49 protein-coding genes and 1 riboswitch (1 of these 50 running past the window's edge) are annotated in these 57,671 nt (G+C 59.3%); of the genes, 21 read left to right on the top strand and 28 right to left on the bottom strand.

From position 1 onward, the window contains the following. Positions 1–1,696: the 5' portion of an immunoglobulin-like domain-containing protein gene (locus LRL22_RS18730; RefSeq protein ID WP_270906092.1), read on the bottom strand. Its footprint begins 488 nt before the window's first position; only the first 1,696 of its 2,184 coding nucleotides appear in the window; its start codon is at positions 1,694–1,696; the stop codon falls past the left edge of the window. 50 nt (positions 1,697–1,746) lie between these two features. Then, positions 1,747–1,832, bottom strand: a riboswitch (cyclic di-GMP riboswitch). Positions 1,833–2,269: 437 nt separating this feature from the next. Here LRL22_RS18730 and prlC point away from each other — a divergent pair. Continuing rightward, complete coding sequence (gene prlC / locus LRL22_RS18725; RefSeq protein WP_270906091.1) at positions 2,270–4,312, top strand: oligopeptidase A; 2,043 nt, start codon at positions 2,270–2,272, stop codon at positions 4,310–4,312. Between the two features lie 207 nt (positions 4,313–4,519). Further along, positions 4,520–7,066, top strand: coding sequence for a putative bifunctional diguanylate cyclase/phosphodiesterase (locus LRL22_RS18720; RefSeq protein ID WP_270906090.1), 2,547 nt, complete (start codon positions 4,520–4,522; stop codon positions 7,064–7,066). A 6-nt stretch (positions 7,067–7,072) separates the two neighbouring features. Here the strand turns inward: LRL22_RS18720 and LRL22_RS18715 are convergent, their stop codons facing one another. Then, positions 7,073–7,813 (bottom strand): substrate-binding periplasmic protein, encoded by a 741-nt coding sequence (locus tag LRL22_RS18715; RefSeq protein WP_270906089.1) that lies wholly within the window; start codon positions 7,811–7,813, stop codon positions 7,073–7,075. A 76-nt stretch (positions 7,814–7,889) separates the two neighbouring features. On the opposite strand from LRL22_RS18715, the gene LRL22_RS18710 reads away from it, so the two are divergent. Further along, positions 7,890–8,639: a class I SAM-dependent methyltransferase gene (locus tag LRL22_RS18710; protein WP_270906088.1), complete on the top strand. Its 750-nt coding sequence runs from the start codon at positions 7,890–7,892 to the stop codon at positions 8,637–8,639. A gap of 71 nt (positions 8,640–8,710) precedes the next feature. Here LRL22_RS18710 and LRL22_RS18705 read toward each other — a convergent pair whose 3' ends face one another. The 3 genes from LRL22_RS18705 to rhlB are packed head-to-tail and all read right to left on the bottom strand — an operon-like array spanning position 8,711 to position 11,788. Further along, complete coding sequence (locus tag LRL22_RS18705) at positions 8,711–8,965, bottom strand: Rho-binding antiterminator (RefSeq protein WP_270906087.1); 255 nt, start codon at positions 8,963–8,965, stop codon at positions 8,711–8,713. A 30-nt stretch (positions 8,966–8,995) separates the two neighbouring features. Then, complete coding sequence (gppA, locus tag LRL22_RS18700; protein ID WP_270906086.1) at positions 8,996–10,486, bottom strand: guanosine-5'-triphosphate,3'-diphosphate diphosphatase; 1,491 nt, start codon at positions 10,484–10,486, stop codon at positions 8,996–8,998. Between the two features lie 12 nt (positions 10,487–10,498). Then, entirely contained in the window at positions 10,499–11,788 is a 1,290-nt protein-coding gene (rhlB, locus tag LRL22_RS18695) for an ATP-dependent RNA helicase RhlB (protein WP_005339414.1), read from the bottom strand. Between the two features lie 113 nt (positions 11,789–11,901). Here rhlB and trxA point away from each other — a divergent pair, with 113 nt between their 5' ends. The 7 genes from trxA (at position 11,902) to LRL22_RS18660 (ending at position 18,380) form a co-directional block, all read left to right on the top strand. Next, the gene (gene trxA / locus LRL22_RS18690; protein WP_005339416.1) at positions 11,902–12,228 is read left to right on the top strand and encodes a thioredoxin TrxA; all 327 of its coding nucleotides are present in this window, start codon (positions 11,902–11,904) and stop codon (positions 12,226–12,228) included. A 204-nt stretch (positions 12,229–12,432) separates the two neighbouring features. Next, complete coding sequence (gene rho / locus LRL22_RS18685; RefSeq protein ID WP_005339417.1) at positions 12,433–13,698, top strand: transcription termination factor Rho; 1,266 nt, start codon at positions 12,433–12,435, stop codon at positions 13,696–13,698. 108 nt (positions 13,699–13,806) lie between these two features. Beyond that, positions 13,807–14,799 carry a hypothetical protein gene (locus LRL22_RS18680; RefSeq protein ID WP_216979824.1) on the top strand — a complete coding sequence of 331 codons (993 nt, stop codon included), beginning with the start codon at positions 13,807–13,809 and terminating at the stop codon, positions 14,797–14,799. A gap of 33 nt (positions 14,800–14,832) precedes the next feature. Further along, a complete protein-coding gene (ubiD, locus tag LRL22_RS18675) occupies positions 14,833–16,302 on the top strand; it encodes a 4-hydroxy-3-polyprenylbenzoate decarboxylase (protein ID WP_204382394.1) in 1,470 nt (489 codons plus the stop codon). 146 nt (positions 16,303–16,448) lie between these two features. Further along, positions 16,449–17,147: an NAD(P)H-flavin reductase gene (gene fre, locus LRL22_RS18670; RefSeq protein WP_005339423.1), complete on the top strand. Its 699-nt coding sequence runs from the start codon at positions 16,449–16,451 to the stop codon at positions 17,145–17,147. Between the two features lie 16 nt (positions 17,148–17,163). After that, a complete protein-coding gene (locus LRL22_RS18665) occupies positions 17,164–17,295 on the top strand; it encodes a hypothetical protein (RefSeq protein ID WP_270657385.1) in 132 nt (43 codons plus the stop codon). A 71-nt stretch (positions 17,296–17,366) separates the two neighbouring features. Then, on the top strand, positions 17,367–18,380 hold the full coding sequence (locus LRL22_RS18660) for a GGDEF domain-containing protein (protein ID WP_005355901.1): 1,014 nt from the start codon (positions 17,367–17,369) through the stop codon (positions 18,378–18,380). Between the two features lie 54 nt (positions 18,381–18,434). Here the strand turns inward: LRL22_RS18660 and ubiK are convergent, their stop codons facing one another. Then, a complete protein-coding gene (gene ubiK, locus LRL22_RS18655; RefSeq protein ID WP_005339429.1) occupies positions 18,435–18,692 on the bottom strand; it encodes a ubiquinone biosynthesis accessory factor UbiK in 258 nt (85 codons plus the stop codon). Between the two features lie 300 nt (positions 18,693–18,992). Here ubiK and LRL22_RS18650 point away from each other — a divergent pair, with 300 nt between their 5' ends. After that, positions 18,993–21,428: a VolA/Pla-1 family phospholipase gene (locus tag LRL22_RS18650; RefSeq protein WP_270906085.1), complete on the top strand. Its 2,436-nt coding sequence runs from the start codon at positions 18,993–18,995 to the stop codon at positions 21,426–21,428. 66 nt (positions 21,429–21,494) lie between these two features. Here the strand turns inward: LRL22_RS18650 and glpG are convergent, their stop codons facing one another. From glpG to LRL22_RS18615, 7 genes are all read right to left on the bottom strand, one after another. Then, complete coding sequence (gene glpG, locus LRL22_RS18645) at positions 21,495–22,328, bottom strand: rhomboid family intramembrane serine protease GlpG (protein WP_270906084.1); 834 nt, start codon at positions 22,326–22,328, stop codon at positions 21,495–21,497. Next, the gene (gene glpE, locus LRL22_RS18640; RefSeq protein ID WP_005355913.1) at positions 22,325–22,648 is read right to left on the bottom strand and encodes a thiosulfate sulfurtransferase GlpE; all 324 of its coding nucleotides are present in this window, start codon (positions 22,646–22,648) and stop codon (positions 22,325–22,327) included. The genes glpG and glpE overlap by 4 nt, the downstream gene beginning before the upstream one ends. Before the next feature lie 122 nt (positions 22,649–22,770). Then, the gene (locus LRL22_RS18635) at positions 22,771–23,472 is read right to left on the bottom strand and encodes an ABC transporter ATP-binding protein (protein ID WP_201944488.1); all 702 of its coding nucleotides are present in this window, start codon (positions 23,470–23,472) and stop codon (positions 22,771–22,773) included. Positions 23,473–23,482: 10 nt separating this feature from the next. Then, on the bottom strand, positions 23,483–24,256 hold the full coding sequence (gene livG / locus LRL22_RS18630) for a high-affinity branched-chain amino acid ABC transporter ATP-binding protein LivG (RefSeq protein WP_005357323.1): 774 nt from the start codon (positions 24,254–24,256) through the stop codon (positions 23,483–23,485). Next, positions 24,253–25,521, bottom strand: coding sequence for a high-affinity branched-chain amino acid ABC transporter permease LivM (locus LRL22_RS18625; RefSeq protein WP_005355922.1), 1,269 nt, complete (start codon positions 25,519–25,521; stop codon positions 24,253–24,255). Before LRL22_RS18625 ends, livG begins: the two co-directional genes overlap by 4 nt. Next, positions 25,521–26,447: a high-affinity branched-chain amino acid ABC transporter permease LivH gene (gene livH / locus LRL22_RS18620; RefSeq protein ID WP_005339439.1), complete on the bottom strand. Its 927-nt coding sequence runs from the start codon at positions 26,445–26,447 to the stop codon at positions 25,521–25,523. The genes LRL22_RS18625 and livH overlap by 1 nt, the downstream gene beginning before the upstream one ends. Before the next feature lie 66 nt (positions 26,448–26,513). Beyond that, positions 26,514–27,635, bottom strand: coding sequence for a branched-chain amino acid ABC transporter substrate-binding protein (locus LRL22_RS18615; RefSeq protein ID WP_005339442.1), 1,122 nt, complete (start codon positions 27,633–27,635; stop codon positions 26,514–26,516). Positions 27,636–28,069: 434 nt separating this feature from the next. Between LRL22_RS18615 and LRL22_RS18610 the strand changes: the two genes are divergently transcribed. Continuing rightward, positions 28,070–29,074 carry a substrate-binding domain-containing protein gene (locus LRL22_RS18610; protein WP_270906083.1) on the top strand — a complete coding sequence of 335 codons (1,005 nt, stop codon included), beginning with the start codon at positions 28,070–28,072 and terminating at the stop codon, positions 29,072–29,074. A 64-nt stretch (positions 29,075–29,138) separates the two neighbouring features. Here the strand turns inward: LRL22_RS18610 and LRL22_RS18605 are convergent, their stop codons facing one another. Continuing rightward, positions 29,139–30,464: a 6-phospho-alpha-glucosidase gene (locus LRL22_RS18605; RefSeq protein ID WP_206665121.1), complete on the bottom strand. Its 1,326-nt coding sequence runs from the start codon at positions 30,462–30,464 to the stop codon at positions 29,139–29,141. Beyond that, the gene (locus LRL22_RS18600) at positions 30,461–32,050 is read right to left on the bottom strand and encodes an alpha-glucoside-specific PTS transporter subunit IIBC (protein WP_005342439.1); all 1,590 of its coding nucleotides are present in this window, start codon (positions 32,048–32,050) and stop codon (positions 30,461–30,463) included. The genes LRL22_RS18605 and LRL22_RS18600 overlap by 4 nt, the downstream gene beginning before the upstream one ends. 282 nt (positions 32,051–32,332) lie before the next feature. Between LRL22_RS18600 and LRL22_RS20425 the strand changes: the two genes are divergently transcribed. Then, positions 32,333–33,037 carry a GntR family transcriptional regulator gene (locus LRL22_RS20425; protein ID WP_270906082.1) on the top strand — a complete coding sequence of 235 codons (705 nt, stop codon included), beginning with the start codon at positions 32,333–32,335 and terminating at the stop codon, positions 33,035–33,037. 219 nt (positions 33,038–33,256) lie between these two features. Further along, the gene (locus tag LRL22_RS18590; protein WP_270906081.1) at positions 33,257–35,452 is read left to right on the top strand and encodes a methyl-accepting chemotaxis protein; all 2,196 of its coding nucleotides are present in this window, start codon (positions 33,257–33,259) and stop codon (positions 35,450–35,452) included. Positions 35,453–35,594: 142 nt separating this feature from the next. On the opposite strand, the gene LRL22_RS18585 is transcribed toward LRL22_RS18590, so the two are convergent. The 5 genes from LRL22_RS18585 to glyQ all read right to left on the bottom strand — a co-directional run bounded on the left by LRL22_RS18585 (position 35,595) and on the right by glyQ (position 41,457). Beyond that, complete coding sequence (locus LRL22_RS18585) at positions 35,595–36,089, bottom strand: DM13 domain-containing protein (protein WP_270906080.1); 495 nt, start codon at positions 36,087–36,089, stop codon at positions 35,595–35,597. Positions 36,090–36,202: 113 nt separating this feature from the next. Continuing rightward, positions 36,203–36,967 carry an EAL domain-containing protein gene (locus LRL22_RS18580; RefSeq protein ID WP_270906079.1) on the bottom strand — a complete coding sequence of 255 codons (765 nt, stop codon included), beginning with the start codon at positions 36,965–36,967 and terminating at the stop codon, positions 36,203–36,205. A 518-nt stretch (positions 36,968–37,485) separates the two neighbouring features. After that, on the bottom strand, positions 37,486–37,680 hold the full coding sequence (locus LRL22_RS18575) for a hypothetical protein (RefSeq protein WP_270906078.1): 195 nt from the start codon (positions 37,678–37,680) through the stop codon (positions 37,486–37,488). 774 nt (positions 37,681–38,454) lie between these two features. After that, positions 38,455–40,524, bottom strand: coding sequence for a glycine--tRNA ligase subunit beta (glyS, locus tag LRL22_RS18570; protein WP_270906077.1), 2,070 nt, complete (start codon positions 40,522–40,524; stop codon positions 38,455–38,457). A 9-nt stretch (positions 40,525–40,533) separates the two neighbouring features. Beyond that, positions 40,534–41,457 carry a glycine--tRNA ligase subunit alpha gene (gene glyQ, locus LRL22_RS18565; protein ID WP_005339464.1) on the bottom strand — a complete coding sequence of 308 codons (924 nt, stop codon included), beginning with the start codon at positions 41,455–41,457 and terminating at the stop codon, positions 40,534–40,536. 222 nt (positions 41,458–41,679) lie between these two features. On the opposite strand from glyQ, the gene LRL22_RS18560 reads away from it, so the two are divergent. Together LRL22_RS18560 and LRL22_RS18555 are read left to right on the top strand one after the other, a co-directional pair. Further along, positions 41,680–42,252, top strand: a complete 573-nt coding sequence (locus tag LRL22_RS18560) for a DNA-3-methyladenine glycosylase I (protein ID WP_270906076.1) — start codon at positions 41,680–41,682, stop codon at positions 42,250–42,252. 129 nt (positions 42,253–42,381) lie between these two features. Next, positions 42,382–43,038 carry an OmpA family lipoprotein gene (locus LRL22_RS18555; protein WP_005339468.1) on the top strand — a complete coding sequence of 219 codons (657 nt, stop codon included), beginning with the start codon at positions 42,382–42,384 and terminating at the stop codon, positions 43,036–43,038. Positions 43,039–43,182: 144 nt separating this feature from the next. Here LRL22_RS18555 and LRL22_RS18550 read toward each other — a convergent pair whose 3' ends face one another. Then, entirely contained in the window at positions 43,183–43,530 is a 348-nt protein-coding gene (locus tag LRL22_RS18550; protein ID WP_270906075.1) for a RidA family protein, read from the bottom strand. Between the two features lie 21 nt (positions 43,531–43,551). Then, the gene (gene tusA / locus LRL22_RS18545) at positions 43,552–43,797 is read right to left on the bottom strand and encodes a sulfurtransferase TusA (RefSeq protein WP_005339470.1); all 246 of its coding nucleotides are present in this window, start codon (positions 43,795–43,797) and stop codon (positions 43,552–43,554) included. Between the two features lie 169 nt (positions 43,798–43,966). Between tusA and LRL22_RS18540 the strand changes: the two genes are divergently transcribed. Continuing rightward, the gene (locus tag LRL22_RS18540) at positions 43,967–44,158 is read left to right on the top strand and encodes a hypothetical protein (RefSeq protein WP_005339471.1); all 192 of its coding nucleotides are present in this window, start codon (positions 43,967–43,969) and stop codon (positions 44,156–44,158) included. Positions 44,159–44,233: 75 nt separating this feature from the next. Here the strand turns inward: LRL22_RS18540 and LRL22_RS18535 are convergent, their stop codons facing one another. The 6 genes from LRL22_RS18535 to LRL22_RS18510 form a co-directional block, all read right to left on the bottom strand. Next, the gene (locus tag LRL22_RS18535; protein WP_270906073.1) at positions 44,234–45,472 is read right to left on the bottom strand and encodes an ABC transporter substrate-binding protein; all 1,239 of its coding nucleotides are present in this window, start codon (positions 45,470–45,472) and stop codon (positions 44,234–44,236) included. Positions 45,473–45,476: 4 nt separating this feature from the next. Continuing rightward, a complete protein-coding gene (locus LRL22_RS18530; protein ID WP_005339474.1) occupies positions 45,477–46,922 on the bottom strand; it encodes an ATP-binding protein in 1,446 nt (481 codons plus the stop codon). Beyond that, positions 46,919–47,641 (bottom strand): response regulator, encoded by a 723-nt coding sequence (locus LRL22_RS18525; RefSeq protein ID WP_005339475.1) that lies wholly within the window; start codon positions 47,639–47,641, stop codon positions 46,919–46,921. The genes LRL22_RS18530 and LRL22_RS18525 overlap by 4 nt, the downstream gene beginning before the upstream one ends. 278 nt (positions 47,642–47,919) lie before the next feature. Then, a complete protein-coding gene (gene fadA, locus LRL22_RS18520; RefSeq protein WP_005355952.1) occupies positions 47,920–49,083 on the bottom strand; it encodes an acetyl-CoA C-acyltransferase FadA in 1,164 nt (387 codons plus the stop codon). A gap of 21 nt (positions 49,084–49,104) precedes the next feature. Beyond that, positions 49,105–51,252, bottom strand: coding sequence for a fatty acid oxidation complex subunit alpha FadB (gene fadB / locus LRL22_RS18515; protein ID WP_270906072.1), 2,148 nt, complete (start codon positions 51,250–51,252; stop codon positions 49,105–49,107). Positions 51,253–51,456: 204 nt separating this feature from the next. Beyond that, entirely contained in the window at positions 51,457–53,394 is a 1,938-nt protein-coding gene (locus LRL22_RS18510; RefSeq protein ID WP_270906071.1) for an acetoacetate--CoA ligase, read from the bottom strand. 191 nt (positions 53,395–53,585) lie between these two features. Here LRL22_RS18510 and pepQ point away from each other — a divergent pair, with 191 nt between their 5' ends. The 4 genes from pepQ to hemG are packed head-to-tail and all read left to right on the top strand — an operon-like array spanning position 53,586 to position 57,551. After that, complete coding sequence (gene pepQ / locus LRL22_RS18505; protein WP_270906070.1) at positions 53,586–54,908, top strand: Xaa-Pro dipeptidase; 1,323 nt, start codon at positions 53,586–53,588, stop codon at positions 54,906–54,908. Continuing rightward, the gene (locus LRL22_RS18500; protein WP_043825947.1) at positions 54,908–55,525 is read left to right on the top strand and encodes a YigZ family protein; all 618 of its coding nucleotides are present in this window, start codon (positions 54,908–54,910) and stop codon (positions 55,523–55,525) included. The genes pepQ and LRL22_RS18500 overlap by 1 nt, the downstream gene beginning before the upstream one ends. A gap of 36 nt (positions 55,526–55,561) precedes the next feature. Further along, positions 55,562–57,019 (top strand): TrkH family potassium uptake protein, encoded by a 1,458-nt coding sequence (locus tag LRL22_RS18495; protein ID WP_005339482.1) that lies wholly within the window; start codon positions 55,562–55,564, stop codon positions 57,017–57,019. A gap of 7 nt (positions 57,020–57,026) precedes the next feature. Then, positions 57,027–57,551, top strand: coding sequence for a menaquinone-dependent protoporphyrinogen IX dehydrogenase (hemG, locus tag LRL22_RS18490; RefSeq protein WP_005339483.1), 525 nt, complete (start codon positions 57,027–57,029; stop codon positions 57,549–57,551). Positions 57,552–57,671: the final 120 nt, after the last annotated feature.

Genomic DNA, 57,671 nt, shown 5'->3' with positions numbered 1-57,671 from the left:
GCGTTGTGCCGCCGCAGTCGCTGTCGCCCTGTACGCGCCAGACGCCCCAGTCACCCGTGGTGCCCGGCTCTTCGTTCTGGGTCCACCAGCCTGCCAGCCAGTTCTTGCCGTTGTGGCTGACGATGTCGCCACCCACGTAGACCTTCTTGGCATCCCAGCTGTTTTCACAGACGACGCCCTGCTCCCTGATGGTTACGTTGCGCTGCTGGGTTACCTGCTGACCGGCGCTGTCGCTCACCTGATAGGTGAGGGTGTAGCGGCCGACCTTGCTGCTGTCGACGTTGCCGCTGACTTTGATTTGGGCGGTCAGGTCGCCATCTTCTTCATCATGGGCGCTGACGCCGGTCATCGGATCGAAAGGGGTGCCCAGCTCCAGCGTGGTGTCGGTGACACCGCTGAACACCGGCTTCATGCTGTAGACCTCGATGGTACGTACCTGCTCGGTGACGTTGTTGTCGCGATCGCTCACCCTGTAGGTGAGGGGGTAGAGGCCGATGCGCTGGCTGTCTACCGAGCCTTCCACTTGGATCTGGCCAGTCAGGTCGCCATCTTCCTTGTCGTTGGCGCTGACACCTGCCAGCGGATCAAAGGCGGTACCCTGCTTGATGCGGGTATCGCTCAGGCCGCTGAACACCGGCTTGCTGTTGTCGACCGGGGGCGTGATCTCCTGATCGTGGATGAAGGGGCCGTAGCTCTTGATGAAGGATTCGTTGTAGGACTGACCGGCGGCGTTGCGGCCCATGTCCCAGTTGATGGACCAGGTCATCACGCCACGCAGCGGTTGCCCCTCGCTCTTCAGGCGGTTGAAGGCGTTGTAGAGCTTCTGCGGATCCTGCACATAGCCAGTGGCTGCGGCGTCAATGTTGGTCGGAATACCGAACACCAGCTTGTCATGGGGGATCTTGTAGAAGCCGCGGGTACCGTTGCTCAGCGAATCCGCCATGTAGTAGATGAACTCTTCTTTCAGGGCATCGTTGTTCTGGGCAATCCAGCCGATACCATCGATGTAGATACCGTCACCACCCTGGTTGTAGAACTGGGGGTTGATCCAGTCGTAGTAGCCTTCCAGATTGCGGATATAGGGGATGTAGGCGCCAGTCTGGGTCAGATAGGGGAACTCCGGCGCCATGGTGATGAGGAAGTTTTTCCCCTGGGCGCGGTAGTGATCCTTGACCAGACGCAGGGCCGCCGGGATCACGGTCTGGTTGTCGGCGGCGGTGATGGCGGCCTGTTCCAGATCGATATCCAGCCCGTCGAAGCCATAGGTCTCCACCAGACGGATGATCTCGTCGGCAAAGGCCTGCTCCTGACCCTTGCGCAGCTCGATGTGCGCATCGGCACCGCCCAGCGCCAGCAGCACGGAACGGCCCTGACGGTTCAGCTCGGCGATCTGCTCGATAAACTGGCTTTCGCTCATGCCGATGGCCGGGTCGAGTTTGAAGGTGGGGATGGGATCGCTGCCATAGACCTTCATGAAGGAGACATCGACCACGTTGTATTGCGGGTTGATCTGATCGAGCTTGACGCAGGGGGCGATACCGCCCTTGTAGCCCGAGCCGTCACACCAGTTGTGCCAATAGCCGACCACTATGCCGGACTGGGGGTTGACCATCGCCTGACCGGCACTGGTGGCATATGCCATGGGGGCGCCCATGCCGAGCAGGCAGCCAAGCAGGGATAATTTGAGTTTGTTCATCGTCTCTCCGTACGGTGCAAATGGGGCGTCGGTTGTGACCGGACGTCCCCGGGGGCTGCCCCGCTGTCATAGGTGTTTTCCTTTAGACCGGTGGCTTTGCGTCGCGCCCTTTCGGGTCACTTTGCCTTTTTCACCCGATTTCTGTGCAGCACAGAGAATCAAGTGACCTGCATGGCAGGTTGCCTATGATAGATGCTTGAAAATAAATTAATCAATGGTTGGTTTTGATTCTAATTGACTGAAAAATATTGATAATTTGTTACAGTCACCACATTTTATCCGTTTCCATGATTGAGCATAACGGTACTTGGCTGGCAGCTGTGGCGCCGGTAAATGGCGGCTTTTTGCCCTTTGAAAGTAGCGGTAAGAGCCAAAAAAGGCCCACAGATTCATTCTGTTACTGGCTGTTGATAGCAAAACTGCAGCAACGGCAGAGATCCGGGTCGCAATGGCTGGAAAAGTACAGGGTTGCGGCGGATTCCCGCTTGATTATTGCGTGGCTTGGCCACATGTTAGAAAGCCATACAGAGCTGCTAAAGCGGTCTGTTCAAGACCAAACAAGAGGTAACCGGGATGAATAACCCTTTGCTGACAATGGATTCGCTGCCCCCTTTCAGCCAGATCAAGCCGGAGCAGGTGCAGCCTGCCGTGATTCAGGCGATTGCTGACTGCAAGCAGAAGATCAGCGATGTGCTGGCCCAGCGTGATCCCCATACCTGGGATAGCCTGATTGCTCCGCTGGAAGAGGTAAATGACCGTCTGTCACGGATCTGGTCACCGGTCAGCCACCTCAACTCCGTACTCAACAGCGAAGCGCTGCGCGAGGCCCATGATGCCTGCCTGCCGTTGCTCTCCGAATTCCAGACCTATGTCGGTCAGCATGAAGGGCTCTATCAGGCCTATCTGGCCCTCTCCCAGAGCGATGATTTCCCGCTGCTGAGCGGCGCCCAGCGCAAGGAGATCCAGAATACCTTGCGTGACTTCCGCCTCTCAGGCATCGGTCTGCCTGCCGAGGCGCAGCAGCGCTACGGCGAAATTCAGGCCCGCCTCTCCGAGCTGGCCTCCCGTTTCAGCAACAACGTGCTGGATGCGACCCAGGGCTGGCACAAGCTGGTGGGCGATGAAGCCGAATTGGCCGGTCTGCCCGACAGCGTGCGTGCCGCTGCCCGTCAGATGGCTGAACTTAAAGGCAAAGAGGGGTGGTTGTTCACTCTGGATATCCCTTCCTACCTGCCGGTGATGATGTATGCCGACAACCGCGAGCTGCGTGCCGAGATGTACGAAGCCTTCACCACTCGCGCTTCCGATCAGGGCCCCAATGCGGGCAAGTGGGACAACTCCGCCATCATGAGCGAGCTGCTCACCCTGCGCCGCGAACTGGCCCAGCTGCTGGGCTTTGCCAACTATGCCGAGCTCTCCCTGGCTACCAAGATGGCGGACAAGACCGAACAGGTGGTGAGCTTCCTCACCGATCTGGCGGCCAAATCCCTGCCACAAGGCAAGGCTGAGCTGGAGGAGATCCGCGCCTTCGCCGCCGAGCAGCATGGTCAGAGTGAGCTGGCAGCCTGGGATCTCGCCTACTACGCCGAGAAGCTCAAACAGCACAAGTTCTCCATCTCCGACGAGCAGCTGCGCCCCTACTTCCCCGCCAGCAAGGTGGTGAAGGGGTTGTTCGAAGTGGTGAAGCGGGTGTTCGGCATGAAGGTGCGCGAGCGCCTCGGCATCGACACCTGGCATCCTGACGTGCGCTTCTACGACATCTTCGATGCCGACGACGAGCTGCGCGGCAGCTTCTACCTCGACCTCTACGCCCGCGAGCACAAGCAGGGCGGGGCCTGGATGGATGTCTGTCTGGGTCGTCGCTACCGTCAGGATGGTTCACTGCAAAAGCCGGTGGCCTACCTGACCTGCAACTTCAACGGCCCGGTGGATGGCAAACCGGCGCTGTTTACCCACAACGAAGTGGTCACCCTGTTCCATGAGTTTGGCCACGGCATCCACCACATGCTGACCCGCATCGATGTAGCCGGTGTCGCCGGTATCAACGGCGTGGCCTGGGATGCGGTAGAGCTGCCGAGCCAGTTCCTCGAGAACTGGTGCTGGGAGTCCGAGGCGCTGGCCTTTATCTCCGGCCACTACGAGACCGGCGAGCCGCTGCCTGCCGATCTGCTGGAGAAGATGCTGACCGCCCGCAACTTCCAGGCGGCCATGCAGATGCTGCGCCAGCTGGAGTTCGCCCTGTTCGACTTCCGTCTCCATCAGGAGTTTGATCCGGCCAATCCGGCACAGCTCCCGGCGCTGCTGGATGAGGTGCGCAGTCAGGTAGCTGTGATGACGCCGCCAGCGTTCAACCGCTTCCAGCACAGCTTCTCCCACATCTTCGCCGGCGGCTATGCGGCGGGCTACTACAGCTACAAGTGGGCCGAGGTGCTCTCTGCCGATGCCTTCTCCCGCTTCGAGGAGGAGGGGATCTTCAACCCGGCGACCGGCCAATCCTTCCTGAAGAATATTCTGGAGAAGGGGGGCTCGAAGGAGCCGATGGAGCTGTTCCGAGCCTTCCGTGGTCGTGAGCCCAAGGTGGATGCACTGCTGCGACATAGCGGGATCGCCGCCTGAGATTCCTGACCCGCCGTCTGTGTGAGTTTCAAGCAGGTACACTGTTTTGCGGCATAGTGGGATCGAGTCGTGATTTCTGCGACAAAAAGGGACCTTTTGGTCCCTTTTTTCAAGGCTTTTTAATATCTTGCTGATTGCATATTTGCACTGCTCACAGCTCTTCAGTAGAGTCGTGTTCTAACCTTCAAGGAGAGAAAGCCACTTGCCATGAGGCGAGCACTCGATTCCGTCTATCAAATCATCTCCAGTCTGGCTCATTCGAGCGGCCAGGGATATTTCGATACCTTTGTGAGTGAAATCGCCGCTGCTGTGATGGCTGATGTCGTCCTGATCGCCAGCAGGGAATCAAATGCTACCCACCTGACGGTTCAGGCTGCCTACCCCTCCTCTCTTGACCCCGATACCCTGACACTGCCAATCACTGACTCTCCCGATGCCATTACCTGGCAGGAGGGGGAAGCCTGGTTCAGCGATCGTCTGTTGCAGCTGTTCCCCGCGATGCCGCTTGCCGATGCGTGGCAAGCCCAGGCCTACGCCGGGATCGCCCTCAAGGATGCGGATGGCGAGACCATAGGCATCTGCTGCCTGCTCTATCGTCAGCCGCAGGCCAATATGACCAAGGTGATGGGGCTGCTCCGGTTGCTGGGGCCGCTGGCCGGTCGCGAACTGGCGCTGATGCTGCAACGCCAGCTGCCGCAACTCTTGCCTGATACCCCCCATGTGCTGCAGAGCATGCTGTTTCAGGCCCCGGTGGGGATCGGCAAGCTCGATCTCACCGGCCGCATTCTCTGGGCCAATCCGGCTATCGAGAAGATGCTGGGTTATCCCCTCGACGAGCTGCTTCATCGCTCCATCTCCGATATCAATCACCCGGAGGATTGGCAGCGCAGCCTTGAGTGCTACGAAGAGATCCGGCGCGGCGAGCGCAGCAGTTTCACCCAGGAGAAGCGCTACTTCTGCAAAGGGGGCGAGATCCTGTGGGGGCGAGTAACTGTCACCTTGATCCGCGACGAGCAGCAGCAGCCGGACTACCTGATGGTGCTGCTGGAGAATATCGATCCCCTCAAGCGCCATGCGGAGCAGCTCAAGCTCTCCCACCGGGTCTACGACAACCTCTCCGAAGCGATTCTGGTGTGCGATGCCGACAGTCGCATCATCTCGGTCAACCCGGCCTTCGAGCAGATCACCGGCTACAGCAGCGACGAGGTGCGGGGCCAACGTCCCAGCATGCTCAAGTCCGGGCTGCACGATCAGACCTTCTATGCCGACATGTACCACGCGCTGGAGCGGGTGGGGGTGTGGCGTGGCGAGGTGTGGAACAAGCGCAAGAGCGGCAAGCTCTATCCGCAGCAGCTGATGATCAGCACCCTGCGCGAAGCCGGCAAAATTCAGCAATATATCGCCATTTTCAGCGATCTTTCCCAGACCAAAGTGGCCGAGCAGAAGATCGCGACCCAGGCCAACTACGACAACCTCACCAGCCTGCCCAACCGCTGGTTGTTTGGCCGCTGCCTCACCCGCTTCTGCGAGCGGGGCGAGCGCTTCGCGCTCATGGTGCTCGACCTCAACAACTTCAAGGCGGTCAACAATAGCATGGATCACCATGCTGGCGATGCCCTGCTGCGGGAGGTCTCGGATCGACTGGTGAGCCGGGTGCGCACCGAAGATCTGGTGGCCCGCATCGGTGGCGACGAGTTCGCGTTCCTGGTGCCCGGCATCGTCACCCGCCGTCAGGCCGAGGTGTTTGCCAAGCAGGTGATCGGCAGCTTTGCCCGCCCCTTTATGCTGGCCAACCAGCATCTCTATGTGACCGCGACCATCGGCATGACCCTCTGCCCGGTCGATGGCAGCGAGAGCGACGAGCTGCTGCGCAACGCCGAACAGGCGCTGTTTGCGGCCAAGCGACAGGGACGGTTGCTCGGTGCCTACTGCTCATCCATGCGAGAAGAGGTGCGCCAGCGCCACCAGATGCAGCAGGATCTGGCCGAAGCGATCAAGCTGGAGCAGCTGACCATGGCCTACCAGCCGATCTGGGACAATCGCAGCGGACGGGTCGCCAAGCTGGAGGCGCTGGTGCGCTGGTATCACCCCCACTGGGGGCAGGTATCTCCTGCCGAGTTCATTCCGCTGGCGGAAGAGGCGGGGTTGATTCAGGGGCTGGGTGCGCTGGTATTGTGGCAGTCGTGCCGGGATCTGGCGCGGTTGCAGCAGTCCGGCTTCCCGGATCTGCAGATGTCGATCAACCGTTCCACCATGGAGTTCCAGACCATCGACCCCGAGGCGAGTGAGTGGCTTAAGGTGATCCAGCACTTCGGGCTCGATCCTGCCGACATCGTCATCGAAATCACCGAATCTCTGCTGATGGAGAGCAGCGATCAGCACAGGGTGCGGATCGATGCCCTGCGCGAGGCGGGCTGCAAGCTGGCCATCGACGATTTCGGTACCGGCTACTCGGCCCTCAACTATCTGCGTACTTTCCCGGTCGATCTGGTCAAGATCGACCGCTCCTTTGTGCGCCATATCCCCTTCAACGAGCAGGATAGGATGTTGCTCGACGGCATCATCAACATAGTGCACAACCTCGGCATGCAGGTGGTGATCGAGGGGGTAGAGACCCGCGAGCAGCTCAACTTCCTCTGCCAGAAGGGGTGTGCCTTCACCCAGGGTTATCTGCTCAGCCGCCCGCTGGCCTATGACGATCTCACCGAATATCTGCAGCTCAATGACAAAGGGATGTTTCTGCAGATCAGCTAGTGGCGCTTACTCCTTCGATGTCATCTGTTCCTGTTTGGTTTTCAATGTCCGGTAATCCTCGCCGAGATAGCGCAAATAGATGCGATCCAGTACTCCCTCATCCTGCATCTGTTGCAGCGTCTTGTTGTAGGCAGGTAGCAGGTCAGCCTTCTGTTTGCCAAAACAGAGGTAGAGCGGCGTGGAATCGATAAAGGGGGTGAGGGCGCGGATCCTGACGTCCTGCTCCCTCGACAGAATGGGGGCAGAGAAGTAGTCCAGGATGATCATATCGACCCGGCTCTTTTCCAGCATCAGTAGCAGCTGTTTGTCGGAGTGAACCTTGATGGGCTCCCAGCCGTTGAAGTTCCTGATCTTGGTCGTATAGTCATACCCCCTGACCATCCCTACTTTTAGCCCCTTGGCCATCTCCCACGAGAAGTTCTGTAACGGACTGTCGGTACGCACATAGGCGGCCAGAGGATAGAAGGCGGTGGCAAGGTCAGAGTGATAGCAACCGGGGAGAGGGGCATTGTCGAGAATGCCATCCGCCAGCTGGGTGCTGACATACTGCTCGCAGCGTCCCCAAGGCAGTTCAAGCAGGGTGAGGTTCATGCCAAGGCGGCGCGCCACCTCTTGATGGATCTCCACCGAAATGCCCTCTTTCAGGTTGTCCTGTTCGGCATAGGAAAAGGGAGGCCAGTCTACGCCGCAGACCTTCAGGTTTGTGCCGCTCTGGGCGGCGAGGAGCAGGGCAATGAACAGGTTCATGGGATTTCCTCCCTACAGCGACTTGAAGGGGCTGTGGTACACTCGGTTCACTGAACTTAGAACGCATCCAAAGACCATGCAAATCCTCCTCGAAGACCCCACCAAGGCCGCGCAGGCAGACGCGCTGGCCAGCCAGCTTGCCCTGCTCGACCTTCCCCAGTTTGCCCTGGTGTTTACCTCGGAACGGTTGGAGCTGCGCAAGCTGGATGAGCCCAAGCTGGGAGCCGTCTATGTGGACTTCGTGGAAGGGGCGGTGGCACATCGCCGCAAGTTTGGCGGTGGTCGCGGCCAGTCCATCGCTAAGGCGGTGGGGCTCAAGGCCGGTGCCACACCGACCGTAGTGGATGCCACTGCCGGTCTGGGGCGCGATGCCTTCGTGCTGGCCTCCCTCGGTTGCAAGGTGACCCTGATCGAACGCAGCCCCGTGGTGGCTGCTCTGTTGCAGGACGGGCTGGCGCGGGCGGCACAGGATCCCGAGATTGGCCCCTGGGTCAGCGAGCGGATGCACCTGCTGCAAGGCCCGGCGGTGGACAACTTGCTGGCGCTGCCGGAGCGGCCCGAGGTGATCTATCTCGACCCCATGTTCCCGCACAAGCAGAAGTCGGCGCTGGTAAAAAAAGAGATGCGGGTGTTCCAGTCGCTGGTAGGGCCGGATCTCGATGCGGATGTCTTGTTGCCTGCCGCGCTCAAGATGGCTGAGAAGCGGGTGGTGGTGAAACGCCCCGACTACGCCGGCTGGCTCAACGAACAGAAGCCCAGCATGGCTATCGAGACCAAGAGCAACCGCTTCGATGTCTATGTGATGGCGGCGCTGGCGGCGAGTTAACGGCCGGTGCGAGTTGCGGATGCAAAAAAGGAGGGCCAACGTCATGTTGGCCCTCCTTTGTCTTACTGGATTCAGTTGGTTGGCGCGAAGCGGATCAGCTTCTCTTCCCCTTGCCAGTTCAGGCGCAGGGTCACCAGATCCGCCAGACTGAGCCGCTCGCCACTGTGCAGCAACAGATACTCGACTCCTTCGCTGGCTTCGATGGTGCGGATTTTGTCCTCCCGCTGGCGACCATCGCGGCTGGTGAGGGTCACCGGCAGTTGCCAGCTGGCAGCAATTTCGAGCCAGTCGTAGAGATCGCAGCTGATGGGTTGATAATCCGGCATGATCGGCTCCAAAACAGGCGGGTTGCTGAGTCAGGCTTCCTGTACGCGGGTCGGCCAGCCCATCTTCTGCTGGCGTTCCACTTCAAAGCGCAGCTCGCTGGCGCGCAGGTAGTGTTCATCCATCCAGCCCTTGGGCAGGGTCAGGGTCAGTGACTCCTCTTCTGCCTGCAGGGTGAAGCTGGGCACTGTGCCCTGGGTACGGCGCATGCAGAGGATCAGCGCGATGCGCAGGATACGGGCCAGCCGGATCGCCTGACGACCGGTGACGGCACCCTGTTTCTCCAGCGGTTCCAGCTTGAATTCGTCCCGCTGGTTGAACAGCAGGGCCGACAACAGCTTCTTTTGCGCGGGGGTAAAGCCCGGCATGTCGATGTTGTCGATGATGTAGGCGGCGTGTTGCGGCGCCTTCTTATACTCGATACAGAGGCCGATCTCGTGCAGCAGGGCGGCATAACGCAAGATCGGACGACCGTAGCGTTTGGAGAGTCGCCAGGCCGGTTGCAGCTGGTTGAACGCCTCGACGGCGGTATCGCGCACCCGTTCGGCGTGCTCTTTATCCAGCTGATAGCGGCTGATCAGGCTGTCGGCGGTACGATCCCGGGCATCACAGTCGTGATTGTTGCCAAGCAGACCGTAGATCAGTCCCTCGCGCAGGGCGCCCCCCGCGAGGGTCATGCTCTCGATATCGAGGGTTTCGAAGATGGCGATCAGGATGGCGAGGCCGGAGGGGAACACGGTCAGCCGCTCGGCCGCCAGCCCTTCCAGTTGCAGCCGGTCTAGCTTGCCGCAGGCGATGGCCTGACCCATCAGCTCCTGCAACTTCGGCAGGGTGACCCGTTCGCTCTTCCCTTGCGCCAGCATGATCTCTTGCAGTGCCTGTACTGTGCCGGAGGCGCCGACGCAGGTGCGCCAGCCGAGGGCGCGGTAATCGTCCGCCACCTTCTCCAGCACCTCCTTGGCGGCAGCAATCGCCTGCTCGAAACGGGCTTCGGAGAGCTCGCCATCACCGAAGTGATTGTTGAGCCAGGTGACGCAGCCCATGTGCAAGCTGTTGAGCAGTTTTGCTTCGCTATGTTCGCCGATCACCAGTTCGGTACTGGCACCGCCGATGTCGATCACCAGCCGGTTGCCTTCCCCGGCCGAGGTCCAGGAGACCCCTTCATAGATGGTCTTGGCCTCTTCCTCGCCCGAGATGATCTCGATGCTGTGGTTGAGTACCCGTTCCGCTTCGCTGAGGAACTCGTCGACGTTGGTGGCAAGCCGCAAGGTTGCGGTGCCCACCACCCGGATATTGTCGGCCGGAATGTCCTGCAACTGTTCGGAGAAGAGACGCAGACAGTCCCAGCCCCGCTCCATGGCGGCACGGCTGAGACGAAATTCCGGATCGAGTCCGGCTGCGAGGCGAACCTTGCGCTTGACCTTGGCGACGGTGCGCAGGGCACCGGCGACCTCGCGCACCACCAGCATATGAAAGCTGTTGGAGCCGAGGTCGATAGCGGCATAGAGAGGCGAGTTGTGCAACTGGGCCTGTCCTTAGCTCTTGCGCGGCGGACGACGACGGTTGTTGCTGTTGCCACCGCCCTGACGATCCCGCATGTTGCGGTTCACCGGCTGACGGTTGCGGAACACCCGTTTCGGCGGGGTCACGTCATCCAGCAGCGCTTCACGGTCGTACTTGCTGACCGGAATGGCATGGTGGATGTACTCCTCGATGGCCGGCAGGTTGAAGGCATAGTCTTCACAGGCCAGGCTGATGGAGTGACCGCTCTTGCCGGCACGACCGGTACGACCGATACGGTGTACATAGTCTTCGGCGTCGTCGGGCAGGTCATAGTTGAAGACGTGGGTCACGTCAGGGATGTGCAGACCACGGGCGGCCACGTCGGTGGCGACCAGAATATCGAGCGCACCCTTGGTGAAATCCTCGAGGATCTTCATCCGCTTCTTCTGTGGCACATCACCGGTCAGCAGACCGACGCGATGGCCGTCGTTTTCCAGCCAGGCGTGAACGTCTTCACAGACATGCTTGGTGTTGGCGAAGACGATCGCTTTTTCCGGCCACTCCTCTTCCATCAGGGAGAGCAGCAGCAACATCTTGTCTTCATTGGAGGGGTAGAACAGCTCCTCCTTGATCCGCACGCCGGTCATCTGCTCCGGCTCTACCTGCACATGTTCCGGGTGGTTCATATGTTCGTAGGCCAGCTCCTGCACGCGCAGGGAGAGGGTTGCGGAAAACAGCATGCTCAGACGCTCGGTCGCGGGCGGCATGCGGCGGAACAGGAAGCGGATGTCCTTGATGAAGCCCAGATCGAACATGCGATCCGCTTCGTCCAGTACCACGACCTGAATGTTGCTCAGATCGATCACCTTGGACTTGAAGTAGTCGATGATGCGGCCAGTGGTGCCGATCAGGATGTCGACACCCTGCTCCAGCACGGCCAGCTGCTTGTCGTAACCTTCGCCGCCGTAGGCGAGGCCGAGTTTCAGGCCGGTAGAGGCGGCGATGCTGTCGGCATCGTTATAGATCTGTACTGCCAGCTCCCGGGTGGGTGCCATGATGATGGCTCTGGGTTGGTTAACCAGACGGGGCTTGGTCAGCGGGTGAGTCAGCAAATAGTTGAATGTCGCGGCCAGGAAGGCAATGGTCTTGCCGGTTCCTGTCTGGGCCTGACCGGCGAGGTCATGACCTTCTACCAGCAGTGGCAGAGACAGTGCCTGGATGGGCGTGCAATAGTGAAATCCCTTTGATTCCAGACCAGCCAGAACTTCGGGTTCGAGGCCCATTTGGGCGAATTTGTCGGTCGTTAAGTGTGTTTTGCTCATGGCGGTAGGTTATCAGGTTAGGCTTGCAATAATAAACAGGATCATTTCAAATAGGGCAACTATTGCCTTTGTTGATATGTCAATAAAGCCTTAATTACTGACTGGAGTTGGAGATGAGTGACAAGATTGTTCAGCTGAGCGATGCCAGCTTCGAGGCAGATGTAATCAAAGCCGATGGCGCCGTTCTGGTCGACTTCTGGGCCGAGTGGTGTGGTCCGTGCAAGATGATTGCCCCGATCTTGGAAGAAGTTGCCCAAGAGTACGAAGGTCGCGTGACCGTAGCCAAACTGAACATCGACCATAACTCTGATACTCCGCCCAAGTACGGCATTCGTGGTATCCCGACCCTCTTGCTGTTCAAGAATGGCGAAGTGGCAGCGACCAAGGTCGGTGCACTGTCCAAGACTCAGCTGAAAGAGTTCCTGGACGGCAACCTGTAATAATTAAAGAGGAGCGCATTGCAATAATGCGCTCCTTGTGTTTTATCACCTAGACGCTCATCCCGATTGGTGCTAGTTTATCGCTCGTTTGCTAACCTTTTTGCCTGACTCTTTGCTAACCACAGCCTGGCAATCAAATCCGATCAGCATCAATCCAGCAGACTGTCTCCTCATTTCAATCCTTGCTTACAGACTTTCACCACTATGAATCTGACTGAATTAAAGAACACTCCTGTGTCCGAGCTGGTCAAGCTTGGCGAATCCATGGGGTTGGAAAATCTGGCTCGGGCGCACAAGAAAGATATTATTTTTGCAATCCTCAAGGCGCACGCCAAGGGTGGTGAAGATATCTTTGGCGACGGTGTGCTGGAAATCCTGACCGATGGTTTCGGCTTCCTGCGCAGTGCAGACGGCTCCTATCTGGCAGGCCCTGACGATATCTACGTCTCCCCGAGCCAGATCCGCCGCTTCAACCTGCGTACCGGCGATACCATCTCCGGCAAGATCCGGCCACCGAAAGAGGGCGAACGCTACTTCGCACTGCTCAAGGTCAATGAGGTCAACTACGACCGCCCGGAAAACTCCCGCAACAAGATCCTGTTTGAAAACCTTACCCCCCTGCATGCCAACGAACGTCTGCGTATGGAACGGGGTAATGGCTCTACCGAAGATATCACCGCCCGTGTACTGGACCTGGCTTCCCCCATCGGTAAAGGCCAGCGTGGCCTGATCGTGGCGCCGCCCAAGGCCGGTAAGACCATGCTGCTGCAGAACATCGCCCAGAGCATCGCCTACAACCACCCGGACTGTGAACTGATCGTTCTGCTGATCGACGAGCGTCCGGAAGAAGTGACCGAGATGCAGCGCATGGTGAAGGGTGAAGTGATCGCTTCCACCTTTGACGAGCCTGCTTCCCGTCACGTTCAGGTTGCCGAAATGGTGATCGAGAAGGCCAAGCGTCTGGTCGAGCACAAGAAAGATGTGGTGATCCTGCTGGACTCCATCACCCGTCTGGCCCGTGCCTACAACACAGTTATCCCGTCATCCGGCAAGGTACTGACCGGTGGTGTGGATGCCAACGCCCTGCACCGTCCCAAGCGCTTCTTCGGCGCCGCGCGTAATGTTGAGGAGGGTGGCAGCCTGACCATCATCGCCACCGCGCTGATCGATACCGGTTCCAAGATGGATGAGGTTATCTACGAAGAGTTCAAGGGTACCGGCAACATGGAACTGCACCTCTCGCGCAAGATTGCCGAGAAGCGTGTCTACCCGGCTATCGACATCACCCGCTCAGGCACCCGTAAAGAAGAGCTGCTCACCTCAGGTGACGAGCTGCAGAAGATGTGGATCCTGCGCAAGATTGTCCACCCGATGGGCGAGATCGACGGTATCGAATTCCTCATCGACAAGCTGGCGATGACCAAGACCAACGACGAGTTCTTTGACGCCATGCGGCGCCAGCAGAAGTAAGTCCGGTCAGAAAATGACGAAACCGCGGCCCTGGTCGCGGTTTTTGTTTATCTGTTTTCCGGTCGCCCTAGTAGTATGAGATCCCGATGTCACATGGATGGAGACGTCATGAAGCCTGTTTTCTGGTTATTGCTGGGGTTGCTGAGTGCAATGCCAGCCTGCGCGCAAAGTGCTCCGATCGCGGTGGCAGCCGAGACGTTGCAGACTCACCAGCGCTATCTGGCGGGCCGTCTGCAGGAGGGGCAATTTGCAGCCATCGACTCTCTGCTGGCGACCCTGAGTCGCGAGCGGCGGGAGTTCCTGCTGTTGCAGCTGCTGCGGGATATTCCCGCTACCTCCCCTGCATCCCCTGCGTTGCAACAGTGGGTCGAGGCTCAGGCCGACAAGGCACCCGAGTGGCTCATGGAGCAGCAGGTCGACGGTTTTCTGGTGCAGCAACCTGTCTATGATTTTGCCGCGCAGGCCCGTCAGTTGCTGGGGGAGTGGCAGCTGCAATCACTGATGCAGCGCTATCGGCAGCAGCTTGCCCAGGGCAGCTTCCAGCTAAAGTCCATCTACTACAGCAGTAACCCCGATCTCGCCATGCAGCAGCAAGCCCTGTTGCTGGCCCTCGACACCTTGCCGCAACCGATCTGGATGCGGGAGGCGCAAGCGCTGGCCAGCCAGAATATCTATCTGCCCGACAATCACCTGTTGTTCCATCTGTTGCAGCGCACCGGCGAACCGGCGCTCTATAGCATGCTGTGGCGGCGGCCGGCAGATCAGGATGCGCTGCGCGCACTCTCCACCATTAACCGCTTTCATCACGGCAGTGCCGCAAGTGATCTGCTGATTGCCGCCAGTGGCAACGAGGGGTTGAAGGGAGCCGCCCTGCGGCAGCTGAGCGCACTCTCCCCCTTGCCGCCGCAAGCCCAGAAATACCTGCTGGCGGAACTCTCCAACCGTCAATACGGGGCGCTGGTGGCCGGTCTGTTGATGGAGGTGGACGAGCCCCAGCTGCTCTCTGCACTGGCCAGACGCCTCGGCCATCGTGACGTGCCACCCATTGCACCGAGTCTGCTACCCGATTCGGGTACACCCGATGGGCAGCCAGGGTTATAATGCGTGACCTCCTGAACCCGGTTGGGAACTTGCATGAAATACAAGGATTTGCGTGATTTCATCGCGCAGCTGGAACAAAACGGACAACTCAAGCGCATCACCCGCGAGATAGATCCCTATCTGGAGATGACCGAGATCAGCGATCGCACCCTGCGTGCGGGTGGCCCGGCTCTGCTGTTCGAAAATCCCAAAGGCTACACCATGCCGGTGCTGACCAACCTGTTCGGTACCCCTGATCGGGTTGCCATGGGCATGGGGCAGCCCGATGTGGGCGCCCTGCGTCAGGTCGGGGTCTGGCTCTCCTATCTCAAGGAGCCCGAGCCGCCCAAGGGATTCAAGGAGCTGATGGAGAAGCTGCCGATCTTCAAGCAGGTGCTCAACATGCCGACCAAGCGCCTTTCTTCCGCCCCCTGCCAGCAGGTGGTGCAGGAGGGAGATGCGGTCGATCTCGACCAGATCCCGATCCAGCACTGCTGGCCCGGCGATGTGGCGCCGCTGGTCACCTGGGGCCTCACCATCACCCGTGGCCCCTACAAGAAGCGGCAGAACCTCGGCATCTATCGCCAGCAGAAGATCGCCAAGAACAAGCTGATCATGCGCTGGCTCGATCATCGTGGCGGTGCCATCGATTTTCGCGAGTGGCAGGAGGCCCATCCCGGTGAGCGATTCCCGGTGGTGGTGGCACTCGGTGCCGATCCGGCGACCATCCTCGGCGCGGTGACGCCGGTGCCGGATACTCTCTCCGAATATGCCTTTGCCGGTCTGCTGCGCGGCAGCCGTACCGAAGTGATCAAGGCCATCAGCTGCGATTTGGAGGTGCCCGCCAGCGCCGAGATCGTGCTGGAAGGCTATCTTGAGCCGGGCGAGATGGCGCCGGAAGGCCCTTATGGCGACCACACCGGCTACTACAACGAGGTGGACGAGTTCCCGGTCTTCACCATCACCCACATCACCAAGCGGCGCGATGCCATCTATCACAGCACCTACACCGGCCGTCCGCCCGATGAACCGGCGGTACTGGGTCTGGCGCTGAACGAGGTATTCGTGCCGCTGCTGCAGAAGCAGTTCCCCGAGATTGTGGACTTCTATCTGCCGCCGGAGGGGTGCTCCTACCGGATGGCGGTGGTGACCATCAAGAAGCGTTACCCGGGCCACGCCAAGAGGGTGATGCTGGGAGTCTGGTCATTCCTGCGCCAGTTCATGTACACCAAGTTCGTGGTGGTGTGTGACGATGACGTCAACGCTCGCGACTGGAAGGATGTGATCTGGGCCATCACCACCCGGATGGACCCGGCACGGGACACTACCTTGATCGAGCACACCCCGATCGACTATCTGGACTTCGCCTCGCCGGTCTCCGGCCTCGGCTCCAAGATGGGGCTGGATGCCACCAACAAGTGGCCGGGCGAGACCAATCGGGAGTGGGGTCAGCCCATAGTTCAGGATGAGGCGGTGAAGCAGAAGGTTGATGCCATCTGGGATGAGCTCAATATCCTCGTATGAGGCAAACATGACAGCTTTGCTGCAAAAAGTGATGCGATCCGCACTGATTTGAGTATTCTCGACTGACGGGGCCAGGGCTGCTGGTCGTCACTCCATAGTGAAACAATGAGCGAAGCGGGCCGAGCGAGCCCGCCACAAGGACAAGAATGCAACGTATCAAATGCCGCGTAGAGGAACTGCGCGAATATGTCGACACCATCTGGCATGTGGCCCTGACGCCGCAGCAAGCTATCAGCTTCAAGCCGGGCCAGTATCTGCTGGTGGTGATGAGCGATTCGGACAAGCGCCCCTTCTCCATCGCCAACTCGCCGACCCGCCCGGGCGTGCTGGAGCTGCAAATTGGTGCCACTCCCGAAAACGCCTACGCCGGTCAGGTGCTGGCCCGCATGCGCGAGCAGGGGGAGATCGAGGTTGAATTGCCGGCTGGCAAGGCGTTCCTGCGCGATGAATCCCCCCGTCCGCTGATCCTGATGGCGGGCGGCACCGGTTTCTCTTACGCCCGCTCCATTCTGGAGTACCTGATCGACACGGGCAGCAAGCGTCCAGTGTTCTTCTACTGGGGTGTGCGTCAGGCTCACTGGCTCTATGAGCTGGAGCAGATGCAGCAGTGGGAGCGTGACTATGCGCCGCTCACCTTTATCCCGGTGGTGCAGGAGCCTGAGGCTGACTGGACCGGCAAGAGCGGGCTGGTACACAAGGCGATTATGGATGACTTCGTCAGCCTCCACGACTACGACATCTATGTCGCCGGCCGTTTCGAGATGGCGGGTGCCGCGCGTGAGGAGTTCAAGATCCTTGGCGCCGAGCCGGAGCGCATCTTTGGTGATGCCTACGAATTTATCTGACGGGATTCCCGTCTGGATGACGCAGCCCCCGGTTTTGCCGGGGGCTTTTATTTTTGTGGCTGCAGCAGTACCTGATCGTACCGAATGGTTGGATTATCGCGGCGTTATCCCATTATTTTTCAATATTTTGGCTATGAATGGCTACTAATCGAGCCTAGCTGATGGCATCTTTGTGGGGGATTGACAAGAGCATCCATAGAGCGAGCACAAGGAGGCGCAGTGTTGAGTGAAGAGGGCAGGGCATCTGCGGAGGATGACAGGGGAGAGACCGGCTCTGTCGAGCGGGTCGCAACGCTGATCCCGTCCCCTCATGGCGGTGAAATGGCCCGTTTGCAGGCAGAGATCGCCGCTTTGCAGCATGAAAACGGCCTGTTGCAGGAGAAGCTCAATGCCGCCCTCGATGGCACCGGCATCTGTCTCTGGCAGGGCACCATTCCCACCGGCGAGCTGCGGGTCTTCAATCTGCAGAACTTTCAGGCCGGTGACATGGCCCCTCATTTCGATCAGTGGAGCGCCAAGCTCCATCCCGACGATCGCGCCCATGCCATGGGCAGCTACTTTGCCCACCTTGAGGGCAAAACCCCCTTCTATGAAGCCGAATACCGCACCATCAATCCGCAAGGCGAGGTCACCTGGCTGTGGGATAGGGGTCGGGTCGTCGATCGGGATGGCGATGGCAAGCCGCTGCGGATCATGGGCTCCCATATCGATATCACCCAGCGCAAGGCTTATGAGCAGCGACTGGCGGAGCGCGCCAACAGCGACGCGCTGACCGGCTTGCTCAACCGGCAGGGGTTTGGCAAGGCGTTTGCCCAACTGCAGCCGCAAGGGGCGGGGGCGCTGCTCTTTATCGATCTGGATGATTTCAAGGGGATCAATGACCAGCTGGGCCATGCCTGCGGCGATCTGGTGTTGCAGCAGATGGCGGACTGGCTGCGCCTTATTATGCCTGGCTCGGCGCTATGCGGCCGTTACGGCGGCGACGAGTTTGTGGTGCATCTGCACCGGGATGTGTCGAGCCATGGCCTGGCGCAACTGGCTGACGCCCTGATCAGCCGGATGCATGGCTATGTGCCCAAACCCGGTTGCCCGCAACGGGTGGGGCTGAGTATCGGCATCGCCCTGTGGGAGGAGGAGCCATTGAGCTTCCGACAGGCATTGGAGGTGGCCGACCGTGCCATGTATGAGGCCAAGGCGCGCGGCAAGCGGGCCTGGTATCTGCTTCAGGTGTGATGTTTTTTACAGGTTCAATTCAAAGCAAAAACCCCAGCCGAGCTGGGGTTTTCGTTATTCGCCTTTGGCGCCGAGCTGCTGCTCGAGCTGAGCCAGCTTGCTTTCGAGGGCGGCCAGTTTTTCACGGGTACGCAGCAGCACCTTGGTCTGCACGTCGAACTCTTCGCGGCTGACCAGATCCAGCTTGCCCAGCTGGGCTTGCAGTACCTGACGCATCTTCTTCTCGGCCTCTTCACCCATGCTGCGAATGCCGGGCGGCAGGGAGTTGTGCACCTGCTTGGCGATCTCTTCCAGTTTCTTCGGGTCGATCATGATGTCCTCCTTAAGCGTTGGCGGACATTCTACCGACAATTCCCTCACTTTGCCGAGATCGCGGCGGCTTTTTAGTCGTGATGGTGCCCGCTGGCTGGTCGGGTCTGGTGATGGGGCTACAACTGCTACCCTTGCGCCCCTTTGTTAACCTGAAACCATGACATGCACCACAAAGCTGAGCCAGAACTGTCCGGCATGAGTCTTATTTGGTGTTGGTTTTATGTTAACGTTTTGCAGTCGAGGTCGTGATGACCCCGTTGGCTTGTGATGGATAACAACCTTATAAAAAGAGAATAAAAAATGAAGAAGAAGCTAATTTATGCAGCTGTTGTCAGCGCCCTGCTGGCCGGATGTGGTGGAGATGACAACAAGGGAGACACCACCAGCTCCCTCGATTATGCCCTGAGTGGTGCCAGTGGTCTTCGCCCGAGTGTACTGGCTCCCCGTGCCAGCGACGGTACTCTGAAGTTTTCAACCGAGACTCAGGATCTGTCGAACCCGGTATCTGCTCTCTCTACCCTGGATGGCTGGTCAACCACCCAACCCGTCCAGCTGGTAACGGCGACCGTGACCGGTGTCTCTGTGCCGGCACCGGGGGCCAGCGAGTATGCCTCTGCCGTTGCGCCCCTCTACCTGCTCGAGCTCACGCTGGATCCTGATACTCTGCAACCCAACGGAGTCAAGGGCGGCAAGCCACTGGTTTATGGGACCGACTTTGTGGTCACTGGCGGGGACGGCAAGCTCAATCTGGTTCCGCTCAAGCCGCTCAATCCCTCTTCTTACTACATGATCGTGGCGACCGATGCCCTCAAGGACAGTCGCGGCACACCGCTCAAGGCGGGAGGCGATTACAGCAGCTTCAAATCGACAGCTGGCGCAACTACTCAGGAGCAGACCATCAACGGCCTGATCTCGCTGCAGGAAGGTCTGTTCAAAGCGGCCACCGGGATCACCAGCGATCGGGTGATCTTCTCCGACTGGTTTGCCACCCAATCTGGTGCCGATGTGCTGCTGGCAGTGAAAAGTGCCGCCGCTTCGGTGCTGAAGAGCCCGAGCCTGGACGCCGCGGCTCTGTGGAAACAAGATGCCAGAGGCAACACCAGCCTGCCGGCAACCTATACCATCAATGGTCTTAATGGCGGGGTGGATTTTCTGACCCAGCTGGCGAATGAGCCATTCTTGCCGCAGGATCAGAAAGATGCACTGACAGCCGCCTTTGGTGTTGGTACGCCGCTTAACGGGGTTGCCCAGCTAACCAAGGTGTATACCGGTACCGTCAAACTCCCTTACTTCCTCTCAACCCCGCCGATAGCCGGCTCCTGGGACAAGGCCAAGACCCAATCCTGGCACGGCGCCATTCCCAGCCTCTATGCCATCGCCAACGCGCTGAAAGCGGGCGATACCGAGGTGATCGGTGGACTGGTCGGGGCGGGCGTGGACCCGGCATTGCTGGGTGAGCTGATCACCGACCCGAGCCGTCAGAGTGAACTGCTGACCGAGGCGAGCAAGCTGATCGGGGTGACCCTCACCTCTGGTGGCAAGCCGCTGGATGCCGAGCGCAATATCGGCCGTTTCAACCCGTTGCCGACCCTGAGCGAAGTACAATCGGTACCGCTGCGGATCTTCGCCGCTGCACCGCTCAATACCATCACCGATGTGATCATCTATCAGCACGGGGTTACCTCCATCAAGGAGAACGCCTATGCGCTGGCGCTGGGCCAAATCGGCGCAGGTGCCACAGCCAGCAAGAGCGTCGCTGTGGTAGTGATCGATCACCCGCTGCACGGCGAACGTGGCTACGCTTTGAGCGGCAGCATGGATACCGTCACCACCTCCGAGAACCCGACTCCCTACCTGAATCTGGGTTATCTGACGGTGGCGCGGGACAACCTGAAACAGAGCGTGGCCGATCTGCTGGGACTGCGACTGGCTGTCGGTCTGGCCAACACCCAGGGATTGGGTGGCCAATTGGGTGGTGCCGGTCTGAAAGTTCACTTCCTTGGTCACTCACTCGGTGCCATTACCGGGGCCAATCTGCTGGCTGTCGCCAACCAGACCACCGGCAGTGCTCAGGCTGATGCCCTGTTCAAGTTCGATACCGGTGGTCTGGCGATGCCGGGTGGCGGCATCGCGCCGTTGTTGCTCAACTCGCCGAGCTTCGGGCCGACCATCAAGATGAGCGTGCTTACCTCGGGCAGTCCGGCGCTGAAAGCGGGCTTTACCGCCTATGCACCGAATTGCAAAACGGCTGCCGCCACTTGCTTCGTCAACGAGTTCCTGCCCAGTCTGGATGCGGCCACGCAGGCGGGTGCGGCGAGCACCTTGCAGAGCTATACCTTTGCCGCCCAGTCAGTGCTGGACTCTGCGGACCCGATCAATCTGGGCAGTGGTGTCGCCAAGAGTTTCCCGCTGTTCGCCACCGAAATTGTTGGCGATGGTGCGCTCAGCTTGCCGGATCAGGTGATCCCCAACAGCATCGCCTCTGCGCCGCTGGGTGGCACCGAGCCGCTGTTCCGGGTGTTGGGTTTGCAAGAGCTGAAAGGGTCCGGCGTGCTCCCGGCGGGTCACCATGCAGCCCGCTTCCTGAAAGGGGGCCATAGCTCGCTGCTGGCACCTGACGAGAACTTCGATCAGGCTGGCGCGGTCACCACCGAGATCCAGACCCAGTTCGCCAGCTTCTTTATGAGCGGTGGCGCGGCGGTCAAGGTAACCGATGACACCCTGATCAAGCAGTAACTGCTCATCGCGTAAAAAAACGCCGCCCCTCGGGGCGGCGTTCTCGTTTCTGCAACTGCTGAATAATCAGGTCGGCTGGTGGTTGCGATCCAGCCAGCCTTGCAGCAGGCCGACCAGCAGGCCGGTCAGGTGGGCAATATTGGCCGTGCTGGTGCCGAGCATGTCGAAGAAGCCGAGCACCATCCAGAACAGCATAAAGCCCATCAATGCTGGTGGCAGGGTGAGGCCGCAGGCCGGTAGTAGCTTGCTGCGCAGCCAGCAGTAGCCGAGCAGGGCATAGACCACGCCGGAGAGACCGCCAAACAGCGGGCCGCTGGCAAAGAACTCGGCGATATTGGGCAGGGCGGCGCCCACCAGCAGCAGGATCAGCAGCTTGCCGCTGCCGAGGCGCTGCTCGATCTGGCCGCCGAGATACCACCACCACAGCAAGTTGAACACCAGATGGAGCACCGAGAAGTGGATCAGGGCGGGGGTGAAATAACGCCACGCCTGCCAGTCGGTGAACTGGGCAAGCGTCGGGTGGAATGCCAGTTCATCGTAGATGGGCAGGCCGATGGCCTCGATCCCGTAGATGGCGAGACAGGCGATGATCACCATCAGCGTCAGTGGCCCCGCCTGATGGAGGAAATCGGTGATGGGATCCGTCATCCCCTTGCTGTAGTCGATGCGGGCATCGGCGTGGCCGGATTGCCAGGAGGCTTCCATATAGCGCGGGTGGCCCGGCTCGGCCAGAAAGCGCTTCACCTCCAGTTGGGCCTGAGCGAGGCGTTGCTCGTCCGCCAGCCAGATGGTGACCCCCAGCTCGGACTGGGTCAGCTCGCAGGAGATCCCCAGGGTCGCCAGATAGTCCACCAGCGCCTGTGCCATGCGGGCGTTGTCGAGCACTAGCAGCTGGATCATGCCTCGCCTGCCTCGATGGGAAACTCCCGGCGCCACGCCTCGAAGCCGCCATCCAGACTGTAGACCTCGTCATAACCCTGTTGCAGCAGGTATTGGGCAGCCCCCTGGCTGCTGTTGCCGTGGTAGCACATCACGATGACCGGGGTATCGAAATCCACTTCGTTCATAAAGCGCACCAGGGTGCCGTTGGTGAGGTGGAAGGCGCCGACCGCGTGGGCCGCTTCAAAGGATTGCGGGTCGCGAATATCCACCAGACGGGCTTCACCCGCGCTCAGTTTCTGGTGGGCATCATGGGCATTGATATGGGCAAACTGGTCCATCGAGATGTCCTGCGAATAGGTTGATTACGGGCCAGTGTACCGCAAGCTTGGGCGCAAACTAACCCCACAAAAGATAAGGGAGCCAGCGGCTCCCTTGTCGATATGGCATGCTGGTCAGTGGGTTAACCGCCCAGATAGGCCTGCCGCACTGCCGGGTTGGCCAGCAGGGCGGCGCCCGTGTCTTGCAGCACCACGTGGCCGTTCTCCAGCACATAGCCGCGGTCGGCCAGCTTGAGCGCCTGGTTGGCGTTCTGCTCCACCAGAAAGATGGTCATCCCCTTCTGCCGCAACTGTTCGATGGTGTCGAAGATCTGCTGGATGACGATGGGGGCCAGCCCCAGCGAGGGTTCATCCAGCAGCAGCAGGCGCGGTTTGCTCATCAGGGCACGGCCGATGGCCAGCATCTGCTGCTCGCCGCCGGACATGGTGCCCGCCCGTTGTTGCAGGCGCTCGTGCAGGCGCGGGAACAGGGTAAACACCTGATCCAGCAGGCCATGCTGCTCGGCCTTGTCGACGAAGAAGGCGCCCATCAGCAGGTTCTCCTCCACCGTCAGGCGGGCGAAGATGCGACGCCCCTCCGGCACCACGGCGATATCCTTGCGCATGATGCGGGCGGTGGTGAGGGAGCTGATCTGTTCCCCCTCAAACCAGATGGAGCCGCTGCTGGGCTTGGGTTCGCCGCAGAGGGTCATCAGCAGGGTGGTCTTGCCTGCGCCGTTGGCGCCGATCAGGGTGACGATTTCCCCCTCTTTCACCTCGATGCTGACATCGTGCAGTGCCTGAATTTTGCCGTAGTGGGTCGATACGTTGCGAAGTTCTAACATCTTTTTGTCCTTACGACTCGCCCAGATAGGCCTTGATCACTGCCGGGTTGTTGCGGATCTCATCCGGCTTGCCGTGGGCCAGCGGGGTGCCCTGACTGACCACGAAGATGCGGTTGGAGATGCCCATCACCAGCTTCATATCGTGTTCGATCAGCAGCACCGAGACCCCGAATTCGTCCCGCAGGCTCATGATGAGCTCGTCCAGCTCGTCGGTCTCCTTCGGGTTGAGACCGGCGGCCGGTTCGTCCAGCATCAGCAGCTCGGGACGGGTCGCCATGCAGCGGGCGATCTCGAGGCGGCGCTGCTGACCGTAGGCCAGATTACCGGCGGCGCGGTTGGCAAGATCCTTGAGGCCCACTTTATCCAGCCAGAAGGCGGCCCGCTCCAGCCCCTCCTGCTCGGCACGGCGGAAGGCCGGGGTCTTGAACAGGCCGGCGATAAAGCTGGTGTTGAGGTGCTGGTGCTGGGCAACCAGCAGGTTCTCCACCGCCGTCATCTCCTTGAACAGCCGCACGTGCTGGAAGGTACGCACAATCCCCTTGCGGGCGATGAGGTGGCCGGGCAGCCCCTGGATCTCCTCACCCTTGTAACGGATGGTGCCGCCGCTTGGGCTGTAGAAGCCGGTCAGGCAGTTGAAGATGGTGGTCTTGCCCGCGCCGTTGGGGCCGATGATGGAGATCACCTCGCCCTTGTCGATATCCAGTTTGACCCCGTTGACGGCCAGCAGGCCCCCGAAGCGCATCGACAAATCAGAGACTTCCATTAACTTCTGATGTGTACTCATTTCTTCAACTCCAGATGCGGACGGGTCATCGGCAGCAGTCCTTGTGGCCGCCAGATCATCATGAACACCATCAAGAGGCCGAACATCAGCATGCGATACTCGTTGAATTCGCGGGCCAGCTCCGGCAGCACCGTCATCACGATGGCCGCCAGCACCACCCCGATCTGGGAGCCCATGCCACCCAGCACCACAATCGCCAGCACAATGGCCGATTCGATAAAGACGAAGGATTCCGGGCTGATAAAGCCCTGCCGCGAGGCAAAGAAACTACCCGCAAAACCGGCGAAGGTAGCGCCTATGGTGAAGGCGGTCAGCTTGATGATGGTGGGGTTGAGCCCCAGCGATTTGCAGGCGATCTCGTCTTCCCGCAGCGCTTCCCAGGCGCGGCCCAGCGGCATGCGCAGCAGGCGGTTGATGACGAACAGGGTCACCACCACCAGCACCAGCGCCATCAGGTAGAGGAAGATCACCTTGTGGTTGGCGTTGTAGGTAATGCCGAAGAAGTTGTGGAAGGTATCAAAGCCGCCATCCTTGACGGTGCGGTTGAACTCCAGCCCCCCCAGGGTCGGTTTGGGAATACCGGAGATCCCGTTCGGGCCGCCGGTCAGGGTGGTCATGTTGTTGAGCAGGATGCGGATGATCTCGCCAAAACCCAGGGTGACGATGGCCAGATAGTCCCCCCGCAGCCGCAGCACCGGGAAACCGAGCAGGAAGCCGAAGGTAGCGGCCATCAGCCCGGCGATGGGCAGGCACTCCCAGAAGCTCAGTCCGAAGTAGGTGTTGAGCAGGGCATAGCTGTAGGCACCGACCGCGTAGAAGCCGACATAGCCGAGATCGAGCAGGCCGGCGAGGCCGACCACCACGTTCAGCCCCAGCCCCAGCATGATGTAAATCAGGGTAAGGGTGGCGAGATCGATGGCGCCGCGAGAGGCCATAAAGGGCCAGCTCACCGCGAACAGCAGCACCAGCACGGCGGTGAGGTTATAGAGCTTGGGTGCCTCTTCCGGGCTCGGTAGCACCAGCTTGGTGAAGCCGACCGAGAAACCGCTGATGGAGGCCTGAAACAGCTTGGCGATCTGGCCGCGCAGCATCTGGAACCAGAAAACAAGGGTGGCTCCCCCCAGCAGCCAGGCCAGCGACACATCGAGGCGGCTCACTACCTGCAGGCTGGAGCCATCGGTCTCCAGCTTGAAGCCGAGCAGCCAGAAAGAGAGCACCAGCAACACCAGGCTGGCGATACAGGCGTGGATAAATTGATGTTTCATCACACTTTCTCCACTTCCGGACGACCCAGAATGCCGGTCGGCATAAAGAGCAGCACAAAAATGAGCAGGGCAAACGCCATCACATCCTTGTACTCGGTGCTGAGATAACCGGCGGTGAGCGCTTCAACCACGCCGAGCAGCAGGCCGCCCAGTACGGCGCCCGGAATGCTGCCGATACCGCCCAGCACAGCGGCAGTGAAGGCCTTCAGACCGGCCATAAAGCCGAGGTAGGGATTGATGACGCCGTAATACATGCCGAGTAGCACCCCGGCGACGGCGGCCAGCGCGGCCCCCAGCACGAAGGTGATGGAGATGACTACATGGGTGTCTATCCCTAACAGGTTGGCCATCTTGATATCTTCCGAACAGGCGCGGCAGGCGCGGCCCATGCGGGAGCGGCCGATGAACTGGGTCAGCGCCAGCATGGTGATGAAAGTCACCACGAAGATGATCAACTGCATATAGGAGAGGCTGGCCTGAAAACCATCCTCACCCCCCAGGGTCCAGCCACCTGAGATCAGGCTGGGCATGGCGATATCCCGCGAGCCCTGTGCCATCCGCATCATGTTCTGCAAGAAGATCGACATGCCGATGGCGGAGATGAGAGGGATCAGCCGGTTGCCACCGCGCAGTGGCCGGTAGGCGACCCGTTCGATGCTCCAGCCATAGGTGCCGGTGATGATGATACTGACCAGGAAGGCGCCCCCCAGCAGTAGAAAGGTGCTGTCGATGCCCATCATCATGAGCCCCGCCATCACCATAAACGCGACATAGGAGCCGATCATGTACACCTCGCCGTGGGCGAAGTTGATCATGCCGATGATGCCATAGACCATGGTGTAGCCAATGGCGATCAACGCATAGGTGCTGCCTATGGTTAATCCGTTCAGCAGTTGCTGAACGAGATAAAGGAGGTGTTCGGACATACTGCGTTCCCTGTACTTGCCCGCAAAGAGAGGAGGGGGTGAGCGTACTCACCCCCGATCGGCAGATTATTTGACTTGGCTGGAAGTACCGTCAGCGTGCCACTGGAACACACCGAATTCGAAGCCTTTCAGGTCACCGTTCGGTGCCCAGGTCAGGGGGCCCATCACGGTATCGATCGGTGCGGCCTTGATGGCGGCGGCAACGGCAGCCGGGTCATCTTCACCCGCCTTGGCGATACCGGCGGCCAGGGTTTGCACCGCGGCATAGGTAGTCCAGACGAACGGGCCGGAGGAGTCCTGACCCTTGGCCTTGAACGCTGCAACCAGCGGGGCGTTGGCCGGCACCAGATCGTATTTGTTCGGCAGGGTCACCAGCAGGCCTTCGGAAGCCGGGCCACCGATGGCGGAGATATCCTTGTTACCCACTCCTTCCGGGCCCATGAACTTGGCTTTCAGCCCCTTCTCGCCAGCCTGACGCAGGATCAGACCCAGCTCAGGGTGATAGCCGCCGTAGTAGACGAAATCGACGTTCTCTTTCTGCAGTTTGGCGATCAGGGCGGAGAAGTCCTTGTCACCGGCGGTGATCCCTTCAAAGGCCACCACTTTCACGCCAGCCTTGTCGAGCGCCGCTTTGACGCTGGAGGCGATCCCTTCACCGTACTGCTTCTTGTCGTGGATAACGGCGACGCGCTGGGGTTTGACCTGCTCGATGATGTATTTGGCGGCAGTCGGGCCCTGATCGCTATCCAAGCCGATGGTGCGCAGGGTCAGCTGGTAACCGCGCTCGGTGATCTTGGGGTTGGTGGAGGCGGGGGTGACCATCAGGATCCCCTCGTCTTCATAGATGTCGGAGGCGGGCAGGGTGTTGTCGGAGCAGAGGTGGCCGACCACGAACTTGACGCCGTCGTTCACCACCTTGTTGGCAACGGCCACCGCCTGTTTGGGATCGCAGGCATCGTCATAGACGACCGCTTCGATCTGCTTGCCATTGATGCCGCCAGCCTTGTTGATCTGCTCGACCGCCATCTTGCCGCCGGTGAACTGCATGTCCCCGTACTGGGCGACCGGGCCGGTGACCGGGCCTGCGATACCTATCTTGATGGTGTCTGCCGCGTGGGCGATGGAGATCGATCCAAACAGAGCCAAAGAAACCGCTGCGCCAACTGTGATTTTGCTCAACTTATGCATTGATTCGTCCCTTAATCAGTGGATTGTTTCATTTCCGTGTGCCATTCCGGATCTACATCCCGTGCATCCGGCTATAGGTATGGTTCTATCATTCCTCACGGGGCAATAACAAGCTGTTAAAGATACTAACCAGAGGGGGTTGAATAGGCGGATTTTGAAATAAATGACCTGTTATTTTCGGCTAATCAGAGCTTAATTTTGATTTGTTGACTTAACATCTTGGTAACGAGAGGTGATTCTGACAAACGCCAGAGGATTAATCTGGTGATATTTTACTCTGACAGCGCTCCCATTTTGACCACAATCCATTTGCGCAAACAGAAATGAGCGCCTAAATTAGCCGGCATTGACAATTCCGTGGCAGAGCTCGTTAAAACCAAGCCTTTATTCGGGAAATCTGCTAATGTTCCGCCTTTGACAGTCAGGAGACAGAGATGGCCACTATCAAGGATGTCGCCTCGCGCGCAGGCGTATCCATCTCCACCGTCTCACATGTGCTCAACCACACTCGGCGGGTCAGCGAAGACGCGACCCAGAAAGTGATTGAGGCGGTGGCAGAACTCAACTACGCGCCCAACTCGGTAGCGCGCAGTCTTAAAATAAATTCGACCAAGACCATTGGTATGCTGGTCACCACCAGCGTAAACCCCTTCTTCGCAGAAGTGGTGCAAGGGGTTGAAGCGTACTGCTTCGAACAGGGCTACAGCCTGATCCTCTGCAACACCGAAAACCAGCCGCCTCGCCAACAGCATTACCTGAGAATGCTGATGGAAAAACGGGTGGATGGACTGCTGGTATTGGGTACCGATATCGACACCCCGTTGCGTGACATGCTGCGCATCCACAAGAACGTGCCGCAGGTGGTACTGGATTGGGGCACGGAGTGCGATTTCGCCAACGTCATCAACGACAACGCCCGAACCGGTGCCCGCATGGCCGTACGCCATCTGCTGGAGCTGGGGCACCGCGACATCGTCTGCATCACTGGCCAGCTCTCCAAGCCGACCACCCAGCAGCGGCTGGACGGGGTACGTGATGCGCTGGGCGAGCACGGTCTGACCCTCAAAGATGAACAGGTCTTTGAAGGGGATTACGAGAGCCAGAGCGGCTTCGATGCCATGCAGCGCATTCTGGCCCTGCAGCCTCGTCCGACCGCGGTCTTTGCCTTCGACGATCCCATGGCGATCGGCGCTATTTGCGCTGCCTGGGAAGCGGGAGTCAAGGTGCCGGACGATATCTCCATCATCGGCTACGACGATGTGGAGATGGCGCGCTTCTCCAGCCCGCCGCTGACCACCATCCGCCACCCGAAGGCCGAACTGGGCCAGCTGGCGGTGAAGCATCTGGTCAGCCGGATCCGCAACAAGGAGCTGGAAGTGGAGTCGATGACGGTACAGCCCGAGCTGATCGTCCGCCGCTCGGTCAAACCGCTGCGTTAATCCGCACCCGTTGCCAACACGAAAAACCCCCTCTATCACGAGGGGGTTTTTGTTTATGGGCGGGTTATTTCAGTTCCGGCCAGTAGGCTTTGTTGGCCTCTATCAAGTCATCCAGAATGGACTTGGCCACCGATGCACTGGGCACTGTCTTGGAGAGGGTGATGGCTTGCCACAGCTTCTGGTAAGAGTGCTCGACCCAGGCTTCGACCACTAGTTTCTCGACCGCGACCTGCTGACCCATCATGCCCTGCTGGAACAGCGGGATGCTGCCCACTTGCAACGGCTCTGGCCCGCTGCTGCCGACCAGGCAGGGGATCTCGACCATGGCTTCCGGGTCAAAGTTGGGGATGGCGCCGCGATTGGGAACGATCAGCAGCATCCGCTCCTGAGTGTTGAAGGCGATGGCGGTTGCCAGGTCAACGATATAGGAGGCGTGTTCATCGATCTCCAGCTCGCCCGCTGCTGAATTGCCTGCCTTGACGATGTCGCTACAGGCGGTGAAGACCTGCTTCTCGCGGTGCTCCATCACCTCGTTGGCACGGGTGTGTTCCGGATTGGAGTGGGCCACCACATAGTCCGGGTAGAGGTAGTACTTCAGATAGGTGTTAGGCAGGGTATCCGGGTCGAGCGCCCACACATCCTTTGCCTTGGCGAAGGTATCGTTCCAGCTTGCTTCGGCATGGCTGGCGCTATTGGGCACATAGCCGTGGCGGGCGACGTGCTCCTTGATCTTCGGCATCAGGTCGTTGCCTTCCAGATCTTCGATGCGGGTCCACCAGCCAAAGTGGTTGAGGCCGTAGTAGCGTACCCGCATCTCTTTGCGGGATTTGAGACCGGCAATCTGGGCCATGCGCCCCTCGATCCCGATCGGCATGTCGCAGATGTTGAGGATTTTGGCATTGGGACGCAGGCGACGGGTCGCTTCAGCCACAATGGCGGCCGGGTTGGAGTAGTTGAGCATCCAGGCATTGGGTGAGTACTGCTCCATATAGTCGACCAGCTCCAGCACCCCGCCGATGGAGCGCATGCCGTAGGCGATACCGCCCGGGCCGCAGGTCTCCTGACCGACCACGCCATGACGCAGCGGGATCTTCTCGTCCAGCTCGCGCATTGGATATTTGCCAACCCGGATATGGGCCATGACAAAATCTACATCGCTAAATGCTGCTTTGGGGTCGGTGCCATAGCTGAAGGCGATCTCGGGAGCCTTCTCTTTCAGCAGGATTTTGCAGGCTTCGGCGATGATCTCCTGACGGGCACCATCGTTGTCGTAGAATTTGATCTCCTTGAGCGGGAAGCGATGCTGATTTTCCAGCAACATCAGAACGATACCAGGAGTAAAAGTGCTGCCACCACCGGCAATGACTACAGAGAATTTTTTCATGATCATGACTCCATTACTAAAGATGATTGTTGATGACTGTTGTTCATAATCGATTCCATATTTTCACGTACCTGAGGTACATGCAGACCGATAATTACCTGGATACTATCGCCATGGCGGACGACCCCATGGGCACCCAATTTAATAAACTCCTCATCTGCTGCTGCCAGCTTGCTGTTAACCAACGATATTCTTAAGCGGGTGGCACAATTATTCAGACTGCGTATATTTTTGACTCCACCAAGCGCTTCGATAATTTGTGTTGCACTATCACTGCCACGCTGGTTTTTGGCTGCCTGATAATCCGACTTGGAATAAAGCTTTATTTCACTGTCTTCCCGGCCCGGTGTTTTAAGATTGAGCCGGATAATCAGTGCGCGGAATATCAGGAACCAGATGCCGGTAAAGACCAATCCGATAGCGATCTGGGTGAACATCATTCCCGCATGGTTGTGGAACATGGGTATCCAGTTCTGCGGCAGGAACTGGTCGAGCAGACCTCCACCCATGTTGCCTACCACACCAAACAGGTACATCACAGTCGACATGGTGGCTGCCAGCAGGGCGTGGATGGCAAACAGCAGCGGCGAGATGAAGAGGAAGGTGAACTCCAGTGGCTCGGTGATACCGACCAGAATGGCGGTCAGGGTGGCCGGGATCAGCAGGCCTGCCACCTTGGCCTTGTTCTCTTTGGCTGCCGTGGCATAGATGGCCAGAGCAATCCCCATGGCACCGAAAATCTTCGAGTTGCCGTGCAGGGCAAAACCACCCTGAGGGAACTGTTCAATCAGCGGGCGAGTGCTCTGGCTGAACTCCAGCATGTGTTGCGCCCAGTAGAGCTGAATGCCTCCCTCTACTGCCGCAGGGCCGAAGATGAAGGGGCCGTAGATAAAGTGATGCAGGCCGGTCGGAATCAAAATCCGCTCGAGGAAGGTGTATACCCATACCCCGACCGGACCCGAGACCAGCATGAAATTCTGCAGGGAGGCGATGCCCATCTGTACTTTTGGCCAGCCGATCAGGGTCAGCCAGGCGCAGGGGATCATCACGAAGAAGGCGACAATGGTAACAAAGGAGCTGCCCTGAAAGATGCCGAGAAAGACCGGCAGTTGGCGATCAAACAGGCGGTTGTGCAGTGCCGTCACGATGCCGGAGATGACGATGGCCCCTATGATGCTGGTATCAAGGGTCTTGATCCCCGCTACCATGGCGAGGCCACTTTCACCCCCTACATCCTGACTGAAGTCGACCCCGAAATAACTGCCCCAGGTCATGCCCATGGCGTTGATAAAATAGTTCCAGGTCATGAAACTGACCAATACAGCCAGACAGGCTCTGGCTTGTGCCTTATTTGCCAGACCGATTGGCAGGCCAATGGCAAATATTAGCGGCATATTTCTGAATACTGTCCAGCCACCCTCTTCAATAATATGGATGATCTGAAAAAATAATCCTTGTGGGTTTGCCAGTGATTCACCGACAAACATCGGGTTTTTCAGCATAATTGCAATGCCTACTACCATACCTGCAAAAGGAAAAAGCAGTACAGGAGTGAACATTGCTCCGCCAAAACGTTGAATTTGACTGAGCATATATTGTCCCTTGGTTGAAATAGCTAATCGAATCCTTGCCGGTGTTGCCAGATGCAAATTAGCAACGATAAAAAGAGACCTCATGAAATATCTTGGAATAATGTGATCTGACGCATGCAGTTATTTAGACAAAGATGTCTAACTTTTGCGATATTGTTGTACCTCTTGGTTTTGTGATGTTCTTGCAGCTTTAGTTTAAATTTAAGTTATTGTTTTTATGCAATTTATCCACTTACTTAAGAATAAGATGGTTGGCGTTGTGACCACAGGAGATGTCTAGCAGTGATCTATAAATCGGTGGCTGACCGACTCAGGATCAGGGTAAACGGTGCCGAGTGCCGGGTGGGAGATGTGTTGCCGGGCGAAAAAGCGCTGGCAGAACAGTATGGCGTCTCCCGCATGACCATTCGCAGAGCGGTAGATATGTTGATCGAGTGGGGACTGGTCGAGCGGCGCCACGGCAGCGGCACCTATGTGACAAAAAAGGATGTCCAGCATGAGACCAAAGGTCTGAGCGGGTTTACCGAACTGATGCGCGAGCAGGGGCGCACATTGACCAGCCAGGTACTGGAGTTTCGTACCATGCCCGCGCCACCGGCCATCGCCAGTCAGCTGAGGGTTAAGGTGAATGAACCCGTCTATTACTCAAGCCGGATCCGCTCGGTGGATGGTCGGGCACTGCTGCTGGAAGAGAGCTATATGCCGGTCAGACTGTTTCGCAATCTGTCGGTAGCCCATCTGGAAGGGTCCAAATTCGACTACATCGAACGGGAGTGCGGCATCGCGATTGCGGGCAACTATGAGTGCTTCAGTGCCGTGCTGGCGGATCGGGTTACTGCCGAGCTGCTCCATATCGAGCAGGGGGCACCTATCCTGCGGCTCACCTCGCTCTCATACAGCGAGAGCGGAGAGTTCCTCAACTACTCCATCATGTTCCGCAATGGTAACGACTACCATGTCGACTACCATCTGCACCGTTTTCGTTAATCCGCTCGCCAGCCTGCGGGTTGGTTATTGGCTGGATGCAGGGTCTCTCACGAAGCAGGGAATGGCCCTCTATATGGTGGATATTCCCCCCGTTTGAGCTGCCTCGCATTTTGCCTGTTAATCGTTTGATCAATATCAACAAAGGGTTAAGTTCTGATGGACTCCCGACTTAACCGTTCCATCCTGTAGGTTGGGTATGACTGTCAAGGATGGTGTCTTATGTTCCCCCCTCGCAAGCTGGGTCACCAGATCACGCTGCTGGCAATCGGCGGCATCGTATTGCTCGCCGTGGTGCTGCTTACCTTTAATCTGTTTGAAAATCGCCAGCGGGCGCTCGCGGCCGAGCAGGCTGCACTGCGGAGCCAGCTCCAGAATGTGGAAGCGGTGATCAAAAACACCAGCCATGAAACCGTGCTGGCGGCGACTCTGATCGCCCAGCGGCCGGATGCAGCAAAGGCGGTGGCCGACAAGGATTGGCAGACCCTCGCCAATCTGTTTGATCCGCTCTGGCCCGCTATCAAGGCGCAGGGGATCCAGCAGTTTCACTTTCACATTCCCCCGGCTACTTCCCTTTATCGGGTACACAAGCCCGCAAATCATGGCGACGACCTCTCTACTACACGGTTGGCAGTGGTCGAGGTGAACCGCAATCATCAACCGGTCGGCGGGTTGGAGACCGGTCAGGGGGGCACCGGGATCCGCGGCGTAGTGCCGGTCACTTTCAATGGTCAGTCGGTCGGCTCGGTGGAGTTTGGCCGCGCCCTCGACACCTCGCTGTTTGCCGATCTGCTGGGCAAGGACAGTCGCTTTGCCATCTATCTGTTTGAACAGGGTAAGCCCGTTATGCTGACTGGTACCTCCATGCTTGGTGAGTCGGTGGACTGGTATCAGGAGGTATTGGCGGGAGAGAGCCGCTTCACCACCATCAAGCAGCAGGGGAGCGATTTTCTGGTGATGGCGGCACCGTTGCGCGACTTCTCCGGCAAGGCGGTCGGGGTGATCGAGTTGGCGCGTGATCACAGTGAGGTGGCAGCCGCGCTGGTACGCCAGAGCTGGCAGATGGTAATGATCGCGCTACTTGGCACCGCTCTGATTGCGGTGGCGCTGGTGCTGCTGCTGGCGCGTCTTAGCCGTCCGCTGCTCGACAGCGTCAAGGCGCTGGAGGCGCTGGCCAATGGCTCCGGCGATCTCGGCAGCAAGCTGCCGGTGGCGGGGCCGGAGGAGATCCGCCGGCTCGGGTCGGCGTTCAATGGCTTTGTTGCCAAGATCCGCGACACCATCAGCCAGCTCACCGCTACTCTGGGCGAACTGGCTGGCGAGAGTGAGCGGCTGTCGCGCAGTGCGGCGGGCAACCTTGGCAGCATGACGCGCCAGCAGGAGCAGACCACCCAGCTCGCCACCGCCATGACCGAGATGACCAGCACGGTACACGAGGTGGCCAACAACACGGCGCAGGCGGCCGAAGCGGCCAACGAAGCGGACAATCAGGCGGTCACCGGCGATGAGGTGGTGCAGCAGAGCGTCAACATGATCGAACAGCTGGCCGAGGAGATCGCCAGCGCGGGCAACACCGTGAAAGAGGTCGCCAAGGCCAGCGAGCAGATTGGCTCGGTGCTGGCGGTGATCCAGTCCATCGCCGAGCAGACCAACCTGCTGGCCCTCAACGCTGCCATCGAGGCGGCCCGGGCCGGTGAACAGGGGCGCGGTTTTGCGGTGGTGGCCGACGAGGTGCGCTCGCTGGCTGGCCGCACCCAACACTCCACCGCCGAGATCCGCGGCACCATAGAGCAGTTGCAACGGGCGGTGAGCACCACGGTAACCATGATCGAACACAGCGTCTCGCGGGCGGGGGAGTCGGTGGAGCGGGCCAATCAGGCGGGGGAAGCCCTCGGCCGGATCAAGGGGGCGGTCAACAGCATTCGCGACATGAATACCCAGATCGCCGCTGCCTCGGAGGAGCAGTCCTCGGTGAGCGACGAGATCACCCGCAATATCGTCATCGTCCACGAGATCTCCCAGGCCACCACGCTGGTGGCGCGGGATACCGCCCATATCGCCAGCCATGTGGCGACCCTGGTGGACAAGCTGGGGGATCTGGCCGGGCAGTTCCAGGATGGTTCCAACGTGCGGATGGTGCTGAGTCGCGCCCGCGCCGCTCACATGGGCTGGAAGACCCGGGTGCGCGCCTATCTGGATGGGCAGGAGGGACTGTCGCGCAGCGAGGCGGTCAGTGACAAGGAGTGCCGCCTTGGCCACTGGTACTTCAGCGAAGGGCAGGCATGCTGCGGCGATCAACCCGCCTTCAGGGCGATGGCCGCCCCCCACGCCAGACTGCATCAGGTGATCCAGCAGGTTATCGAGCTGAAAAATCAGCACAAGCATGAAGAAGCTGAGGCGCTCTACCGCGAGATCTAGCAGAACTCAGAACAGGTAGTGGGCTGCATCGATCAGCTGCTGCGGGAGATGACCAAGCCGGAGCGTTAATGACGAGCAGGCGGATAGCCAAAGGGCTGACAGCGATGTCAGCCCTTTTTCATGGTGCGGGTCTGGGGCGAGGTTACTGCTCCGGACGCAGATCCTGATAACGGGCGGCGGTGATGAACTGGCCGAAGGTTTCACACCAGACGATCACGCTGCTGTAGCGGGCCGGATCGATCGTGGCGGGCAGCGGCACGATAAAGTTGTCGAAGGTCTTCACCGGCCCGACTCGCACCATCTGATCCTTTAGGCGGGCAAAATCGGCTTCGGTCTCGACAAACTCGGGGGAGAGGTAGAGCTGGTAGTCCGGCCCGGGGGCCAGCTTGCCCATCAGGCTGACGGCATCCGGCCCTATGCTCACCTTGCCCTCTCCCCAGTGCAGCCGATCGCTGTCTTTCAGATCCCGGCGAAAGGTGCCGTGGAATCTCGCTTGCTGCTGGCTGGCCGCTACCTGCTCGGTATCAGGGGCGGGTGGCGCGATCAGGAGCGGCAGGGTGTAGACACCGGCGGCAAAGCCTGCCGCCGCGACCAGCAGATGGGTGCCCAGCAGCAGGGCCATGGTTTTGCGCTTCATGATATCTCGGTCGTTGATGAACAGGTGCCAGCATCATAGCAGTGGTGCTGGCTAAACCGCTTGTCATCCAGCGCTATGGAGCCGGATGTTTGCGCAGCCGCGGTTGATATGGCTTAGAGGCTGGCGAAATCCACTTCTGGCAGGGTTTCGAAGCCGGGGCGGGCGAACAGGTAGCCCTGCATCAGGTTGATGCCCATCTCCCGCAGGCAGGCCATCTCTTCGCGGGTCTCGATCCCCTCCGCCAGCGGGGTGATCTGCAACTCCACAAACAGCGCCAGAGAGTGGCGCACTATGGCTTGCCGGGTCGGGTCATGGTCGATGCCGCGCAGCAGGTGCATATCGAGCTTGACGATATTGGGGTGAAAATCGGCCAGCAGGTTGAGACCCGAGTAACCGGCGCCAAAGTCATCGATCGCCGTTTTGAAGCCGAGGGCCTGATAGTGATCGACGATGCCGCGAAGATGCTGGCTATCCTGCACCTGCTCCACCTCGGTCAGCTCGAACATGATCTGCTCGATGGGGAAGAGGTGCTCGCGGGCCGCCTGCAGGGTGGTGCGGATGCAGCGCTCCGGGCGGTAGACCGCATTGGGCAGAAAGTTGATGCTCAGCATTCCCCGCATCTCGAGCCGGGCGGCCAGCGCGATGGCCTTGATCCGGCACAGCTGGTCGAAGCGGTAGCGATTGCCGTCGTTGACCCGGGCAATCACGCTCTGCGCCGACTCGTTGTTGAGCCCTCGCACCAGCGCCTCGTAGCCGAAGATGGTGCGCTTGCTGCAATCGACGATGGGCTGGAAGGCCATGGTGAAATCGAAGTCGAGATCTGCTTTCTCCTGACACAGCTGGCAGATGGCGGGGGATGGGGCGGCAGGTATATCCATGACTTTCCTCTTGGGCGTGGCGGCGCTGGGCACTGTCTCAAATGATAACAGCTCATCACCCCCCTGTAGGTTCGATTAGCGAAGCGTAATCGGACGATCGAGAGGCTTTGGTTGCGGTTATTGCCATGAAACAGGGGCGGCCAGCTGGAGGGGGGAAACTTGGCTGGCCGTTATGGTGGGAGAGTCCATTGACGCGAACGTCCGATTACGCCTGACGGCTAATCGGACCTACGAGATCTGGCTGACCCTGACCGACCGTTGGTTTGCCCTTCTTATAGAAGTCAGAGCGATTTCGATATGAAAAAGTCATGCGTTTTTTCCGCACATTTTCATCTGATAAAATAGAAAGAAAATCAGTGCGTAAGCAACTTTGGTTTTGCTGCTCTGGTTTCTATAGGGGAGAAATGGAGATTTTTGGCTGGGTTGTCGAGTTGCACGGAGTGAACAACCTCGGTTATATTAACACCGTATTAATTGCGCCAAATGGCGTACTAAAAAGGGGGCGAAGCCCCCATGAGTTAAATTAGCATATTGATTGCAGCGTTCAGGTGCTCCATAACCGCCAAGTTTTGACCACCTATAGACTGCAAAAACTGCTCTAAAGCGAATGTGATGGTTACATCAATTAGCTTGCCAATCAGCCACTTCATGGACTTCTGTGAAGTGGCTTTGTTTTTGTCGTCTTTCCGACTGTCATTGCCATCGTCGAGCATGCTGCCCTCCCTTTGTTGGCGTTGGTGAATATTGCTTGCGAAACCAAGGTTTCCTGCATTGTTGATGTCATATCATTTCCTTTTACTGTAATGTTTATGGTGTTCATGAAACCTGATGGTCTGGCACTGCATATCGCGTGATTTATTAAAAAAAACACCACATATAGTGGTTGTAGCGCGAATGAGTGTCTTCTCGATGCATATATTAGGCACAATATCTTCGGATCATTTATTGATCCAGAACAGGTTTTTAGACGAGTGGGACAGTGTCTACTTACCGCAAACTTGTGGATAACTTATTTAAAAATAAAACGTTTTTTTAAAAGTCAACCATCTACTTTACATGGCTCGTTTTTCGTACAAGCCATATCTTCAGATTCGAAGAGTTAATAATCCTCTTGGGGGATTTCCCACTTCAGCTGCCTACAGTTTTTCGTCACGACATCAAGAGTTCGAGCTGTCTATGTTGTAAAAGCCGTTTTTACAACTGTACCGACCTCATCTAGCCTTAGGCGTAACCATATGCCGCAATTCCTCTAGTGTGTGAATACAGCTTGCTGTGCCACGCCAGCCAATAGTGCTTTCCAATTGATACTGCTATCGCTATACAAATAAATCGACCTGCTCTGGGTGTGTGGGACGACTACACACCCACTACATTGATAAGGTGGGATCAAAGAGAGACTAAATGTTGTAAATATGTAACACCGTGTTCTCGTGATACAAAAAAGGCGCCTTACGGCGCCGTTTTTAATATCACCTACCCAACCAACATCACTGCAGCAGCGAGATATCCGCCACTTGCAGGAACAGGTTGCGCAGGTTGTTCAGCAGTGCCAGACGGTTGGCCTTGAGGGCCTCGTCGTCGGCCATCACCATGACTTCGTTGAAGAAGGTATCGACCGGCTCGCGCAGGGCGGCCAGACGGGTGAGGGCAGCCTGATAGTCACCGGCGGCGAACAGCGGGGCCAGTTCGGCTTGCAGTTCGGCAACCTGGGTGGCCAGCGCCTTCTCGGCGGCATCGACCAGCAGTTCCGGTTTGACGGCAGTCGGCAACTCGCCTTCAACCTTGGCCAGAATGTTGCTCACGCGCTTGTTGGCGGCAGCCAGTGCCAGTGCGGCATCCAGGGTGCGGAAGTGGCTGACGGCCTTGACGCGACGATCGAAGTCGAGCGGACGGGTCGGGCGGCGGGCCAGTACGGCCAGCACCACGTCGGCACCGATGCCTTCGTCCTGATAGGCGGCGCGGAAGCGGCCCAGCATAAAGTCGACCACGTCGGTAACGACGGTTTTGTTGGTCAGCTTGTCGCCGTAGACGCGTACCGCTTCTTCAACCAGTTCAACCAGATCCAGATCCAGCTGCTTCTCGGTCATGATGCGCAGGGCACCGATGGCGGCGCGACGCAGGGCGAACGGGTCCTTGTCACCCTTCGGCAGCATGCCGATGCCGAAGATACCGGCCAGGGTGTCGAACTTGTCGGCCAGCGCGACGGCGCAGGCAACCAGACCGGACGGCAGGGCATCGCCGGCAAAGCGCGGCATGTACTGCTCGTTGAGGGCCACGGCCACTGCTTCATCTTCGCCATCGTGACGGGCGTAGTGCATCCCCATGACACCCTGGGTGTCGGTGAACTCGCCGACCATGTTGGTCATCAGGTCACACTTGGAGAGCAGACCGGCACGCTTGGCCTGAGCCACGTCGGCACCGATACGCTCGGCGATAAAGCCGGCAACGGTCTCGATACGCTCGACCTTGGCCTTGACGGTGCCCAGCTGTTGCTGGAACAGCACGGTTTCAAGGCGCGGCAGGCGAGAGGCCAGGGTCTGCTTGAGGTCGGTCTTGAAGAAGAATTCGGCGTCAGAGAGACGGGGGCGAACCACCTTCTCGTTGCCGCTGATGATCTGGCTCGGGTCTTTGGACTCGATGTTGGTGACGAAGATGAACTTCGGCAGCAGCTTGCCGTGCTTGTCGTAGACCGGGAAGTACTTCTGGTCACCCTTCATGGTGTGAACCAGTGCCTCGGCCGGCACGGCCAGGAACTTCTCTTCGAAGTTGGCAGTCAGCACCACCGGCCACTCGACCAGTGCGGTCACTTCTTCCAGCAGGGCGTCGTCCAGATCGGCCACGCCACCGAAGGCGGCAGCGGCCGCTTCAACGTCAGCCTTGATCTTGGCCTTGCGCGCCATGAAGTCGGCAATCACCATGCCGCGCTCCTGCAGGATCTGCGGGTACTGGCTGGCGTTGTCGATGGTGAACTCGCTCTCGCCCATAAAGCGGTGGCCGCGGATGGTGCGGGCAGAGTCGATACCCAGAATGTGAGCGGGAACCAGCTCGCCATCCAGCAGCAGGGTCACGGTGAAGACCGGACGCACGAACTGGATGGTCTTGTCGCCCCAGCGCATCATTTTCGGGATCGGCAGCTTGGCCAGTGCTTGGCTAACCAGTTCGCCCAGCAATTCTTTGGCCGGACGGCCTTCGACCTTGGCGGTGTGAACCAGCCACTCGCCCTTGTCGGTGACCAGACGCTCGGCCTGCTCAACGGTGATGCCGTTGCCACGGGCCCAGCCTTCGGCAGCCTTGGTCGGCTTGCCTTCGGCATCGAACGCCTGCGCCACGGCCGGGCCGCGCTTCTCGACGCTCTTGCTCGGCTGTTCGCCAGCCAGCTCGCTCACCTTCAGCGCCAGACGGCGCGGTGAGGCAAACCACTCGACGTCGCCGAAGGCCAGATCGGCCTTGGTCAGTTCGGCTTTGAAGTTGTCGGCAAAGGCTTCGGCCAGGGAGCGCAGGGCTTTGGGCGGCAGCTCAGCAGTACCGATCTCTACCAGAAATGTATGTTGTGCCATGTCCGTTCCTTAACCTTGCTTGTTCTCACTGCGCTGACACATAGGGAAGCCCAGCGCTTCGCGGGAGGCGTAGTATGCCTCTGCCACGGCCTTGGTCAGGGTGCGAATGCGCAGGATGTAGCGCTGACGCTCGGTGACCGAGATGGCCTTGCGGGCATCCAGCAGGTTGAAGGAGTGAGCGGCTTTGAGGATGCGCTCGTAGGCAGGTAGCGGCAGCGGTTTTTCCAGTGCCAGCAGATTCTGGGCTTCCTTCTCGTACTGCTCGAAGCAGTGGAACAGGAACTCCACATCTGCGTGTTCGAAGTTGTAGGTGGATTGCTCCACTTCGTTCTGGTGGAACACGTCGCCGTAGGTGGTTTTGCCCAGCGGGCCGTCAGACCAGACCAGATCGTAGACGCTGTCCACGCCCTGAATGTACATGGCCAGACGCTCGAGACCGTAGGTGATCTCGCCGGTGACCGGCTTGCACTCGAGGCCGCCCACCTGCTGGAAGTAGGTGAACTGGGTCACTTCCATGCCGTTCAGCCACACTTCCCAACCCAGACCCCAGGCACCCAGAGTCGGGTTTTCCCAGTTGTCTTCCACGAAGCGGATGTCGTGGATTTCAGGATCCATACCCAGCTCTTTCAGGGAGCCCAGATAGAGTTCCTGAATGTTGTCGGGGGAAGGCTTGATGATCACCTGGAACTGGTAGTAGTGCTGCAGGCGGTTCGGGTTTTCACCGTAGCGGCCGTCAGTCGGACGGCGGGACGGTTGCACGTAAGCGCAGGCGATGGGCTCCGGGCCCAGGGCACGCAGACAGGTCATGGGGTGGGAAGTACCGGCACCCACTTCCATATCCAGCGGCTGAATGATGGTACAGCCCTGGCGGGACCAATAGTCCTGCAGCTGCAGGATCAGGCCCTGAAAGGTTTTGACATCGAATTTTTGCATAATTTTTTTCGCGCGAAGTGAAAATCAGAGCAAGATTTGCTGAATGTGAACCGAGGGAGTATACCGTCTGGCATGGTCGGATAATAGGCGAAATTGCAGCGGATTCGCGGGATGGTGCTGCGCTCTGGCTGGTCGGGCGGGATGTCCGGTATATGATGTGAGCAGTGCCGCCTGCAGAGTGGGCAGGGTCGGGCAAACCGCTGAAATAACGAGGGAGAGGAAATGGAACTGCGCTGCGCCTGGGTGACCAAAGATCCGGAATACATTGAATACCATGACAAACAGTGGGGCCGGCCGGTCTATGACGCCCGCGAGCTGTTTGCCAAGCTCTGCCTCGACGGCCAGCAGGCGGGACTGTCGTGGATCACCATCCTCAAGCGCACCGAGAGCTATTACCGCGCCTATGCCGACTTTGATCCGCAGCGTATCGTGCAGTTCGACGAGCAGGATGTGGAGCGGCTGATGCAGGACACCGGCATCATCCGCAACCGGCTCAAGGTGCAGTCGATCATCAAAAACGCCCGCGCCTATCTGGCGCTGGAGGCTGAAGGCATCGACTTCGTCGATTATCTGTGGGGTTTCGTGGGCGGCGCCCCCATCGTCCACCAGCGCCAGGGCAATGGCGACATTCCGGCGACCTCACCGGAGTCGGATGCCATGTCCAAAGCGCTCAAGAAACGCGGCTTTACCTTCGTCGGCAGCACCATCTGTTACGCCTTTATGCAGGCGGTGGGGATGGTGAACGATCATCTGGTCAGCTGTCCTTGCCACGCCGAGTGTCAGTTACCGCGCTGACAACCCGCCGATTGCCCAAAAAAACACCACTCTCGCCATCTGTTCAGGCTTGCGTCAGACAATGGCGTGCCAGCACGTTACAATCCGGCCCCCGGCATGGTGCCGGATTGTTTTCACAGAGGTTTTTTCATGCGAGCCAAGATCCTGGTGCCAGCTCTGGCACTGACCGTTGCCCTGAGCGGCTGTACCACCAACCCCTACACAGGTGAATCCCAGACCTCCAAAGGTGCCTGGGGCGCGCTGGCTGGCGCCGCTGCCGGTGCGGCCGTAGGTGCGCTCTCCTCCAGCAAGGGTGACCGCAAGAAGGGCATCCTGACCGGCGTTGCTGCTGGCGCGGCGCTGGGTGGTGGTATCGGCTACTACATGGACGTGCAGGAAGCCAAGCTGCGCGAGAAGCTGCAGGGCACCGGCGTCAGCGTGACCCGCAATGGCAATGAGCTGATCCTCAACATGCCGAACAACGTCACCTTCGACAGCTCCAGCTCCCAGCTGAAAGCGGCCGGTGCCAACACCCTCTCCGGTGTGGCCATGGTCGTTGCCGAGTTCGACAAGACCCGCCTGAACGTGGTCGGTCACACCGACAGTACCGGTTCCCGCGACCTGAACATGAAGCTCTCCCGCGATCGTGCCGATGCCGTTGCCGCCCAGCTGATTGGTCAGGGCGTAGCAGGTAGCCGCATCTCCACCACCGGCGTGGGCCCGGATCAGCCGGTTGCTACCAACAGCACCGCCGCTGGCAAAGCCCAGAACCGCCGCGTGACCATTACCCTGACCCCGACCGCCTAAGTCGTTCAGGTTTCGGTAACGAAAAGGCCCCGCCAGTAATGGCGGGGCCTTTCTATTGGAGCCGTTGCGAGCAATGGCCCCTTGTTGCTTGCTCCCTTCTCCCCTCGTGGGAGAAGGGGCGGGGATGAGGGGGATAACCGCCTCTTAGACAGCCGCTGTCAGCTGTACTTCGACCTTGTAGCCTTCGTGGGCCAGGCGAGCTTGTACGCAGGCGCGCACGGGGGCGGTGCCTGCCGGAATCCAGGCATCCCACTGCTCGTTGAAGGCCGCGATGTCCTGAATGTCTTTGAGATAGATGTTGGCCATCAGGATCTTGTCGACGCCGGAGCCGTTGGCTTCCAGCAGGCGTTGCAGGCTTGCCAGCACTTCGCGGGTCTGCTGGTGGATGTCGGCGTCTTCGCTGACGGGCACTTCCACCACGTAGAGGGTGCCATTGTGGATGACCACGTCAGACCAACGCTGGGTGGTGCCGATTCGGGTAATGGTTGTCATGGAGTGCTCCGGTACGAGGACTTATTGACCCTTGCGGATCAGATAGCGGTAGGGGGCCTGCTCTGTCTCGCTGGCGACCAGGGTGTGATCCATAAAGCGGCAGAAACTGGGGATGTCGCGGGTGGTTGAAGGATCGTCGGCGCTGACCAGCAGGGTCTCGCCATCCGCCATCAGCCGCACTTTCTTGCGAACCATCATAACGGGTTCCGGGCAACGAAGCCCGATTGCGTCCAACTCGTGGGTTGCGCCGCAGAATAAATCACTCATCTATTATCAACCTTCAACCTATTCGGCTGCCAATGATACTCAGGGCTAAAAAATAATCAAACAAACACCCCATCAACCAGCATATGTAACCGAAATGTTATTCAGCCCTATCCAGCTTGCGCCGGACGAGTAATATAAAAATTGAACCATATTCAACAAGGAGGTGAATATGCAGGTCTCCTACGGCAGATTACAAGCCTATGCAGGCATGGGGTTCTTGTCCTTCGCCATGATAGTGATGGGCAGCCCGATCGGGAACACCGGTACCTGGTTCGGCTCCATGGTGATGGTCGGGTTGGGGCTCTGGATCGAGCTCAGCGATTACTATGACGAGGATGAGGACGAGAACGATCAATCCTGAATCGGATGACGATTCAACAACAAAGGCGGAGCAATTCCGCCTTTGTCATTTCTGCCGTTTGGCAATGTGCCCGGATCAGCGGGTCGAGCGCATCGCCCGCTCCAGATGCAGCGCCGTCTGCTCCGGGTTGGCCTTGGAGTCGTTGAAGAAGTTGCTCAGCACATCGAGGATCGCCTGCCGCATATTGGTCGGCGTCGCCATCCCTTCCGCCATGCTGGGCAGCAGGTTGTCCTGCTTTTCCGCCAGCAGGAAATCCTGATAGGAACGGACGGCGCAGCGGTCGAACTTGCTCATGTCGGGATTGGTCAGCGCCGGGATAGACCCCTTCACCCGATTGAACTCCTCCTGGAATTGCGGCGTCATCAGCAGTTGGGCCAGATCCCCCTGCGCCTGCAACTGGGCCGGATCCCGCTGTTTGAACATGGCGATGGAGTCGAGGTTGTAGCTGAACAGTCCGGCGCTGCCCGGGCTCGGCAGGCAGGCGATATCCTCACCCGGCCGGTAGTTGCCCGCGCTCAGTTCACCCTTCACCCAATCGCCCATCACCTGCATGGCGGCGCCACCGCTCTCCAGCAGGTTGGTGGCCTGATGCCACTTCAGACCGGCGTATTTTTGCGGGACGTAGGCGCGCAGCTGCTGGAAACGGGTCAACACCCGCACCATGTCGGGGCCGGTCAGGGTGGCGCTGTCCTGCTCGAGGAACGCCTTGCGATAGAATTCTTTTCCGCCCTCACCGATCGCCACCGTTTCAAACAGTACCGCCAGCTGCCAGGGCTCGTTACCGATGGCGAGCGGGGTGATGCCCCGTTTTTTAAGCTGGTCGGCGACGGTGACAAACTGGGCCCAGTCGGTGGGCGGAGTCAGCTTGTTGCGCTCGAACACCTTGCGGTTGAGCCACAGCCAGTTGACCCGGTGGATGCCGGTGGGCACCGCCATCAGGGCGCTATTCTGGCTGAGGGTGGCACGCACCATGGGCGGCATCTGGCTGTACCAGCCGAGGTGTTCGGCCATGGGGGTGAGATCGCGCAGGAAGCCGAGCCCGGCCCACTCCTTGAGCTCATAGCCCTTGAGGTGAGCTGCTTCGGGCGGGTTGGCGGCCAATGCCCGGCTCTTCAATACCGTCATGGCACTCTTGCCGCCGCCTCCCTGCACTGCAAAGTCGTTCCACTGGTTGCCCTGTTTGGTCCACTCGGATTTGAGCACTTCGACCGCTTTCGCTTCGCCGCCGGACGTCCACCAGTGCAGTACCTCCACCTGGGAGGCGGCAACGGGAGCAGAGAGCAGGGCAATGACAGAAAAAGACAACCACTTCATAAGGTTACTGCCTTGGTAGGGAGAGCGTGGCCTGCAGGCCACCTTGCGGACGGTTTTCCAGCACCAGATCGCCGCCGTGGGCGTGGGCAATGTTGCGGGCGATGCCAAGGCCGAGGCCGGTGCCAGCCTGATCCGTGCTGAGCCGGTAATAGGGCTCGAAGATGCGCTCGAACTGATCGTCCGGCAGGCCGGGGCCCTCATCCATGATGAAGAGGATCAGCATCTCCTCGTCATCCATGATGATGATGCGCACCCGCTGGCCGTACTTGATGCCGTTGTCCACCAGATTGCCGATACAGCGTTTGAGCGCCAGCAGCTTGCCGCGGTAGGGCCACTTGCAGTGCCCTTCGATGGTCAGCCGCTCGTCGTGCAGGTTCATCGACTCCGCCATCTGTTCAAGCAGGGCGTTGATGTCGATCTCCTCGATATTCTCGTGAATGTCGGTCTCTTTGACCGTCTGCAACGCCCCTTTCACCATCAGCTCCAGTTCATCGAGATCCTTGTTGAACTTGGCGATTTGCACCTCGTCGTCGAGCAGTTCGACCCGCAGCCGCAGTCGGGTGATGGGGGTCTTGAGGTCGTGGGAGATGGAGCTGAACAGCCGCTCTCTATCGTCGATATAGCGACGAATGCGGTGCTGCATGATGTTGAAGGCGCGGGTCGCCGCCACGATTTCCGACGCTCCTTCCTCCTTGAGCGAAGGCTGATCGATATCCTTGCCCAGATTCACCGCTGCCTTGGCGAGACGGCGCAGCGGCCGGGTCTGCCAGCGCACCAGCATAAAGGTGAAGAAGCAGAGGAACACCGTCATCAGGGCGATGAAACGCACCTGGTTGCTCGGCATCACGGTATCGTCGAGGGTCATGTAGGGGGCGGGCAGCAGTGCCGCCAGATAGAGCCACTCCCCCTTTTCAATCTCGATCTGGGTCACCAGCACCGGCGGATTGAGCGGCTCCAGCGACAGGGTGTAGCGAGCCCAGGAGGAGGGGAGATCCGCCAGCAGGGTGTCGTTGTTGAAGACGTGGAGGTCGTCGGGCCGGGAGAAGTCCACCTTGATCGCCATGGCGTCGGAGAGCTTGCGGGTCAGCACGCCCTGCACCTCCTCCAGCACCTGCGTCTTGCGTTCGCTGTCGGGGATGGCGTTAATGTGGATCTCTTCCTCGTTGAGCGAGACGAAGAAGCGGCTGCCCCCCATGTTGCGCAACTGGTCCAGCGCGATATGGCGATACTGCAGCGGCAGGGATTTGAAGAAGTTGACGGTGGAGGCGGCAGACATGGCGAGGTTGCGGGTGGTGCTGAGCATCCCCTCCAGTTCCCGCTTCTGGATCTGCTGCATCCAGATGCCGGTCAGAATGGTCTGGGAGAGCAGGATGGCCAGCAACAGCAGCAGGATCATCCGTGACAACAGGGAGCGGGGCACCAGCGCCCCCCAGGACCACTTGTTGCTCATGGCAGCTCGTGCACCTCGGCAATCAGCATGTAGCCGCTGCCGCGAATGGTCTTGATGATGCGCGGGCTCTTGCCGTTGTCGCCCAGCTTCTGGCGCAGACGGCTGATCTGTACGTCGATGCCGCGTTCCATCGGCAGGCTTTCGCGGCCGCGGGTGGCATCCGAGATGGTGTCGCGATCCAGCACCACGCCGGGCTGTTGCAGGAACATGCCGAGCAGCATGGCATCGCTGCCGGAGAGATCCAGCAGGCTGCCATCGTCATGGGTCAGCTGGTGGCTCAGAGTATCGAGGGTCCACTCGGCAAAACGCAGGCGGCGGCTCGGCTCTTTCTCTTTTTCCGGCTGGCGGAATTCGGCGCGGCGCAGCAGCGCCTTGATGCGGGCTTGCAGTTCACGGGGGCTGAACGGCTTGGCGATATAGTCGTCGGCACCGAGTTCCAGACCGATCACCCGATCCGCTTCGTCGGAGGCGGCGGTCAGCATGATGATGGGCACCTGGGAGTCACGACGGATCTGCTGGCAGAGGGTAAAACCGTCCTCGCCGGGCATCATGATGTCCAGAATAATCAGGTCCGGGCTGTGCTGGGCGAGTTGCTGGCGCATCTCATTGCCCTCCGCCGCCGTCAATACCTGAAAGCCCGCCCGGGTCAGGTACTCATTGAGCAGCTCGCGGATCTCTTGGTCGTCATCGACGATCAGCAGTTGTTTGCTCATTGACATATGTATGTGCATCCACCCATTTTTTTGTGCAGATTGAACCTGTCGGGGGAGTAAAAAGCAAGCAAGCCCCCTATCTAATGTGAGGTTTCAGGCAATAACAGCCTATTGATAATATTAAAACGAAAAAAGGCCGACCCAAACGGGACGGCCAACAGACAGCTTCTGACCACTGACGAGCACCCCGTGTGGCGATCGTCACAGACTTGAAAAGGGGCCAGTCAGACTGGCCCCGAAAAGGGACAACTCTCAGTAGTGCATCCGGTCGATCCGGCTGGTTATCACACCCGTTCAAACACGGTGGCGATGCCCTGGCCCAGACCGATACACATGGTGGCAACCCCCAGGGTGGCATCCTTCTCCTCCATCAGATTGATGAGGGTGGTGGAGATGCGGGCGCCGGAGCAGCCGAGCGGGTGGCCCAGCGCAATGGCGCCACCGTTCAGGTTCACCTTCTCATCCACCTGATCCTGCAGACCCAGATCCTTCACGCAGGGCAGGGACTGGGCGGCAAACGCCTCGTTCAGCTCGAACAGGTCGATATCACCGACAGTCAGACCGGCACGCTTGAGCGCCTTCTGGGTGGCCGGCACCGGGCCGTAACCCATGATGGCAGCGTCACAGCCGGCGATGGCCATGGCACGTACCTTGGCGCGCGGCGTGAGGCCGAGGGCCTTGGCGCGATCCGCGCTCATCACCAGCATGGCGGCGGCACCATCGGACAGGGCCGAGGAGCTGCCGGCGGTGACGGTACCGTTGACCGGATCAAACACCGGGCGCAGCTGGCTCAGGGTTTCGACCGTGGTCTCCGGGCGGATCACCTCGTCGTAGTCGTAGAAGAAGCGGGCGCCGCTGGCGTCATGGCCTTCCAGCCCGACGATCTCCTTGGCAAAACGCCCTTCCACTGTGGCGGCGTGAGCGCGGCGATGGGAGCGGGCGGCAAACTCGTCCTGCTGCTGGCGGCTGATGCCGTGCAGCTTGCCGAGCATCTCGGCGGTCAGTCCCATCATGCCGGAGGCTTTCGCCACCGACTTGGCCATGCCGGGGTGGAAGTCGACGCCGTGGCTCATCGGTACGTGACCCATGTGCTCGACGCCGCCGATGATGAAGATATCCCCGTCACCCACCTGAATGGCGCGGGAGGCGTCGTGCAGTGCCTGCATGGAGGAGCCGCACAGGCGGTTGACGGTAACCGCCCCTACCTGCTTCGGAATGCCGGCCAGCAGCGCGGCGTTGCGGGCGATGTTGAAGCCCTGCTCCAGGGTCTGCTGCACGCAGCCCCAGTAGATATCTTCGATCTCGTTCGGGTCGAGGTTGGGGTTGCGCAGCAGGATGGATTTCATCAGGTGCGCGGACAGATCTTCTGCACGCACGTTGCGGAAGGCGCCGCCCTTGGACCGGCCCATCGGGGTCCGGATACAGTCGACAATGACTACGTCTTTCATGAATGGATCTCCTTTCCGCAATCAGTAGAAGGTTTTGCCCTGGGCGGCCATCTCGCGTAAGCGGTCGCTGACGCGGTAGAGCGGGCCCAAGTCGGCATACTGGTCGGCCATGGCCACGTAGCGATCCAGACCAATGGTGTCCAGATAGCGGAACACGCCGCCGCGGAAGGGAGGGAAGCCCAGACCGTAGACCAGTGCGATGTCGGCTTCGGCTGGCGTGGCGACAATGCCCTCTTCCAGACAGAGCACCACCTCGTTGATCATCGGGATCATCATGCGAGCGATGATGGCTTCCTTGTCGAAATCCTGTTTCGGCTTGGCGATGGGTGCCAGCAGCTCGTAAGCAGTGGCGTCGGCCACCTTCTTCGGCTTGCCCTTCTTGTCCTGCTCGTAGGCGTAGAAGCCCTTGCCATTTTTCTGACCGAAGCGGTTCACTTCGTACATCACGTCGATGGCGGTGCGACCTTCCTTGCTCATGCGTGCCGGGAAGCCCTGCGCCATCACGTCACCGGCATGGTGGCCGGTGTCGATACCGACTACGTCCAGCAGGTAAGCGGGGCCCATGGGCCAGCCGAACTCTTTCTCCATCACCTTGTCGACGGCGGCGAAGTCGGCGCCATCGGCGACCAGCTTGTTGAAGCCGAAGAAGTAGGGGAACAGCACCCGGTTGACGAAGAAGCCCGGGCAGTCGTTGACCACCACCGGGGACTTGCCCATGGCGGCGGCATAGGCCACCACGCGGTTGATGGTTTCATCGGAGGTCTGCTCGCCGCGGATGATCTCCACCAGTGGCATGCGGTGCACCGGGTTGAAGAAGTGCATGCCGCAGAAGTTCTGCGGGCGCTTCAGCCCCTTGGCCAGCAGGGAGATGGGAATGGTGGAGGTGTTGCTGGCGAGCACGGCGTCTTCACCAATGATCCCTTCTACTTCGCCCAGTACGGCGGCTTTCACCTTGGGATTCTCGACCACGGCTTCGACCACTACGTCCACGCCTTTGACGTTGTCATAGCTGAGGGTCGGGGTGATGGCGGAGAGCACCTGGCCCATCTTGATGCCATCGATGCGGCCCTTTTCGAGCTGGCCGTTGAGCAGCTTGGTGGCTTCGCCCATGCCAAGTGCCAGCGCCTTCTCGTTGATGTCTTTCATCACCGCCGGAATGCCCTTGCTGGCAGACTGGTAGGCGATGCCGCCACCCATGATGCCGGCTCCCAGTACGGCGGCGTGGCCAGTGGCCTTGCTCGCCTGCTTGGCCGCCTTCTTGGCCAGCGCCTTGATGTGCTGATCGTTCAGGAAGATACCAACCAGTGCCTTGGCGACATCGGTCTTGGCCAGCTTGATAAAGCCCTGTGCCTCGGCCACCAGAGCCTCGTCACGGCCCATGCCTGCGGCGGCCTCGACGGTTTTCACCGCAGTCATCGGCGCCGGATAGTGTTTGCCCGCTACGGCGGCAACCATGCCGGCGGCGGTGGTGAAGCTCATCATGGCTTCCAGTTTGGAGAGGCGCAGCGGGGCTTTTTTGGCGGCGCGACGGCTCTGCCAGTCCAGCTTGCCCGCGATGGCGTCCTTGATCATCTGCAGCGCAGCGATCTGCAGTGCGTCCGGGGCGACCACGGCATCGATGGCGCCCACCTTGAGGGCGTCATCGGCACGGTAATCCTTGCCGGTGGTGATCCACTCAAGCGCGTTGTCGGCGCCGATCACCCGCGGCAGACGGACTGTGCCGCCAAAGCCCGGCATGATGCCGAGTTTGGTCTCGGGCAGGCCAATCTTGGCGCTGGTGTCAGCCAGCCGGAAGTCGGTGGAGAGAATGGTCTCGCAGCCGCCGCCCAGGGCGTGGCCCTTGATGGCGGAGAGGGTCGGAACCGGCAGATCTTCGATGGCATTGAAGATGTCGTTGGCCTTTTTCAGCCAGCCGAGCAGATCTTCTTGCGGCAGATCGAACAGTTCCAGGAATTCGGTAATGTCGGCACCGACGATAAAGGCGTCTTTGCCGGAGGTGAGGATCAGACCTTTTAGTTCACGTTCTTGTTGTAGTGCGGCGATCGCTTCGCTCAGGGAGAGCAGGGTAGCGCGATCCAGCTTGTTGACTGAACCCGGGGCATCAAACCTCAGCTCGGCGATGCCGTTTTCGAGGTAGCTGACCGACAGGGTTTCGCCTTGGTAGATCATGAGAGTGTCTCCTTGTTCCCACTCAGTGGGGAGTGGTGCTCCTTAATCCCCAGCAGGGGGCGAGGCTCACTATTGATCCAAAAGGAGACATTTTCAACACCTATTTAAAACATTTGTTTAACAGATCTCGAGTAAAAGCTCTTCATCACAAAACAGGCAAAAGAGAGGCGCCTTGCGGCGCCCCGGATAGATGTGAGTTTGTTATCAACTGGCCAGTTCCGGCCGGTTGCGATACTGGTTCAGCACCTCGGGATCGGCGAGGGCATGGGTGTTGTTGACCGGCCGGTTGTGTACCACTTCACGCACCGCCAGTTCGACGATCTTGCCGGACTTGGTGCGGGGGATGGCATCCACCTGCAGGATGCGGGCGGGCACGTGGCGGGCGGTGCAATGTTGCTTTATTTGCTGGCGGATCCGCTCGCGCAGCGGCTCATCCAGCTTGCAGCCCGCCTTGAGCTTGACGAACAGCACCACCCGCTCGTCCTGCTGCCACTGCTGGCCGATGACGATGCTCTCTTCCACTTCGTCGAGCTGTTCGACGTAGCGATAGATCTCGCTGGTGCCGATGCGCACGCCGCCCGGGTTGAGGGTGGCGTCGGAGCGACCGTAGAACAGAATGCCGCCGGTCGGGGTCAGCTCGATCCAGTCGCCGTGGCACCAGATGTTGTCGAACCGCTCGAAGTAGGCGGCGTGGTACTTGTCGCCATTTTCGTCACCCCAGAAGTAAATGGGCTGGGCCGGGAACGGCTTGGTACAGACCAGCTCGCCCTTCTCCCCCTGCACTGGCTGGCCCGCTTCGTTGAACACCTGCACCGCGAGACCGAGGCCACGCCCTTGGCTCTCGCCGCGATAGACCGGGCTGAGCGGGTTGCCGATGACGAAGCAGGAGCAGATGTCGGTGCCACCTGAGATGGAGCTGAGCTGCACATCCTGCTTGATCTGCTGGTAGACGTAGTCGAACCCCTCCGGCGACAGCACTGAGCCGGTGCTGCAGATCAGCCGCAAGTGCGGCAAGTCGTGGGTCTTGATAGGGGCATAGCCTTGTTTATGCAACGCATCGAGATACTTGGCCGAGGTGCCGAACAAGCTGACCTGCTCGTCACGGGCGAGATCCCACAGCACGTTGCCATCCGGGTAAAACGGCGAGCCGTCATAGAGCACCAGAGTTGCGCCGGAGGCGAGGGCGCTCACCAGCCAGTTCCACATCATCCAGCCGCAGGTGGTGAAGTAGAAAATTCGCTCCCCCGGCTTGATGTCGCAGTGCAGTTGGTGCTCTTTCAGATGTTGCAGCAGGGTGCCGCCAATACCGTGCACGATGCACTTGGGTTTGCCGGTGGTGCCGGAGGAGTAGAGGATGTAGAGCGGGTCGTTGAAAGCCATGGACTCGAACTGGAGGGTGGCGTCCGGCTGGCTCGCCAGCACTTGTTGCCAGTCGTGGCCAAGCTGCAACGGGTTGCCGAGCAGGGGGATCATCACCGTCTGCTCTATGCTGTCGATCTGGCTGACGACCCCTGCCACTTTGTCCTGAATGTCGATAGCTTTGCCGTTGTAGCGATAGCCATCCACCGCAAACAGCACCCGTGGCCGGGTCTGGCCGAAGCGCTCTATCACGCTGGCCTCGCCAAAGTCGGGGCTGGTGGAGGTCCAGATCGCCCCCAGACTGGTGGTTGCCAGCATGGCTACCACGGTTTCCGGGATATTGGGCAGATAGGCGGCGACCACATCGCCACGACCAATCCCCTGATGACGCAGCCACTGCGCCAGCCGAGCAACCTGTTCCCCCAGTTCACCCCAGCTCAGAGTGCGACTTGGGCTCCCTTCGATGCGGGAGATGATGGCCGGGCTCTCGTCCTGGCGGCGCAGCAGGTTTTCGGCGAAGTTGAGGCGGCTGTCGGGGAACCAGCGGGTGCGCTGCATATCCTGACGGTTCTCCGCCACTATGTTGCCGAGCTCCCCCTTGACGCCGCAGTGCTGCCATACCAGCGGCCAGAAACGGGTGGTTTTCTCCACCGACCATTGATAAAGCTGCGGGTAGTCCTGCAACTGCAAGCCGTGGAAACGGTTCACCTCCGCCATAAAACGGTAGAGGTTGGATTGCTGCATCCCGAGCGGATCCGGTTGCCACAGGCAGAGGTTGTCCATGAGTAATCCCTGACTTCATGTATCTACCGGCAGTGTATTGAATTGTTTTTGATTTGTTAATAACTGGTTTTCTGTTGATAACAAACACGTTTGTAACGTATGCGTTACCTCACGAAGCGGCAGCTTGACGGGTCGAGCCGCCAAGCGCTTGATGTTATGCTGCAATCACATTCACCTCGGAGCAGGACGCCATGAGCAGCTACAGCCAACTTTTTGCCCAGCACCTCGATACCTTGCAGCAGCGCACCCGCGACATTCTGCAACAACAGGGGCTCAGCGGACTGGCCATCCACTCCGGCCAGACTCACCGCATCTTCCTCGATGATCAGGATTACCCGTTCAAGGTAAACCCCCACTTCAAGGCCTGGTTGCCGGTGCTGGACAATCCCCACTGCTGGCTGCTGGTGGACGGGGTGAACAAACCAATCCTGCTGTTCTACCGCCCGGTGGATTTCTGGCACAAAGTAGCGGATCTGCCCAATGCCTTCTGGGTCGAGTTCTTCGATATTCGTTTCCTGACCCGGCCGGAACAGGTGGCCGACCATCTACCTGCCAACAAGCAGGAGTGGGCCTATCTGGGGGGCCATCTGGAGGTGGCCGAGCTGCTGGGGCTGACCCAGCCCAATCCGGAGGCGGTGCTCAACTACCTGCACTATCACCGTGCCTACAAGACCCCCTACGAGCTGGAGTGCCTGCGCGAGGCGAACCGCATCGGTGTCCGTGGTCATATCGCGGCCAAGGACTCTTTTATGGCAGGGGCGAGCGAGTTCGAAATCAATCTGGCCTACATGAAGGCGGTCGGGCAGGGGGCCAATGAGGCGCCCTACGGCAATATCGTCGCCATCAACCGCAATGCGGCCATTCTTCACTACACCCATCTCTCGGCCGTGCGGGTGCCTGATGCCGAGCGTTACTCCTTCCTGATCGATGCGGGCGTCGATTTCCACGGTTATGCCTCCGATATCACCCGTACCTGGGCGTGGCGCCGCGGCGAGTTTGCCGATCTGATTGCCGCCCTCGACGAGCAGCAGCAGGAGATCATCGGCGAGATCAAACCGGGTCGTCGCTACAGCGAGCTGCATCTGCAGATGCACCACAAGCTGGCGCGCCTGCTGCAAGCGACCGAGCTGGTGGATATGTCGGTAGACGAGATGATCCACACCGGGGTGACCAACGTCTTCTTCCCCCATGGTCTCGGCCATTTCCTCGGTTTGCAGGTGCACGATGCGGGTGGTTTCATGCAGGATGAGCGCGGCACCCATCTGGCCGCTCCCGAGCCGTTCCCCTATTTGCGTTGCACCCGGGTGATGGAGGTAGGCCAAGTGTTCACTATCGAGCCCGGTCTCTACTTCATCGACAGCCTGCTGGAGCCGCTGCGTCAGGGCGAACAGGGCAAGCGAGTCAACTGGAACAAGGTGGAGGCGCTGCGGCCGTTCGGCGGCATCCGCATCGAAGACAACGTGGTGCTGCATGCTAACGGGGTGGAAAACATGACCAGACAAGCAGGACTCTGATGGCGGCAGCGTACTCCATTCCGGCTGCCCCGCTGGAGTTGACCGAAGAGATAAAGAAGAGCCGCTTCATTACCCTGATTGCCCACACCCCGACCGTCGAGGCGGCCAAGGGGTGGGTCAACGAGATCAAGCGCCAACATCCGGCCGCTCGCCACCACTGCTGGGCCTTTGTGGCGGGCGCGCCGCAAGATAGCCAGGTTTACGGCTTCAGCGATGATGGCGAACCGTCCGGTACCGCGGGCAAACCGATCCTGGCCCAGCTGATGGGTTCGGGGATCGGTGAAATCTGTGCCGTGGTGGTGCGTTACTACGGCGGCATCCAGCTTGGCACCGGTGGGCTGGTCAAAGCCTATGGAGGCGGTGTCGGTGCCGCCCTCAAGCAACTGCCCACCCTGCTCAAGGTGCCACGCACTCCCTCTCTCATTCACTGCGATTACGGTGACATGGGGACGGTCGAGTCGCTGATCAGTAGCCATAATGGCGAATTGCTGGCGGCGGATTACGGTCAGCAGGTCACCTTGCAGGTGGCGTGGGAGTCCTCGGTTTGGGCTCAGGTGGACCGTGAATTGACCGACCGGACTCATGGGCGGGTATCCCTCAGTCCCTTAGATGGCTAGAATCCATCGCTCTTTAATTGGGGAAAGGGAGCTGTAATGCACATTCTGAGCATTATTCGCATTGTTGGCCTGCTGGTTGCGCTGTTCAGCTCGACCATGCTGTTGCCTGCACTGGTGGCCTTTGGCTATCGGGATGGTGGTGGTGCCGAGTTCGTCAGCTCTTTTCTGATCGCTCTGCTGCTCGGCGTGGTGCTCTGGTTTCCCAATCGCTATCACAAGAAGGAGATGCGCTCGAAAGAGGGTTTCCTCATCGTGGTGCTGTTCTGGACTGTGCTGGGCAGTGTGGGGGCGGTGCCCTTCATCATGAGCGATGTGCCGGATATGTCGGTCTCGGAGGCCTTCTTCGAGTCTTTTTCCGGCCTGACCACCACAGGGGCAACGGTACTGACCGGGCTCGATAATCTGCCCAAGGCGTTTCTGTTCTATCGCCAGCTGCTGCAGTGGCTGGGGGGGATGGGGATCATCGTACTGGCGGTGGCCATTCTGCCACTGCTGGGGATCGGGGGCATGCAGCTCTATCGCGCCGAGATCCCGGGGCCGGTGAAGGATACCAAGGTGACGCCGCGCATCGCCGAAACGGCCAAGGCGCTCTGGTTCATCTATCTGCTGCTCACCGCACTCTGTGCGCTGGCCTACTGGCTCGCCGGGATGACGCTGTTCGATGCGGTCTGCCATTCGTTCTCGACTCTGTCGGTCGGTGGCTTCTCCACTCACGATGCCAGCATCGGATTCTTCAACAGTCCGGTCATCAACCTGATTACCGTGGTGTTCCTGCTGCTGGCCAGCGTGAACTTTGCGCTCCACTTTACCGTCTTCTCTCACCGTCCGGTGCGGCTCGGTCGCTACCTTTACGATTCTGAACTCAAGGTGTTTCTGGCCATCCAGGCGACCCTGGTGATGATCTGCTTTGTCGCCTTGCTGACCCACGGACACTACGCCACCTGGCAAGAGGCGCTCAACCACGGTCTTTTCCAGGCGGTCTCTCTGGGGACCACCACCGGCTACAGCACCACAACCTATGCCGATTGGCCCTCGTTCCTGCCCATGCTGCTGATGTTCTCCGCCTTTATTGGCTGTTGTGCAGGCAGTACCGGCGGCGGTATCAAGGTGATGCGTTTCATGATCCTGTTCATGCAGGGGATGCGCGAGTTGAAGCGGTTGGTTCACCCCAGAGCCATCTATACCTTGAAGCTGGGGAATCGGGCGGTGCCCGAGCGCATCGTCGAGGCGGTGTGGGGCTACTTCGCCACCTATATTATTCTCTTCTTTATGTTCATGCTGCTGTTGCTGATGACGGGGCTGAACGAAGTGACCGCATTCACCGCTGTTGCTGCGGCTTTCACCAACGTAGGCCCAGGTTTGGGAGAGGTATCAGCCAACTTCGGCAATATCTCGCCAGCGGCCCAGTGGGTACTGGTGTTGGCCATGTTGTTTGGCCGATTGGAAATTTTCACGCTTCTGGTACTGTTTACTCCTGCATTCTGGCGTAGTTGAGGTTGTTATGGACAAGATTCTGGTGCTTTATTCCTCTCGGGATGGCCAAACCCGCAAAATAGTCGATGTCATGCTGGAGCAGATGCCGGGATGCGAAGTGGTGATGCACGACCTGCACACCTTGCCGATGTGCAACCTCAGCAAGTATGCCAAGGTCTTGATCGGCGCCTCTATCCGTTATGGCAACTTCCACCCCAGCCTGTTCAGCTTTATTCACGCTCATCAGGAGCAGCTGGAGGTGGCCAATGCGGCCTTCTTCTGTGTCAACCTGACGGCCCGCAAGCCAGAGAAGCAGACGCCGCAAACCAATGCCTATATGAAGAAGTTCCTGCGCCTCTCTCCCTGGAAGCCGAAAACCCTGGGTGTGTTTGCCGGTGCGCTGCAGTACTCCCGCTATAACTGGTGGCAGACGCGCATCATCCAGCTGATCATGAAGATTACCGGTGGCAGTACTGACACCAGTAAGGACATTGAGTTTACCGATTGGGAAAAGGTGCGCAGCTTTGCCCGCGAATTCTGGTCAAAAAGGTAGCAGCGTGATGTGAATTAAGGGTTTTTTGCCCGAAACAGCCCCGCTGATGCGGGGCTTTTGTTTAATAAAGCAACGGTTGAACCGAAAAACTGTAAAAAGTGCCATTTTTTGCAGTTTTCC

This window comes from Aeromonas sp. PI_26 (assembly GCF_027854445.1).
GTDB classification, from domain to species: Bacteria; Pseudomonadota; Gammaproteobacteria; order Enterobacterales; family Aeromonadaceae; genus Aeromonas; species Aeromonas veronii.
The sequence above is the reverse complement of the archived record's forward strand: the minus strand, read 5'-3'. Positions and strand labels throughout refer to the sequence as shown.

Bases quoted from the DNA above. Each gene is read 5' to 3' on its own strand.
- prlC (WP_270906091.1), top strand. From the start codon at position 2,270: ATGAATAACCCTTTGCTGACAATGGATTCGCTGCCCCCTTTCAGCCAG.
- LRL22_RS18720 (WP_270906090.1), top strand. From the start codon at position 4,520: ATGAGGCGAGCACTCGATTCCGTCTATCAAATCATCTCCAGTCTGGCT.
- LRL22_RS18715 (WP_270906089.1), bottom strand. From the start codon at position 7,813: ATGAACCTGTTCATTGCCCTGCTCCTCGCCGCCCAGAGCGGCACAAAC.
- LRL22_RS18710 (WP_270906088.1), top strand. From the start codon at position 7,890: ATGCAAATCCTCCTCGAAGACCCCACCAAGGCCGCGCAGGCAGACGCG.
- LRL22_RS18705 (WP_270906087.1), bottom strand. From the start codon at position 8,965: ATGCCGGATTATCAACCCATCAGCTGCGATCTCTACGACTGGCTCGAA.
- rhlB (WP_005339414.1), bottom strand. From the start codon at position 11,788: ATGAGCAAAACACACTTAACGACCGACAAATTCGCCCAAATGGGCCTC.
- trxA (WP_005339416.1), top strand. From the start codon at position 11,902: ATGAGTGACAAGATTGTTCAGCTGAGCGATGCCAGCTTCGAGGCAGAT.
- rho (WP_005339417.1), top strand. From the start codon at position 12,433: ATGAATCTGACTGAATTAAAGAACACTCCTGTGTCCGAGCTGGTCAAG.
- LRL22_RS18680 (WP_216979824.1), top strand. From the start codon at position 13,807: ATGAAGCCTGTTTTCTGGTTATTGCTGGGGTTGCTGAGTGCAATGCCA.
- ubiD (WP_204382394.1), top strand. From the start codon at position 14,833: ATGAAATACAAGGATTTGCGTGATTTCATCGCGCAGCTGGAACAAAAC.
- fre (WP_005339423.1), top strand. From the start codon at position 16,449: ATGCAACGTATCAAATGCCGCGTAGAGGAACTGCGCGAATATGTCGAC.
- LRL22_RS18665 (WP_270657385.1), top strand. From the start codon at position 17,164: ATGACGCAGCCCCCGGTTTTGCCGGGGGCTTTTATTTTTGTGGCTGCA.
- ubiK (WP_005339429.1), bottom strand. From the start codon at position 18,692: ATGATCGACCCGAAGAAACTGGAAGAGATCGCCAAGCAGGTGCACAAC.
- LRL22_RS18650 (WP_270906085.1), top strand. From the start codon at position 18,993: ATGAAGAAGAAGCTAATTTATGCAGCTGTTGTCAGCGCCCTGCTGGCC.
- glpG (WP_270906084.1), bottom strand. From the start codon at position 22,328: ATGATCCAGCTGCTAGTGCTCGACAACGCCCGCATGGCACAGGCGCTG.
- glpE (WP_005355913.1), bottom strand. From the start codon at position 22,648: ATGGACCAGTTTGCCCATATCAATGCCCATGATGCCCACCAGAAACTG.
- LRL22_RS18635 (WP_201944488.1), bottom strand. From the start codon at position 23,472: ATGTTAGAACTTCGCAACGTATCGACCCACTACGGCAAAATTCAGGCA.
- livG (WP_005357323.1), bottom strand. From the start codon at position 24,256: ATGAGTACACATCAGAAGTTAATGGAAGTCTCTGATTTGTCGATGCGC.
- LRL22_RS18625 (WP_005355922.1), bottom strand. From the start codon at position 25,521: ATGAAACATCAATTTATCCACGCCTGTATCGCCAGCCTGGTGTTGCTG.
- livH (WP_005339439.1), bottom strand. From the start codon at position 26,447: ATGTCCGAACACCTCCTTTATCTCGTTCAGCAACTGCTGAACGGATTA.
- LRL22_RS18615 (WP_005339442.1), bottom strand. From the start codon at position 27,635: ATGCATAAGTTGAGCAAAATCACAGTTGGCGCAGCGGTTTCTTTGGCT.
- LRL22_RS18610 (WP_270906083.1), top strand. From the start codon at position 28,070: ATGGCCACTATCAAGGATGTCGCCTCGCGCGCAGGCGTATCCATCTCC.
- LRL22_RS18605 (WP_206665121.1), bottom strand. From the start codon at position 30,464: ATGATCATGAAAAAATTCTCTGTAGTCATTGCCGGTGGTGGCAGCACT.
- LRL22_RS18600 (WP_005342439.1), bottom strand. From the start codon at position 32,050: ATGCTCAGTCAAATTCAACGTTTTGGCGGAGCAATGTTCACTCCTGTA.
- LRL22_RS18590 (WP_270906081.1), top strand. From the start codon at position 33,257: ATGTTCCCCCCTCGCAAGCTGGGTCACCAGATCACGCTGCTGGCAATC.
- LRL22_RS18585 (WP_270906080.1), bottom strand. From the start codon at position 36,089: ATGAAGCGCAAAACCATGGCCCTGCTGCTGGGCACCCATCTGCTGGTC.
- LRL22_RS18580 (WP_270906079.1), bottom strand. From the start codon at position 36,967: ATGGATATACCTGCCGCCCCATCCCCCGCCATCTGCCAGCTGTGTCAG.
- LRL22_RS18575 (WP_270906078.1), bottom strand. From the start codon at position 37,680: ATGCTCGACGATGGCAATGACAGTCGGAAAGACGACAAAAACAAAGCC.
- glyS (WP_270906077.1), bottom strand. From the start codon at position 40,524: ATGGCACAACATACATTTCTGGTAGAGATCGGTACTGCTGAGCTGCCG.
- glyQ (WP_005339464.1), bottom strand. From the start codon at position 41,457: ATGCAAAAATTCGATGTCAAAACCTTTCAGGGCCTGATCCTGCAGCTG.
- LRL22_RS18560 (WP_270906076.1), top strand. From the start codon at position 41,680: ATGGAACTGCGCTGCGCCTGGGTGACCAAAGATCCGGAATACATTGAA.
- LRL22_RS18555 (WP_005339468.1), top strand. From the start codon at position 42,382: ATGCGAGCCAAGATCCTGGTGCCAGCTCTGGCACTGACCGTTGCCCTG.
- LRL22_RS18550 (WP_270906075.1), bottom strand. From the start codon at position 43,530: ATGACAACCATTACCCGAATCGGCACCACCCAGCGTTGGTCTGACGTG.
- tusA (WP_005339470.1), bottom strand. From the start codon at position 43,797: ATGAGTGATTTATTCTGCGGCGCAACCCACGAGTTGGACGCAATCGGG.
- LRL22_RS18540 (WP_005339471.1), top strand. From the start codon at position 43,967: ATGCAGGTCTCCTACGGCAGATTACAAGCCTATGCAGGCATGGGGTTC.
- LRL22_RS18535 (WP_270906073.1), bottom strand. From the start codon at position 45,472: ATGAAGTGGTTGTCTTTTTCTGTCATTGCCCTGCTCTCTGCTCCCGTT.
- LRL22_RS18530 (WP_005339474.1), bottom strand. From the start codon at position 46,922: ATGAGCAACAAGTGGTCCTGGGGGGCGCTGGTGCCCCGCTCCCTGTTG.
- LRL22_RS18525 (WP_005339475.1), bottom strand. From the start codon at position 47,641: ATGTCAATGAGCAAACAACTGCTGATCGTCGATGACGACCAAGAGATC.
- fadA (WP_005355952.1), bottom strand. From the start codon at position 49,083: ATGAAAGACGTAGTCATTGTCGACTGTATCCGGACCCCGATGGGCCGG.
- fadB (WP_270906072.1), bottom strand. From the start codon at position 51,252: ATGATCTACCAAGGCGAAACCCTGTCGGTCAGCTACCTCGAAAACGGC.
- LRL22_RS18510 (WP_270906071.1), bottom strand. From the start codon at position 53,394: ATGGACAACCTCTGCCTGTGGCAACCGGATCCGCTCGGGATGCAGCAA.
- pepQ (WP_270906070.1), top strand. From the start codon at position 53,586: ATGAGCAGCTACAGCCAACTTTTTGCCCAGCACCTCGATACCTTGCAG.
- LRL22_RS18500 (WP_043825947.1), top strand. From the start codon at position 54,908: ATGGCGGCAGCGTACTCCATTCCGGCTGCCCCGCTGGAGTTGACCGAA.
- LRL22_RS18495 (WP_005339482.1), top strand. From the start codon at position 55,562: ATGCACATTCTGAGCATTATTCGCATTGTTGGCCTGCTGGTTGCGCTG.
- hemG (WP_005339483.1), top strand. From the start codon at position 57,027: ATGGACAAGATTCTGGTGCTTTATTCCTCTCGGGATGGCCAAACCCGC.